Genomic DNA, 57,671 nt, shown 5'->3' with positions numbered 1-57,671 from the left:
GGAAAAGATGGGTCTATAAAACTTTAACTTCTCTGATTATTCTAGTATCAGCCTTCTACTATCTCTTGATAGATGTAGAAAAGGTTCATTTAATACTTCTTCAGTTTTCTTTAGTAATAATATTTGCAGCTACACTAGAATATTATTTACTAGAATATGTTCGTAGTTCTAATGAATTATACAAACGGTACAAGAAGGATTCTACAAAAGACTTTCTTACTGGTCTTTATAATACTAGACAATTTGATAGTATGCTAAATGCAGCTACGGAAAGAGCCTTAAAGAATGAAGAGAAACTATCTTGTCTTATGATAGATATTGATCACTTTAAGAAGGTAAATGATACCTATGGTCACTCTATAGGTGATATAGTATTAAAGGAAGTTGCAAGGGTTATAGGTAATACCGCTAGGAGCTTTGATATTATCGGAAGAGTTGGTGGTGAGGAATTTTGTGCTCTGCTTGTTGATTGCCCAAAAGACCATTCTGTGGAAGTTGCTTTAAGAATTAAAAATGCTATTGAAGGATATAACATTCACATTGGAGAAGATAAATATATAAATGTCACTGTATCTGTAGGAGTTTCTTCCTATCCCGACACTTTATCCAATATAAATTACTTAAAAGAACAAGCCGATGTAGCTCTTTATAATGCAAAGCATAGTGGTCGTAATAAGGTTTGTCTTAATAGTAGCTGTTTAGCTGATTAAAATAAAAAAGTATGCTAAGTTTTATCAAACTTCTCCCTGTTACTTAAATAGGGGAAGCTTGTATCTAGCATACTTTTTTTATATTAATTACATATAACCAATTTAGCCATAGGATTACTTTTTGCAAACTCATTAACCTCTTCTATATTTCTTGCTTTAAAAATAAGCTTTCCACCATTTTTATTTAAGATGCCTCCACAAAGAAAGTATTTAGAAGCTTCCTTCATTTTATTTTCTATAAAAGACATTCCTTCAAGTCCTTTTCCATCTGCTTTATACTTTAACTCTATCAAAAAATCTACGTTACCCATTTTCTATTCCCCCTAGTTTGGTTCCACAATTAACTATTTACAGTATATCGAACAATTGTTCGTACGTCAATAGAAATTATAAAATTTTATTTTAGTATTGTTAATTTTATTAGCTTGTCTTACAATACAATATGTATGTTTTAGACATAAAAAATATTACTAAACATAAAAATTTTTTCAGTAATAATCACAGCAGTGAATGATACTCTATATTTTAAAATAAATCGCTAAAAGTTGAGGAGGATTTTCATGAGCACAAAACGTTCAGCACTACCTATACTCGCTGGTATTACCGCATCTTCTATCTTTGGTCTTAGCTTCATGTTTTCTAGTGTTGCCTTAAAGATCGTAGATACTTTTACCTTGCTTTCCTTTAGATTTTTATTAGCTTTTACTATTATGTCTGTTTTAGTACTAACTAAACTTATAAAAGTAGACTATAAAAACAAAAACTTAAAGTCCCTTTTTATTCTTGGACTAATGCAGCCTATAATTTATTTTATATTTGAAACTTATGGAATTAAAAACTCTTCTAGTTCCATTGCTGGAGTAGTGATTGCCTTAATTCCTATAACTGTAGCTGTATTTTCAGCTTACTTTCTTAAGGAAAAACCAACTCCACTCCAATGGGTATTTATCATAACTTCGGTTGTGGGAGTAATTTTTATCATACTAATGAGTGGAAACTCTTCTGGTTCTGTAAATATAATAGGTTTTCTATGCCTACTTATAGCAGTAATCTCTGCTACTGTATTTAATCTTTTATCAAGAAAGCTTTCTAAGGAGTTTACTCCTATAGAAATCACCTATTATATGATGGGCTTGGGAGCTATAACCTTTACTTTAATGTCAATTATTCAACATATAACAAAAGGTACCTTAGCACAGTTTTTTCAGCCCCTTGGAAATAAAAGCTTTGTTATAGCTCTGTTATACCTTGGGATATTATCCTCTATAGTTGCTTTCTTATTTATTAACTATTCTTTATCAAAACTAGAAGCTTCTAAATCAGCTATTCTTGGAAACTTCTCTACTATAGTTTCTATAATTGCTGGAGTTGTGTTCTTAAAGGAAGACTTTAGATTCTTCCATCTAATGGGCTCTGCATTAATTCTTGTAGGAGTCTTTGGAACTAACTACATTGGAAGCAAGATTCCTAAAGAAACTTTGGAGTAAATCAAAATTTATATAAAAATAAAATCACCATAGTTGCATAATCATCTTTGGTGATTTTCATATGAATAATAAACTTAATCAACTTATTCCCGTGGGTCAGCTACTACTAGTACATCTACATACTTAGTACCCCTCATAATTTTTCTTACTATGGATCCTCTTAGTATTTCATGCCATCTAGTTCTTGCGGACTGTCCAATTATTACTTGAGTTATAGCATTTTCCTTAGCAAATTTTATTATTGGCTCAGCTGGGTCCTTTGATGTAACAATCTTAAACTCTGCTTCAAGTTTTTTACACAGTTGTGATAAATCAGTAAGTTTTTTTACCTTATTACAATCTGTTGAAATGTCTTGTTTTCTTACGTAAAGAACATATAAGGGTGCTTTGAGCATTTTTGAAATCCTGTAACCTCTTCTTATAAGATATTCTGCATTGAAGTTAAGATTAACACATACGAGAATTTTTTCTTGAGCTCCCATAAGCCCTTCTACGTGTTTTTCATTCTTATACTCCATAAGATACTCATCTACTTCATTAGCCACTTCTCTTAGAGTAAGTTCTCTTAAAGCCGTTAAATTTCCAACCCTAAAAAAATTATTTAGTGCAGTTTCTATTTTATCTTGGCTATAAATCTTCCCCTTTCTCAATCTCTCTCTTAGGGCATCAATAGAAATATCTATTACTTCAACTTCATCAGCAAGCTCTAACATTGAATCAGGAATGGTTTCCCTTACCTTTACTCCAGTCATTCTATTAACATAATCATTTAAGCTTTCAAGATGCTGTATATTAACGGCAGTCATAACGTTAATACCCTTGTTTATTAGCTCTAAAACATCTTCATACCGCTTATTATTCTTGGAGGTAGGCACATTAGTATGAGCTAGCTCATCTACAATAACTACCTGTGGCCTTCTTTGTATTATTGCTTCTAAATCCAACTCCTTAAGAACTACACCTTTATAAGCTATCTCCCTTAAAGGAATAATCTCTAGATCCTTTATTTGTTCACCAGTACCCTTTCTACCATAGGTTTCCACAAGCCCAATAACTACATCAATATTTGTTTCCTTTAATTCATGAGCATCTCTCAGCATTTCATAGGTTTTTCCTACTCCTGGGGCTGCCCCAATATAAAGCTTTAACCTGCCCTTTTGGGCATTTTCAATTTCCTTCAAGAACTGATCAGGAGATTTTTTACTCATAAACCACACCTCTAAATTTATATAATCAATTTAACTAATCCTGTTATTTTGATTAGTATTTTCTTTTTTATTACCACACTTATTAGTATACAAAATCTTTATTTTAATTGTATTGCATACAAACTTAATGCCTGCAGTTAACCTATTGTATCCCTCCTCAGCTTCTCTCAGTGTAAAAGCTGCTTCTCCTGTACTAACAAATTCATCAACTGTGGAAATCTCTTCTATTATCTCTCTATCACAAGGAATAATTTCTCCTTTGATATCTAAGCTAATACTTTTTTCTTATATTATCACTTATATTGCTTAACAAACTCACCTTTTAACTCTTCTATGGTTATTTTGGAACCATCTACTTTTCCATGAAGTGTATAAATTATAAATTTATCTATATTATTCTTCTTTGGAGTTAAAGTTATATCATTGTTTTCAACCTGGTATTCTCCCTTAACAAAATCAGTTTTCTTACCTACAGCATTGAATAAAATATAGCTACTATCTTTGTGTAATCTCAAAACTAAGTTGGAGTTCTTTGCAAATTGGTAAGTGCCAGCATAAGGATTGTACTGTTTACCTGTAAATCCAACAAATATAATTAATGCTACCAATACAATTAAAATAAATATCTTTTTCATAGTGATTCCATCCCTTCAATGAATTAACATACTTTAATTATATTTAACTACATTGAAAGTACCAATTTTGAATTCAGATGTGGAAATTCACTATCTTTATTTATAAAAGCTAAAAAAATAAATTTATACCACTTAACCTTAGTTTTAAACACTGCTGCTCTTTTTTATATCTAGTATTGCTGAAACTCCTTGCTAATGTTATGAAACCTTTCGGCCTCTTTCAAATCCCCTCTTACCTCATAAATTCTAGCTAAAAGTTCATATATTTCACCATTATTAACATTCTCTGATAAAGCTTTTTTAAGCAAATTAAAGGCTTCCTCGAGCTCTCCTATTTCTAGAAGTTCTTTAACCTTTTTAATATATCTATCTGTTGTAATTCTATCTCCTTGGATATATGGCTCAACTTCATTTAGTACATTTCTTACCTTTTCTGCTGTAAAAGGTTTTTGAAGATATGCAATAGCTCCTAGCTTTGTACATTCCACTGCATTTTTTACGGTTCCAAAGGCTGTCATTATTATTACAGGAGTTTCTATGCCTACCCCCCTCATTCTTCTTAAAACCTCTGTACCACTTATTTCAGGCATTTTTATATCCAATAAAATCAAATCAAACTTCTCACTCTTTAATAGTTCTAGAGCTTCTGCTCCATTGCTAGCTGTTAAAACCTCATAACCACTAAATTCTAAACAGGTAGTTAACAGCAACTTTATATTTTTTGTATCATCAACAACAAGAACCTTTTTCATAGCTATCCTCCAAACTTAAATCACTTCTTCTGATGGCAAAGTAAAAGTAAAAGTGCTACCTTGGTCAATCTTACTTTCACACCATATTTCACCACCTTGAGCTTCAACTATCTCCTTGGCTATAGCGAGCCCTAGCCCAGTCCCTCTATGCTCTGTACCTTCCACTTGTACAAATTTTTCAAAGACTTTTTCTACATAATTTTCAGGAATTCCACATCCTGTGTCCTTAACAGATATGCATATATTATTTTCTTTGACAAAAGACCTTATTAGTATTTCATCTCCTGCATTAGTAAACTTTAAAGCATTTGCTATTAAATTATTTAACACCCAAACAGTTTTATCAAAATCAACTCTAATTTTAAAATTATGTCCTATAATGTTATATTGCAGATTAATATTTCGCTCTATTGCTTCATTTGCAAAACTCTTTACACTATTTTCTATAATAGCTTCTATAGAACACTCCTCTATTTTAAATACAGATTTTCTTGATTCTAACTTATAAAGACCCAAAAGATTATTTACTAAGTTCAATAACTTTTCTGTTTCTTCTGTGATTGTACTTAAAATCTCCTTTTGCTTTTTATTTAATCCTCCTGCAGCCTCATCCCCAATTAAGCTTGCTCCCATCATTATAGATGTTATAGGAGTTTTAAATTCATGGGAAACTGTAGCTATAAAATCACCCTTAAGCTTTTCTATTTCCTTAAGCTCAGTTATATTTTGAAAAAGAACTACTAGTCCATACCCTTTATGATCCTCTTGTTTAAGCTTTGTAACTAGCACATTGTAATAATAATCCTTACTGCAGTGGTTAAAATAAAATATTTTTTGTTGAACCTTTTCCTCTATGTTATATATATTTTTTATATAATCATACAATTCTCCGTTCCTTATAACCTCAAGAAAGTATTTATTTAATATATTTTTTTCCTCAATGTTAAATAGCTTTTCAAAGGCATCATTGATAAGAAGTATTTTATAGTCTATATCCATAACTAGTATTGGATCTGATATACTCTTTACTATAGCAAGGGATTTATTTTTCTCTGCCAATAGCTTACCTAATGTACTTTGTTCAAATTGTAGCAATCTCCTAGTCATATCATTAAATTCTTTTGACAACTCTCCTATTTCATCCTCACTTACAATTTGTGTTTGTTTGTCTAACTCCCCTTCCTTAAGTGCTTTTATATTATCCCTTAAAGCATATAAAGGATTTAAGAATTTGCTTAGCGAAATCCAGGCTACTGCAAATCCTCCAATAATTGAAGTAGTAGATATAGCAATGATAATATACATGGACTTTCGGGATGACCTTATTACATTTTCCTTACTATTAAACATTGCCTTTTCATTAACGTTAGTCATATCTTTAATTATATTTTTTAAATTATCGTATGCAGGATATACATCCTCATCGTAAAAATTGCTTATTCTAGAAACATCAGCAGTAGCCACCTCCTGAAGCTTTGAAAATAAAGCCATGTATTCAACATAAAGACCATTTATCTTCTCCACAAGTTCTTTTTCTCCCACTTCAGTGATATTAGAACTTTCTACCTGATACCACTTATTAAAATCATTACTATATCGGTGAAAATTCTCTATGCCATTCTCTCTACTAGTATTTATATAAGTTAAGACTGCTAAATTTTGACCTTCTAATGCTTCAATCATATAATTAGCTGCATTTATACTTTTATAGTTATCTGTCATTAACCCTTGTATATTTTTGCTCAATACATAAATATTTCCTACAGAGGTTACACCAATAATTACAAGTATAAACACCAAAAACAAATAAACTACTAAAAATTTTCCCTTCAAGGTTTTGAACATAGTCACGCTCCTTAATATAAGTGCTTTTTAATATGATTAGTATAATTTTGGAACTAGCAAAAGTCAATTTTTCCTTTAAAACTATACAAAAAACCAAGAAAACTTAATCCTTAATAAGAAAGTAGTATTTAGTTTGCTTCTATCAAACTTATTAAGATAGATTCCTCTCTAAAAGGTTAAGTTTTCATTTTAGAGTTGTGCTCAGTAGGGGGTGTATAATTCTTGTATACCTAAAGTTTAGTCACAGAAAGGAGTTCACATAATGATAGTTCTAGTTATAATAGCTATCTTATTATTCATTTATCTAGGCTATGCCTTAATTAATCCAGAAAAGTTTTAGAAAGGGGGAACACAAATGGACATATTACAAATTGCAATATCCTTATTGCTTTTTATTTTGCTTATTATTCCTTTGGGAAAATATTTATATAAGGTTTCTGTTAAAGAAAAAACATTTTTAGACCCAGTATTAAATCCTGTTGAAAATATGATTTACAAAGCTACAGGGATAAAAGAAGACGATATGAACTGGAAAACCTATATTTTTGCTTTGCTTGCTACTAATGTAGTAATGGCCCTAATAGTATATATAATTCTTAGAATTCAAGGCTTAGGACTTTTAAATCCAAATGGAGTAGAGTCAATGGAGCACTCTCTATCCTTCAACACTGCAATAAGCTTTATAACCAACTCAAACTTGCAGCACTACTCTGGTGAATCTGGACTTTCTTATTTAAGTCAAATGGTAGCAATTACTTATTTAATGTTTACCTCAGCTGGTACAGGATATGCAGCAGCTGTAGCTTTTATAAGGGGACTCTCAGGTAAGAAAGGATTGGGTAACTTTTTTGTAGACTTAGTTAGAATTCATACAAGAATATTACTTCCACTTTCAATAATAGTTACTCTATTATTAGTTTGGCAAGGGGCACCCCAAACCTTATCTTCTAACCTTACAGTTAATACCATAGAGGGAAAACTTCAAGATATACCTTTAGGTCCTGTAGCTTCTTTAGAAGCCATTAAGCATATAGGTACAAATGGCGGTGGTTTTTTTGGGGCAAATGCTGCTCATCCTTTTGAAAACCCTACCCCTCTTAGTAATCTAATTAATATGTTATCTATGATGATATTACCAGGAGCTCTAGTATTTTCACTAGGTCATATGGTTAAAAATAAAAAACAAAGTTATACCATCTTTGCAGCTATGTCCATATTATTTATGCTTTCTCTTACAGTATGCTACTTAGCTGAAAAGGCTGGTAACCCTATACTTGGTAACCTTGGTTTAAATCAGCTAATGGGAAATATGGAGGGTAAAGAAGTTAGATTTGGAATTGCTCAATCTTCCTTATTTACCACTGTCACCACAGCCTTTACCACTGGAACTGTAAACAATATGCATGATACCCTGACTCCATTAGGTGGTCTAGTTCCACTATGGCAAATGATGCTTAACGTTGTGTTTGGTGGAAAAGGAGTAGGTCTTATGAATATGCTTATGTATATTATTTTGACCGTATTCCTATGTGGACTTATGGTAGGAAGAACTCCAGAGTTTCTTGGTAAAAAAATAGAAGGTAAAGAAATGAAACTCATAGCAATAGGTATTCTTGTACATCCAGTTGTTATATTAATACCCTCCGCTATTGCATTATTAACTCAAAGCGGTTTAGCTGGAATTACTAATCCTGGATTTCATGGATTAAGTCAAATTCTTTATGAATTCACCTCCTCAGCTGCTAATAATGGTTCAGGCTTTGAAGGCTTAGCAGATAATACAATGTTTTGGAATATATCTACTGGAATTGTTATGTTCCTTGGAAGGTATATATCAATAATACTTTTATTGGCAGTTGCAGCTTCTTTAGCAGAAAAGAAGCCAATTCCTGTTACTGACTCTTCCTTTAGAACAGATAATTCTATGTTTGTGGTTATGCTTATTTCTATAATTATTATTGTAGCTGCTCTAACTTTCTTTCCTGCGTTAGCTTTAGGTCCAATATCAGAGCACTTGACTCTTTGGAAATAGTGAGGAGATTATATATGAATGAGAAAGATAAAAAAAAACTTATATCTAAGGAAATTGTTAATCAAGCAATAAAAGATGCTTTTATTAAACTCAATCCTGTCTATATGATAAAAAATCCTGTTATGTTTATTGTAGAACTTGGAGCTATAATTACATTGATTTTAACTATATTCCCAAATATATTTGGAGATACTGGCGAAAATTTAAGACTATACAATGGTTTTGTATTTATAATACTCCTTGTTACTGTACTTTTTGCTAACTTTGCTGAAGCAATTGCTGAAGGTAGGGGAAAAGCACAAGCAGATAGCTTAAAGAAAACCCGTAAAGACACCAAAGCAAAACTACTGGGTTTAAATGGTCAAATAAAAATTATTAGTTCTAACGAAGTAAAAAAAGATGATATTGTCTTAGTTGAAGCAGGAGATATAATACCAAATGATGGTGAAGTTATCGAAGGTATAGCCTCTGTAGATGAATCAGCCATAACTGGAGAATCTGCTCCAGTGGTTAAGGAAGCTGGTGGAGACTTCAGTTCAGTTACAGGAGGAACTAAAGTTGTTAGTGACTTCTTAAAAATCAGAATAACTGCAACACCTGGAGAATCCTTCCTAGATAAAATGATTTCATTGGTAGAAGGTGCTTCAAGACAAAAAACCCCAAATGAAATTGCTCTTAATACCATATTGGTAAGCTTAACTATTATATTTTTAGTTGTTATTGTTTCCCTGCTTCCTATGGCTAATTACTCAGGAGTAATTATTAATGTAGCAACTTTAATAGCTTTATTAGTTTGTCTTATCCCTACTACTATAGGTGGTTTACTATCTGCCATAGGTATAGCAGGTATGGATAGAGTTACTCGTTTCAATGTAATTGCCATGTCTGGTAAAGCTGTTGAAGCCTGTGGTGATGTAAGTACTATGATATTAGATAAAACGGGAACTATAACCTTTGGCAATAGAATGGCAGCTGATTTCTATCCCGTTGGTAATGTTTCAAAGGAGGAGTTAACTAAATTTGCTCTCATATCTTCAGTTAAGGATGAAACTCCTGAAGGCAGATCTATAGTTGATTTAGCACATAAGCTTAGAATTACAGTTGATTTAAAGGAATATGATCAATGTGACTTTATAGAATTCACAGCACAAACTAGAAAAAGTGGTTTAAATTTAAATAATGGGACACAAATTAGAAAAGGTGCTGCAGACAGCATTAAAACTTTCGTTAAAGAACTAGGAGGCGTAATTCCTGAAGGTCTTGATGAAATAACTGAAAAAGTTTCAAAGCTTGGCGGAACTCCATTAGTGGTTTGTGTAGATAAAAACATTTTAGGTGTTATTTATCTTAAAGATACAGTTAAGCCTGGTCTTGTGGAAAGATTTCAAAGACTTAGAGAGATGGGTATTAAAACTATTATGTGCACTGGAGACAATCCGCTAACTGCAGCTACTATTGCAAAGGAAGCTGGTGTGGATGAGTTCGTAGCGGAATGTAAGCCAGAGGATAAAATTGAGGTTATAAAAAGAGAACAAACTGAGGGGAAACTAGTAGCCATGACAGGTGATGGTACAAATGATGCTCCTGCACTTGCTCAAGCTGATGTTGGTCTTGCTATGAACAGCGGAACACTGGCTGCAAAGGAAGCTGCTAATATGGTGGATTTAGACTCTGACCCAACTAAAATCCTTGAAGTAGTTGAAATAGGAAAGCAGCTTTTAATAACAAGAGGTGCACTGACAACTTTTAGTATAGCAAATGATGTAGCCAAATACTTTGCTATTATCCCTGCTATCTTTGCTACTGCTATACCAGAGATTAATATTTTAAATATAATGGGCCTCCAAACCTCTCAAAGTGCCATAATTTCAGCTTTAATATTTAATGCAATAATAATCCCACTTCTAATTCCAATAGCAATGAAGGGAGTTAAATATAAACCTATGAAAGCTTCTATCTTGCTAGTAAGAAATGTACTAATATTTGGTGTTGGTGGTTTAATAGCTCCTTTTATTGGGATTAAGTTTATTGATATTATTATTACACCACTTCTAAGGGTGCTAAACCTTGCTTAAGGAGGCCTATAGGTGAAAGGATGAACTAGTATGAAAATAATTAAAAAAGCATTTCTGTTAAGTATAATCTTGTTTATTATATGTGGAATTGGGTACCCCCTTGTTATGACAGGACTAAGTCAGGTCGTTTTCCCGAAACAAGCTAATGGAAGTATTGCAAAAATAAATGGAAATCCAGTGGGTTCTGAGGTACTAGGTCAAAATTTTAGTGACGAAAAATTTTTTAAAGGAAGACCCTCTGCGGTAAACTACAATACCTACACAGCAGAAGATACAAAACCTGATAAAAATGGGAAAACAGCTTATGCTGGAGTTGCTTCAGGTTCTGAAAATCTAGCTCCAAGCAATCCAGCTTTAGCAGAAAGAGTTCAAAAGGATATTGATGAGTTTTTAAAGGCAAATCCTAATATTAAAAAAGAGGATATTCCCACGGACCTATTAACCGCTTCAGGTTCTGGGCTTGATCCTCATATAAGTATTAAGGCTGCACAAATCCAGGTTCCTGCTATAGCTAAAGCTTCTGGCATCAGTGAAGCAGAATTAAATGTAATAATAGATAAGAGCACAGAAGATAGACAGGTTAGAATTTTTGGGGAACCTAGAGTAAATGTGGTAAAGGCTAATATGGAAGTATTTAAACTTCTAAATAATAAATAATAAAATTTATAAAGAACACATGAGAGTTTACTTTCAAATAAAATTTCATGTGCTCTTTTAAAACACGTTAATATTGAAAACATATAACATTTAATGATAAGTATCAATCTTACTAACCTACAACATGCTTAGTTAAATTTAAAATATATTTATCTATAAGTTTCTTCTTGACCTTAGTACACTATTCTTAGCAATAATATAAGACATTCATTGTAAAATTTATTTAATTAATTTAAATAACCTATTACTTTTTATCCTTATCTATCTTAAGATTTTCTGGTATAAAACCTTCTTCTGAGTATTTGTAAGTAATTTCAAATTCTGCTAAAGAAAAATTAGGACTTATAGCTGCATCTATTTTTGCTTTAATTTTATTATCTTCTAAGTAATACATTATAAAAGTACCGTAAGTTAGATTTTTAAATTCTTCCTCAGCAGTAGTTTTAATCTTATCCTTTATTGAATAACTAACCTCTTTTTCATTTAAGGAAAATATAACCTTCTCAGAACACAGGCTTACTTTGATATTACTCCTTGCTATGTCTACTGGACTCTTAACCTCATACTCACTCATATTTTCTAAGTTTACCACATGTATTTTTTGCTCAAGAAATCCTGTGCCATATCCAGTTGTAAGTATGATGATTAATTCTTCCTTGCCATCATTATTCAGATCACAAAGTGCAATAGTTGGTGTATTCCTCACACTCTTCCAGTCAAATTCTTTCTTACTTCCATTGCCCTGAACAATAATCTTTTCATAACCAGCTTTTTCTCCTTCTTTTCCAAACAAGTATATATTTTTCTCTCTAATCTCACCTATGGCCTTATACCCCTCAGGCACATTAGCCGCAGCACTCGATATGGAATTATTAACCGGCATTGAAGACCCACTATCTTCATTTTTACTTTGACAACCTGCAAAAACTATTGATATTGCACAACACGTTACAAGTACTTTTAGGCCTTTTTTCATTTTCAACACCCTCTATAACTTAATAGTGGTCAATGAGCTTACTTTTAATAAACTCATTTTAATTAATAACCTTGGAAGAAGTTTATCCATAATAACTAACCATTAATTTTTAAGTTTATTTTTCTATAATAAGGGTCAGATTATACTCCAAAGTATGATTAATTTTCCACACCTTATAGTTATATGGATATTTTTACTTTATATTCTACATAACCAGGGTGTCTGTGTGAATTTAAAAGTTGTTAACAATAAATAGAAAATCCTACACAGTTTTAACTGCATAGGATTTTCTTTAGTTAGTTTTTGCAGGTTTACTTACTTGAATTTTCACTGCTGAAGATTGTGGTGGAATTGAAAATGTCATTGCTGGATTAAGTTCTATAAAAACATTATCCCCTTTTTCAAATTTAATTTCATTAATCTCTTTACCACAGCTTGTGGTAAGCTTAGTATCCTTAGAAACAACTGCAACTAGTTCCTGTGGAAATACCTCACAGCTTTTTAAGTAACCCTTAACTAATAACATTGTATTCTCTTGCTTAGAGTCCATAGTTACCTCTATTATTTCTCCAAGAAACATATTATTAGGAGCTTGCTTTGCAAAAGCAGTCACTGTAAAAACCATTATGAAAATTGCTGCTAAGACAATGATTCTTTTAGCTTTCATAATTAAATTCACTCCTCCGATAAATTTTATTCTATATTAGCCTTCTCTACAATTTAAAACCTATGCATTGCAATTTTCAGTGAATCACAGGGTAACTACTAAGATAAATTAGTAATTACTATCTTTTAAGTTTTTCTTTATAAATCAACTTTATTATTTTATAATAAAATTATACTGAATTTTCAATATTTTCAATTATATAACTTATACTTTTAGAAGGTGGTTAACTTAATGAATAATAGAAAATTAAAACTCTTTATTGTTTTAGGTGTTTTTTTAGTGGTCATGCTATTAGGTATATATTCTCTTGGTGATATTAAATACTCAACTAAAGAAGGGCTTTCCTATGATGAAAAGAAGGTAGATGCAAATTACTTAATAGATTTTATAGAAAAAACTTACCCCTACCTTTATGAAGTAAAAGCAGATAATGGACAAGATTTTATGAAAGAAAAAAGTAAAATCGTTAATTCCATTTCTAAGACTTCTTCAGATAAGGAATTCTATGATGCCATATATCTTCAACTACAAAGACTTACCTATGGTCGAGCTGATATTAATGTTAGTACAGATCAGTATGATATACCCTATACTTATTTATATGAAAATCCTGAAGCTTCAAAGAAAACTAACTTGAAAAAACCCAATGAAATAAAATCAAAGTGGGAAGCTATCCAAAAGGAACATAGAGGCAATTTATTTAAACAACGCTACACTTGTAATATAGCCGCTTCCTATATTAATGGAAGTTATTATATCACCATGAGTCAAAATCCTGAAGTTCATGTTGGTGACGAGGTAATTAGCATAAATGGTATATCTGTAGATGAATATGGAAAAACTATTCCATTTAATGAGAAGTATGATAAATATGATAGAGTTTATGACTATGACTATGAAAAGTATATAGTTCCCTCACCTTTCGAGGTTAGAAGCAATCTACCTAAAGAAATTGTTATAAAAAACTCCGTTGGCAAAGAAAAGAAAACTGAAGTTCTGCTCTTTGATTCTAAAAAACCAATATTAGAAAATGGATTTAAATCCTTTGAAGCAAACTTTGTTATAGATACAGAAAATAATGTGCAAGGAAAATTTTTAAATACCTCTGAGGAAAATAAGATTATAGCTTTAGATTTTTCTGCAATTAATCAAGATAATCAGTATGTGAACTCTCCTGAAGGAATAGATAAATTGTTATCAAAAATAAATGAATCTGATTATCTTATACTAGATCTCAGACGTGCCTACGATGCACACTTACTGATGAAGATTTTATCATTTGTATTACCTAGTGATATAAATTACTACGATTATAAGATAATAGAGAAAAATGAGATTAATAATGCCTACATAAATCACTTTAAAGGGATAAACCGTCCATCAATAGCTGAAGTTACATCTTCAATAGCCTCACTAGAAAAATTGTATCCTTTATCTAAATATCATGTTTTTCAAGACAATAGAGTTGACATTAAAGGAATGAATAAATATAAGGGTAAAGTTTTCATTTTATATGATAAATTTTTTAATAGCGATATAGTTAATGAAATACTTAAACCTGTAATTGACCAAGATTTGTGTACTGTTATATCTAATGGTAAATTTACTTTAATGGATTATTATGACAGTGATTTCGCAATCTCCACAGTTCTTCCAAATTCTAATCTTATTGCCACTATTCAAAATTCAAAGGTAGTAGATATTAGCGGAACCTTGGTCAGTAAAATAGTAATAACCCCTCAGGTAATAGTAAAAGATGATATATCCAAAATAATAGATAATCTAAAAAACGGTGATGGACATGTGTTGAAGGTATCTGTGGAAGACAAGTACACTACTAAAGATGAGTATTATAATGAAGTGCTGAAGCTAATAAAATAAGGACTTTTAACCAAACTTAATTTTCTTAATTCTTAAAAGTTGTAAAGAAAATTAAGATGATTTCCTTTATAAAATAACTGTAGTCTTACTTATAAACTAATAGAAAAGCATTAAGATTTTCAGTCTTAATGCTTTAATTTATACAACTAAATTAAATTTATTTATTGCTATTGCTCTAAACTACCAGGTGCTCTTTACCCCTTAAAATAATGTCTGCCAAAGTCTCTGCCTTTTTATAATAGTAATAAAAGCCTTCATCTCTTTCCATGGTGTCATCATTTAACTCTCTTTCAATAAATTCAATGCACTCATTTAAACATGAAAGTATTACATCCCAAGTAAACTGCCTGTAATTGGGTTTATGTATCAATTTCTCATAAACGCCTTTTACGAAAATCTTTCTATATTCATCGGTCATATAAAATGGAAAAGGAAAGTATTTCTCTGAACCATGACTTATCAATCGAGCAATGTCTAAAGAGTAAGGCATAATCCCTGAAAAAGCCCAGTCTATTAAAAATATAGACCCCTTACTTTCTATTCCGTTGAACTGCAAAAAATCACCATTACACAAGGTTCTTGGACATACTAATTGTCTGTTTAAAAAAACTCTATAAGCAGAAGATAGTTTAGGCTCATTTTTAAGGCATTGTGCCCTTTTATTGATTCTTGTCCAATATCTTTCAAATCTGTTATCCAGCTTATTCTCTTCGAAGTCACTTTCCTGCCAGTAAGTATTGAATATTTCAGTAAGACTTTCAGCACAACCATGTGCCATACTTTCATTAAAGTTTCTTAAATCTTGTCCCTCAATATATTCCATTAATATCCACTTGGTGTTACCAACACATGTCCATCCCTCTAATTTCGGCACAGGAAGATTCTTATTTAAAAGAAACTTTTCATAAACCTCTATTTCATTATCCTCTGACTTCTTAAGAATATATATTTTCTCTCCTGATATTATCTTATAAACATTATAAACCCTATTTACACCTTCCCCATCGTCATGAAATTGCTCCATAGATAACTTCTCTGTAATTTCAGGTTTAATCTTTTCTAAAATGCTCTTAATCATATCTATTCTATTATTATCTATGATTTTCTGTGTATATAATCCTCTCATGTTTTCCCCTTATTATCACATAAATTTGCCTTTCTATAACCTATAGCCGATTTATGGAGTATACTGTTTTATTTTATAAAAGCTCTTTCTTCGCTCTTTCAATAACCCCTTGGATAAACTGATTTTTACCCCTGGTATAGGAATTTCTATCTTCTGTAAATAACTCCGCAAGTCTATCCTTAAGTTCAGAATACTCCTTTGCCACTTTACTATATTTTCTTAGATAATCTCTAAATAAAATATTGTTATTCCACTCTTCATCCATCCATTGAACTATGTGAATGTGATGAGTTCTTTCTTCCTCAGACCCCTTTACAAATAAAATTCTTTCCTTAGTGCTTGCATTCGGTCTATAAATGTATCCCCCTTGCTGTAGTTTTCCAACAATCTTCTCTATGTCATTAAAATTCTTAACTCCAATTATAATATCAATAATTGGCTTAGCTTTAAGTTCTTCCACTGAAGTACTACCTATATGTTGTATATCTATAAAATACTCTTTTATTAAATTTTTAAGAGTTTCTTCTTCTATTTTATATAAACTACTCCATTCATCTGTATATTCTTGTAGTTCTACACGTCCTCTCTTTAGACCTATCATTACTTCTCCCTCCTTTTATAATCATTGACTTATTCCTTTATTAATAATAAGTGCAGCTTTATACTATAAGTCTAAGTCCTTTAAAAGTTCCCTTGCCAATTCCTCATCTTCTTTTGTCACTTGTATTTCAATTGGTATCATGAACCGTGGCATATTCATAAGATGTTCACCCTTTACGAAATAGTTTATACCTTCAGACTCTAAAATTGATTTAGCTAAAGGTACTAAGAAATAATTAGTAGTAATAGCAACGGTTATTAATTCTTGATATTCAGCTACCTGTTCTTTGATAGAATGTTGATTTTCTGCTAATTTTCTACCACACTCAGGGCATAATTCAATTCCATCTATATACTCTGCTTTACATTTATTACAATACATTTATTTTATCCTCCATACACTACTTATTTGGGCAAGTTTACAACTCCTATTTGCAATGGATTTAGATGCTTTTTATTTCTTAAACTGCTGGGCATCTAAAGAATCTACATAGTCTTTAGCTTCTTTTAGCCCAATACCTGTAACCATTCTATATCTTTTAATAGCCTTAATCTTCTTGCCTTGTAAAATTAAATTTATAAGTTCCTCATCTATATTCTGAATTACCGTTCCAGTCACTCCAACTTGTTTTGCAATTTTCTCTAGAGTTTGGTTCATACGATTAATATCACTTTTTAGTTCACTAACCATACTTGTTAATATTGTAATAAACGCTACCCCTATAATTATAACAAGATATTTCTCGTCCATATTCCATTTCCTCCCTATATGTTTTCTTATGTAAATTATACCATTTATTTCATATAATTTAATAGCTTATTATAAACTGAAAAGGAAGAAGCTAAGCTTCTTCCCTAATCACAATTATAAATTACAGAATGAACTTTATTTTCTAATCTGTAAATTTTCTCAATGTCTTCTGTAATGATATCTTCTATGGTTCCTGGTTTGGAAAATTTAACTCCTATACCACAATTGGAGCTTAACTTTCTTGGTACTGGCATGGTTTCATTGTTAATCCCTACCGAATTTAGGTATCTATGATACTTGATAGCTCCAGAATGAGTAAAGAATATAGCAATGTATTCCATTTATTTTGAAGCCTTTAATAGATAATCTTCATTAATATTTTTAACTTCTACTCTAAACCCTGCATTTTTTAAGAATCTCATTACGTTTTCTTTAGCTGTATTATTGTCTACTAAAATTTGAAACCCACCTGGGTTACCTTCTGCTGTCTTTTTAGCTATTATCACTGGTTGAGGACAACTCATCCCTCTTGCATCTACCTTAGTCAACAGAAACACCACCTTTAATCTTAAAATTCATAGTTTTTTCTATATTGAAGTAGGAAATAAGTCCTAGTATTACAAAGCCTATAATTACAGCTACCTTACCATTTGCTGTTGGTCCTTGTGCACTAGCTGCTAGTTTGAAGTTGTGTACAAAGGCTGCTCCCACTACCATTCCCATGATAGTTATAGCAGAGTCCACATTTCCTTCTCCAGCTAGAATTAGTTGTCTTAGTGGACATCCTCCTAAAAGTACAGAGGCCCAGCCTGCAAGCGCCATACCTAAAAAGTTCCATAATCCATCTGCATGAGCTATTGATTGTTCGGCGAAACCTAGTTTAAAATATCCTAATATTAGGTTTCCTATTAAAGTAAATACAAAAATAGCGATAAATCCTGATATTAAATAAGTATCTTTAAACATGATTAAATCCCTTATTCCACCAACCATACAAAGCCTTGTTTTTTGAGCAACAACTCCAATAATTAATCCTGCAGCTAATGCTATATAAATTGGTGCATGCTGTGAACCTGGTCCCTTTTGACTTAATATTATAAAAGCTGGTGATATTATAGCTAACGCTAGTAATCCTATAGAAATTAAAGGCAATGCATAACCTTCAATGGTAGTTTGAGTATAATTTCTTTTTAAACTAAAGCCTTTATTTAAGAATTGAATTCCTAAGAATATTCCTGCTGCAAAACCAAGTAGTCCCACTAAAGCATTTAGATCTCCACCTGCAAGTCTTAATACCATCCTAAGTGGACATCCAAGGAACATTAAAGCTCCTACCATTACAACAAAACCAAGAATAAACCTTAAAAATGGAGAAGATCCTCCCTTTACTTTAAATTCTTTTGATCCTAAAGAAATTAGAAAAGCCCCAAGAACCATTCCTATAATTTCTGGCCTAATATACTGCACCACTTCTGCTCTATGTAATCCAAGTGCTCCAGCAGTATCCCTTATAAAACATGCTACACAAGCTCCCATGTTTCTAGGGTTACCAAAGTAAACTAATAAAACAGATAAAATACCTATGATTGCTCCAGCAATGATAATGCCTCTTTTTTCTTTCATATCTTTACTCCCCTTTAATAATTTGTTAATATTTAACTATGCATATAAATTTTAACATATCATGCGTAAAACCTTAAATTGCAATATATAATAGAAACTTTTTATCTATTATTTCTCATAATTATGTCATATTTATAAAGGAGGGCTAATATGAATAGGATTTATTTGGACAATGGTGCCACTTCCTTTCCAAAAGCTCCTGGGGTTGTAGAGAGCATAACAAAATATCTTGTAGATATAGGTGGAAATGTTAATAGAGGAGCTTATGACGCTTCCTATGAAGCTGAAAATATAGTTTTTGAAACTCGAGAATTACTATGTAAGTTATTTAATTTTGATAAAGCTGAAAATGTAGTATTTACTAGAAGTATCACTGAAAGTTTAAATGTTATATTAAAGGGGTATTTAAAGAAGGGAGACCACCTAATAGTTTCCTCAATGGAGCATAATGCAGTGATGAGACCGCTCAGCTCTCTTGAAAAACTTGGAGTAAGTTATTCTGTTGCTAAATGTAATAGTCTTGGAGAATTAGATCCTAGATGCCTTACCCCACTAGTTAAACTAAATACTAGAGCCGTAGTGATGACTCATAGTTCAAATGTGTGTGGGACTGTTCTTCCCTTAGAAAAGGTAGGTAGCTTTTGCAGAAATAATAATCTTACCTTTATAGTAGACTCAGCACAAACTGCTGGTTTTTTAGATATTGATATGGAGAAGCTGAACATAGATATCCTTTGTTTCACAGGTCATAAAGGTCTTCTTGGACCTCAAGGCATTGGTGGTTTTTTAATTAGAGAGCGTCTTGTTGAAAAGGTTTCACCACTTATTGAAGGGGGAACTGGAAGCTTATCTGAATATGAACTTCAACCAGAGTACATGCCAGATAAATTTGAAAGTGGAACTTTAAACATTCCAGGCATATACGGACTTAATGCTTCCTTAAAATATATTTTAAATGAAGGAATTAAGAACATAAAAGCAAAGGAATTAGAGCTAACACAAATATTTTTAAATGAAATAAGTAAAATTCCTCAGGTAGAAATAATAGGTGTTAAAACTAGTGAAAATAGGACTGCGGTGGTATCACTAAATTTTACTAATGAGGATAATGGAGAGATAGCTTACCTACTTTCCAAGGAATACGGAATATCAACAAGATATGGACTCCATTGTGCACCTTCTGCCCATAAAACCCTAGGAACTTTTCCAGATGGAACAGTGAGGTTTAGTTTTAGTAGCTTTAATACTATTGAAGACGTGAATTACACAGTAAATGCTATAAAAACAATTATAAATCTTTGATCTATTAATCTTAAAAATTGTAAAATACTAACAATGTAAGGTTTCATGATGAATTTCATCCTCACCCTCTTGGTTCTGCTTTGTGGCTAAGGCTGTAATTGTAAGTCTTGGACATGCTTCAAGTAACCTTATTATATTTACACTACAAAAAAATTTGAAAGGAGAAATTTAAAAATGAGCAAATACGAAGATGCAATGAAGCTTATGGAGGAACTTTGCGGAAATGGTAAGGAGGAGGTTATTGCACTTGCCACAATATCATTATCCTCAAATGCTGCTGGCATTCCTCGCCCAGCTGCCCGTATGGTTTGTGCCTATTATGAAAATGGTATGTTTTATGTTTCTACAGATGCAAGAAAAAATAAAATGCTGCAAATTGAAAAGAACAATGAGGTTTCTGTGGCTGGGTTAGGTTGGTACACCTTCCAGGGCAGGGCTGAAAATCTCGGTTGGGTTAAAGACGATAAGAATGCAGAAATCAGAGCTAATTTTAAAAAAATCTTTGGCTGGTTTGACGAAGTCGGTGATGAGGACAACCCTAATTCCATCGTTCTACGTATCACTCTTACAGAAGGTACAATTATTGACAACGCAGAAAAATACGGTCAAACGAAGTATGATATTGATTTTATTAACAAAACAGTTAAGTAAAATATTACTTATAATTTATTTCCTTGCTCCAAAATCTATATAAATTACATTAATAAACATCTATGAAAAACCATTTTCTACAGATGTTTGCCTCCAATTGAATAGCCAATTGCTAATATAAGTTATATAAATAAGATACACCTTCTCAAAAGGTGTATCTTATTTTTTGGGAGAGTAATGAGGATTAAACAAGTTATACTCCCAATTTATTTGCTTTCTTAGGGGTTAATCCTTAACCACTGCTCTTCTCATTAATAGGTGTATACCTCCTGAAAAAAGTGCAGCTATAACAAAGAAGCTAAAGCATGCAGCATAAGCATTGTTATTATTAAGACCAAAAGCATTGAATAAAAATTTACCAACACTATTGAAAAACTCTTGGGGCAATAAATTGTGAAAGTTAGCCAATAAGGTCATTAATGCGAAGGGGGCCGCTGAAATTATAACTTTTAAAACAGTGTTACTTCTATAGTATATTAAATTTATTAGAACCCCAAGATTAAAGGCCATGGCATATAAAAACACTAAAAACATCACAGTTCCCAATAAAGTACCGAAGCTGTTACTTTGGCTCCAGTAGTGTTCTCCAAAACCTTTGGAGTATAGCATGTCATAAATAGTAGGACAAAATACAACTAAATTATAAATTCTATTTAATATTACATCTGCTACAGCCATGAGCGCTGCCGTTGGTAAGGTGCTTATCATTAACCCCTGGAAAAAGGTTTTTCTTGATATATTGTTCCCTTGAGTAAACTTAAAGCTATTTTTAAAAGAATTCAGTCCTGCAATAAAAATAAATATTATGGTGGAAAACTCTATGCCTGAAGACTTGATTTCTCCATCATTAGTACCTGCTAATAAGGTTATTGATACAAATATGGCAATTAAAATTGCATAATATGCCTTTATTGAATTTAAAGCATCAAAGAACTCATACTTTGCTACTTTTAAACTTTTCATGGTTAGTTCCCCCCTTCATTAGTCAAGTGGATGAATAATTTTTGAAGTTCCACCTTATTGATTTCCAATTCAAAAGAATTAATTGTTTCTCTATCTTTTGCCGTAAGCTCTCCAAGAATTGTAGCACTTTTAAAGCTTCCTAAAACCTCTGTATTAATAGGATTTTTATCCTTTATAAATTCATCTACCTTATTTGCTGCTCCAGCTACAGAATAAGCTTTTTCTAATAGGGTTTCCACACTATCATCTACTGCTATAACCTTATCTTTTATTATAATTACTCTTTCAAGAATATCTGAAATTTCTTCTATAATATGAGTAGATAGAATTATGGTCTTTGGCTTTTCAATAAAATTCTGTAAAAGCTCCTTATAAAATAACTCTCTATGGTTTGCATCTAAGCCTAATATTGGCTCATCAAACATTAAAACTTCTGCATTAGAAGCTAAAGTAATTATAAGCTTCATTATAGAATTTTGGCCTGTAGAAAGCGCCTTAATCTTCTTTTTTGTATTTAGGGAAAACTTTTTACTTAGTGCCATAGCATATTCCATGTCAAAAGAAGGATAGAACTCTTTAGTCCACACAAAGGCTTTACCTACCTTCATTGCTTCAGGATAAAGATCCTTCTCTGTCATATAAAACATTTTTCCTATAGCCTTATCATTCTCAAGAACGCCCTCTCCATCGATGGTGATTTCCCCTTCTGTTGGGAATAATCTGTTATTAATCAGATTTAAAAGAGTGGTCTTTCCTGCACCATTTCTTCCAAGGAGTCCATAAATTTTATTAGGTTCAATTTTAAGTGATATATCCTTTAAGGCACAAAAATTTCCATAGTACTTTGACATATTTTTAATTTCTATTACACCCATGACTATTTACTCCTCTCTAACATTTTAATAATTTCATCAATAGAAATATTTAGTTTTTTACCTTCTTCAATTAAAGTTTCCACATAACTTTTATAAAAACTTTCTCTTCTTTTGTCCATTAATTTTTCTTTAGCCCCCACAGTAACAAACATACCTACACCCCTCTTTTTGTAAATGACACCTTCATCAACTAATAAGTTATACCCCTTTCCAACTGTAGCTGGATTAATCTTATAAGTTACAGAAATCTCTGTAGTAGATGGTATCTGAGTATCTTCCTCATATATACCCTTTAATATTGAGTCTTCAACAGATTGTGCTAGTTGCAAATATATAGGAATTTCACTATTAAAATCTATTTTCACTTCATCACCCCATTGGTTAATTACTTATATAATTAAGTATATGACTAATAATGTATTTTGACAACTCCTCTTTGCGTAATTTACATTTTATTCATATTTATAACTTTCAGGCACTTATCTATTCCAAAGTAGCTTACGCAAGTATAGCTTTCTAAGTTAAAGATAATGTATTAAAAAAATTTAAGAATTTATTAAAATGAATAAGATAAAACTCTAGCATGAAACCCTATAATTAATTAAAAAAATAAAGGTGGCCTAATTACCACCTTTTAAGTCATTGTATATAACATCTATATTATTATAATTAATCCATAATGATACTTCTATAAAGTCCTAGAGTGGTCTTAATATAAAGGTGCTAATTTCTATTCTTCCACTGCTACCTGAACTGCTTCTTCACTTTTATTGTCTATTAAGCAAAGTCTGTACATCAAAACTGCTGCTAAAATTGAAATTCCACCAATAAATAGCCATAGGTTTCTAATATTTGTATATTTAACATATAATCCAGCAATAATAGGTCCCACCATAAAGCCTAGCTTTCTTATTATTGGAAAAATAGAATTAAATCTTCCTCTATGGGAAGCTGGAGTGTGCTCTGCTATATATACATTGGTGTTAGTTGAAATCAGAATTTCACCCATTGTCCAAATCATAGTTGAAAGAATAAACAGTGAATATCCGTTGATGAAAAACATCATACCAAAGCCTATAGCATAGAAAATCCCCCCTACAGCAATACTTAAGGAGGAGTTAAGCTTTTCTGTAATTGCAGTTAAAAACATAGGAATTATGCTGCACATAACTGCATTTACAGTCATTAAACTTCCAAAGATAGTTGCAGATTTCGCTCCAAAGACTTCTCCAATTTGAAGGGAAAGTCCAAAATTAAATTGAGAGAATACTATAAAGTAAATAACAATTATAAAGGAGAATAAAAGCAAGGTAGGCCTCCTAATTAAAGCTTGAAGTAAACTGCCTTCTTCTGCCTTTTCCAATTTATTTCCCTTAAGCTTTTTGATTTCTTCTTTAGAAGGCATAGTTTCTGGTATAAAGAAGGCTACTAATATCACTGAAATAAAAGTAGTAAGAGCATCCCCTAGGAAAAGCCAAATTAAGTAGTTGTTATATAAAAACCCTGCAAGTAAAGGTCCCACAGAAAATCCTATATTTAAAGCCATGTACTGAAGAGAGAAGGCTGTCTTCCTTTGTTCTCCCTCTGTAATATCTGTAATAATAGTGCTATAAACTGGAAGAGAGTATCCTCCTAAAAAATTTGATAGTATAAGTAAGATTGTTAAAATAATTGGATTTTTAGTGAACGCACATAGGAGTATTGCTATAGCTGAAGTAGTTCTAAAAATAATAAATATTTTCTTTCTCCCTATAACATCAATTAATTTCCCACCATGGGCAGAAGCTATTAATCCTACAAAGCTGTTTATTGCTACAATAACTCCTACAGCCCCTACATTCATACCTATAGAGTATGTTAAAAACATGGTCAAAAAAGGTGCCACAAAATTACCTAGATTGTTTATTATAGATGCAAAAAATATAATATAAACACTCATAGGTAAATTTTTGTATGGCACCAATAATTTTTTAAAGTTATCCATTTCCCCATCCCCATTCTGTTAATAGGCATAACCCTCTCTTCATAAATAACCTCAAACCTCAGCTTTGTATTACCATAAGCGTGTAAAATTTAACCGCTCACCAACTAAGCTCACTTACTACTTTAGAAGAACAACTTCTTTTTTAACTATTATAAATTGAAATCATCCCTCGTGATTAACCCTTTAATCTTAATACTTTCTCTAAGGTTTCGATATGATTAGCCCTATTATTAATTATATCAGATAATATTTTATAAGTCTTTGTATGGGTGTCTTTTGTAGATTTTACAAATCTTCCTTGGATGTCTATAAGCAAGGAGTACATATCCTTCTCTAAATTTAAAGAAAACTTTATATAATCCTTCACGCTGCTAAAGATTACTGAGTGTTGCTTTTTATTATATTCATTTATTAAAAAAGACATTTTATCATAAGTCCAAAAATCAATTTCTTCAAGTTCTGTGTTTTTAAGCTCCCTATTTAAGTCTTTATAATGGTTAATAGTCTTATCTATATTTTTTATCAAAACCCTTGACATTATATTTATAGAGGAATGTTCCTTCTGCTGATTTCCTATATTTTCATATAACTTTTTTCTTCTTTCCTCCATATCAATGGATTTATCTATTAAATCAATTACATTATATGCCATATTTATAGCCTCCAATTTTAATCTTACTTATATAATTCGAAATAATATTTGATTTCTATAGGGTATTTATGTCTAAATGTTAAATTTTATGCTGAATATTATCTTAAATTAGAACTTTATTCCATTCCTTAAATCATTATATAGTATTTGTTAAAGTTCTAGGTTTAATCGAAGTTATAATTTATTTGAGTTGAATTAAAAAACAACTTCTTTATCATAGTTAATTAAAGAAGTTGTTTCTCAGCTTATTCTTTACTAATGCACCCACTCTTGTCCATTTCATATAATGTATTAGGGGAGACTTCTAGATATAATCCAAAAGATAGAAACCCTAAAAATAAAAAAGGAGATTTTAAAATTGAGTATACCAATATTTTTAAAATATGATAATTTTTCTAATAGTTTACCAATTAAAACAAATGGTGATGCTGTAGTTACTAATGGCTATCTACTCTTAACTCCTGATGAGCCAAATAAAAAAGGTAGTGCTTATTATAGAAATCTAATATCTATCCCAAATAACGGATTTTTCAGCACCTACTTTATATTTAGGATTCTACCAACCGACTCTAGGGCTGATGGTTTTACCTTTGTAATACAACGCAATTCAAATACAGCCCTTGGTGATGGTGGTGGATATCTAGGTTATGGTGCTATAGGTAACAGTATAGCTATTGAGTTTGACACTTACTACAACGCTGATCTTAACGATTTGAATAATAACCATACTGGAATTGATGTTAATGGTAGTGTAATTTCTATTTCTTCGACAAATTTGTACAACCTAGGCATTGATATAGCTAATGGTACCGAATATCATGTATGGATAGATTATAATGGCGATTTACAAGTACGAATAGGTACTTCAAATCAACGCTCCAGCTCAATTTTAGTGTTAAATTTACCTGACTTTGATTTACCTTCATTCTTAGGTGGTAATGGTGGTTTCGTAGGTTTTACTGGAGCTACTGGAGATCAAAGTGAAGAACATCGTATCTTACTTTGGTATTTTGATAATAAGTATAATCCAATTGATACTAGTATAAACCAATATGTTCAAGTTTCTGGCCGTGGAGTTATAGTAGAGGCTCTTAAATAGTATTGCAGTTTAATTAATCCTCATCAAAAGTATAAATTATTAGTATTGCTTTACTGGGCTTAATGTAAAGAGCTAGAGCAAAGACCTTAATGTGGCCTTACTCTAGCTTATTAACTCGCTTTATTCTATTAAAATACTCTTGTCTAAATAGGAATTATACATAATACCACCTATGATAATAAGCCCTCCAACTATTTTACCAATAGATATATTGCCTATCCTTATATAGTCTATAAAAAGCCCCGTAAAAATTTGTCCTATAAAAATTAGCACAGTGGAGTACACAGCTGGTATTTTAGGTATTACTATATTAGAGGCTACCACTACCATTACTCCCACAAATCCACCTAAGTACGCATAAAAAGGGATTCCCGTAAAATTATCCATTTGAAAGTTACCCGTTATCCTTAATAAAGCTATTATAATTAAAGTTACAGATAACCCCATAGCATAGTTTACAAAACCGCCCTGAAAGACTCCTAGCTTCTGACCTAAATTAGCATTGATAATAATAGAAACTATGGTGAGTCCACCACATATAATAGCTAAAACTATATAAATCATCTTATTCCTCCTTAATAAATGGTCATTACAATTATTCCTGCTAAGATTATTCCGAATCCAATAACCTTTTTCTTTTGGAATTTGTAAACCTTCATGCTAAATAATCCAAAATGATCAATAAAAGCTGCAAGAAGTAACTGACCAAAGACTCCTAAAGCTAAGGTTAAAGAAGCTCCAAGTTTAGCAAAGCATAAATTATTTAAAAACACCATGATAACTCCTATGGCTCCTCCACTAAACAAATAGATAGGTATACTTTTCCCAATATTTAACTTTTTTCTTTTTAACACCAAAATAATTATCAAAGTAACAAGCCCAACTACATGAATTATCAACAATGAAAAGTAACTGCTTAAATAACTATCTAGCACCCCATTGAAAGTTACCATTATAGTAATTAAAAATCCTATAAGTACTGCATAAATTTCGTACATAAAATCCTCCAGATTAATTATTGTTAGATATTTGAAGTAAGTCCTTAAATAAACTTTAAATAAGCTTTGACTTCTTCTTCAAACTCACACTATTAGCATATCAAATATTAAGCTATTAAATGTATGACATATGTCATATACTATTGTATATAAATAGATTTATTTAATTTGAGAACAACTATATTCTCTTAGTGTAAAAGAGGTGCCTATGAAAAAAATTAATAATAAAAACAAATTAAACTCTTATATAGAAAAGTACAACATAAATAATATGTTTAGTGTAGATATGACTTCTTATATGGATTTATATTTATTTAATAAAGATGAACATATTTATAAAGCTGGCTGCAAAATGGATTACTTTTATTTCTTCGTGGAAGGCAAATCTAAGGTTTATATTCTTCTAGCTAACGGGAAATCTCTGCTTTTAATGTTTTGTAATCCATTAAGAATAGTGGGGGATGTGGAATTCCTATACTCTGATATTGCTACTTGCAATCTTCAAGCTTTAACAGAGTGCTTATGTATTGGTATATCCCTTGAAGATATAAGAAGATATGCTTCCAATGACTCCACTTTCTTAAAGCACATGTGCAAAAGCTTAGGAGAAAAACTTACAAACAACTCCATCTTAAGTTCCATTAACCTTCTTTACCCTCTAGAAAATAGACTTGCTAGCTATATCCTAGCTATTGTACCCCAGGGTAAAGTTTCTCCCGCTGAGCAACTACTAACGCAAAAACTCACTGAGGTTGCTGAGCTTCTTGGAACTAGTTACAGACATCTAATTAGAGTTATTAACAAACTTTGTGATAAAGAAATTATTAAAAAAGAAAAAAATGCTTTAAAAATTATAAATAGAGCTGCACTGGAGGAATTAGCTGGAGATCTATACAACTAGAGGTTGTATAGGCTTCTAATATGAATGTTTAAACCCTTTCAGCTAAACCACTTCTCCTTTCCTATATGTGAGGGAAATCTACAGCCCATTATTTCCTTGCAACTAGTGCTCCTCCTAAATAAGGCCACTTGTTACAGTAAATAGTCCTAATCTTTAATTAAATTTGCCTAAAACCCAAAATAAGGAAACTGATGTTAGCATATGCTTAATACCAGTTTCCTTTTGCCTTTACATGACTATACCGTTTCTACATTAGAAGTACTTTATATTTCAATCTAGAAAGCTCAAAGTGAAAGTTTAGGTATGGTGCAGTTTTCTATAAATACTATTTAAATTACCCTTTGAATCCTTTAGGCTTAACCCTACGATAAACCCTAAAGGTTAGATGGTATTGCCAGTTTAAATGAGACACGTTAAATATTCTTAGTATCGCCATTGGTCGTGCCATTGTGTTCACTCCTTAGAACGCAGAATATATAGTGGTACTTTTAACACCACTATATATTCTATGTAGTAAATTATAGAATTGCTACTTACTCTTATCCTTATTTGAGTACTCTGCATTTTCAATTACTACAGATAAAATTATCATCTCTCAGTAAAATCATTAGATAACTTGAGCTAACTCATTTTTTAACCTTTTGAAAGCTAGTACATATACTATTATAGTAAGGTGTATTAGTATGACACATGTTCTATACACCCCTAATATCCTAGCATATTTGTGTTTGCTGCTTGCATAACTGCTTTTAAATTATGTTAGGAAATTATATTAATTTTTCAAATTGGATCTACCTTTAAAAACGTATATAAGGAAGTGTTGTTATGTTTCCAAAGTCAGATGCTGACTGGATTGAAGAATTCATAAGTCCTAGTGATAAAAACAATATGTTAAACTCCTACAAGGACTTTATGATTCAACCTGAAAAAATATTCTATTACATTGATGATGAAGATATAGCCTTTAGAATAAAGCTAAATTATCCTCTTATGAGTTTTAATTCGGTTATGGCTGAAAATAAAATTTGGGGAATTACTATAAATGATGCTATTTCTAAAAACTTATTATTTTCACTTCAACTAAATGATACAAAAGAAGACTGCACCATAGAATTACTAGATAAAAACCACATTATAAGAGCTTCTCTTAAGGGCAAAATTAATAAGTTCGAAGAAATTGATGACAATATTAAAATAACCATGATACCAATAGATTTCAGCAATTCAACTAATAGTGCTACTGTCCAACTGGCGGCTTTCCTTTTAGATTTTAAATTTCCAAATAAGCTAATCTACAAATCTCTTCCTGACTTAGTTGGAAAGGAACTAAACTGCTATTTGAACTATTATATTTTGGACAAGAGTGCTTTAACTACCAAAGAAAACTCTAACTTAAATATTAATAAGTCCATAGATAAAGCTATATTAGCTGAGACAGTTCCATCCTTAGATTATGTTAATTCACTAGTTAAAAGTCCACAATTAGGTTCAAATACAGTTTCAAAAGAAGACTTAACTTAGAATTAAAAATCCTAAGATGCTAATGGAATTTCACCTCTTAAGAAATTTAGATCTTAGTTTCTATAAAGGTTTTTTCGGTAAAAAATAAAAGAAATATACAATTTGTAACAATTATATTGTTGTAAGAATATTATATAGTAACAGTTCTTTGATTAGCACTGTTAGAGGCTTTTAATATTAGCTTTTCAATTCAACTATGACAAACCTTTTAGGAATCCAAATTTCCATATATCAAGAGTAAAATGCTAAAATCTGAGTTCTTTCAAAATAGTATTATTTTGTAAAACTCTAGAGTCTAAAGCAGTTAAAATAAAATAAAAGAGGGATGATTATTTAAATGTTATCAGATGTTTTAAATGATAAAATCAGAGAGCTTCAAGCTCAACAAGAACTAGCAATGGGTTGCTGCTGCAACGAATGCGAAACTACAGCTGATTGCAGTAATGGAGTGACTTTTTACTTTGCAACTTGTACAACAGGTACGCCCCCTATGGTAGGAGATACAGTTGATTTAGAAATAGTAGAAAATAACTTAAGATGTGTTAGAGAGAATTGCTATGTAGTGGAAGAAATTACCCCTCCATGTGGAGATCCATTTGAGTGCCAGGTATGCTTAAGTAGATTTAGATATGTAGGTTGCATTAGATATTTGTGCAATATCCCTACAGGAAATGAATTAGTTAGTTGCTTCAACGGCTGCGAGTTCATCGACAGAATTAGATGCTATACCTGCGCAAATGACTGTGAAACTCAATGCCCAACAGATCAAGCTGGTTTTATTGATGGAGATATAACTGCAACAGTTACTGCTGTAACTCCAATTTTAGATCCTGATGGTAATGTTTTATTAAATGTTGTAACAGTATCTGTAACCTTCGATTTAACTAGTCCTTGTACCTTATTAGGAGTAGGCTAAATCCTTTAAGCTATATTTAATCTGGTAGTGATTAGTTCTAAGCTAGGATTATAGAGGAATCTATATTCCTGGCTTTTTTATAATCCCATAACCTAAATTTAAGCAGTAAACACCAATAATTTTTAGAAATACCATAAACATTATTTAATTTGCTTCATTAGCATTAGGTTTTCCTACCTATTCTACATAGATTAGTTTAAAAGTATCTATATAATTAATAAGTATAGGATGATAATGATATGAATATTAATGTTAAAAAGAAATGGACAATTTTAATTTATGCCGACGGAAACAATGAGATGGAAAATGTTATCTATAATGCTTTTCTTCAATGTAAGAGTATAATCACCTTAGATAATGTAAATGTAGTTATAGAAATTGGACTTTTAGGAAGCAATAACCCTCCTAACTCTGACAAGTGGGATGGTGTAAGAAGATACTTTCTTTCATCTTCTTTAGAAGAAACTAAAAAAAATGACTCTTTACCTCGTACTAATTATACTGACGATTTTCCCCCTTCAGGAATTACCTTATGCTCACCCCCAGTTTTAATAGAAGACTTAGGTAGGCAAAACATGGCAGACCCTAATAATCTGCATAAGTTTGTTACTTGGGGAATGAAAAACTATAATGCTGACCATTATATGGTTATCATTTCAGGACATGGCACTAATTTTGTAGGTGGTCTTACAGACTTAAGCAATGATAAAAAGTACATTATGGGAATCCCTGAAATGTTTAAAGCTATATCTTTAGCATGTATTTCCTCTAGTTCAGTTATGGACATTTTGATTCTAGACATGTGCTTTATGAACTCTATTGAAACTCTTTACGAGGTATCACAATATAGCAACGTTATAAAATTTTTAATAAACTACACTGATTTTGCTCCTTATGAGGGGTTAGATTATAAAAAGTTAATTAATTTTCTAGAAGAAAATCCCGATTTTAATAGTACAGCTTTATTTATAAAAAATCTTATAACTACTCTTCCTTTTGACTTAATTGCCTATAGGTTGGATATAGATAAAATGGACGCTATAAAAAAGACCTTTTGTGACTTTGCCTTATCCTATTTAATTAAAAAAATAAAAGTTAGCCCTGTAAACCTAGTAAAAAACCTTCAGCCTATTTCTAATAATTTAGATGAAACTTCGAACTTATATAACCTCTCAACCAGTTATATAGAAGAAATAAATAAAAAAATTCAGGCTATAGTTATTTCTACTAAATATAAGTTTCTTGGATTAAATTCTTCTATTAATATAACTTGTGATGAAATAGGTAGACTCATTGGTTTTTATAGCAAGCTTGGTTTTTCAAAGGAAAACTATTGGACTAAACTCCTTAGTTCAGCTAATCCCTCTGAAGTTGATATAACTAAGGTTATGGTAAGAACTGTAGATTCTTCTATTTCATCTGTTCACTATTTATTAAGTCTAAAAACCGATATAAAGAGTGCCACTACTGTGATTTAAATATTCTTCTCACCCTACAGTATTTTTTTAAGTATGGAGTTTTTCATCCTTATATTCAAATAGAATATATATTAGTTCCCATGCTATTAGTATCACATTAAGTATTAATAGATAACAAAAACCAAGTCTTCAACAGCTGATAGACTTGGTTTCCTTATTGGACACACAAATAAATTTACATTTTAAATTGCATATCCTTACATTATTATATGCTCAAGTATAAATTTTGTTTATACTAATATAGTGACCGAAAATTAACATCTAATATCTATACCATAAATATCAGAAAACTCTATTCTTATTCTTTCAACTCTTGAATTACATACTAATTGACTATTGCAAGCTACATCTTCATCTTCGGGTACTACATTATCCGGTAGAATTATAATAAATTCTGTTCCCTTTTCTAACTCACTTTTCACTTCAATAGTTCCACCATGTAATTCTACAAAAGATTTAACTAAGGACAATCCTATACCACTACCTTCACTGATTTTAGTTAGCCTATTATTCACCTGTTTAAACCTTTCAAACACATCTTGGAGCTTATCTTGTGGTATTCCAATTCCAGTATCCTTTACAGATATTTGTACTTTATCCCTGGAAGTTTCCACTTGAACTTCAATCTTTCCATTTGGAGTATTGAACTTAATAGCATTAGATAGTAGATTTAATATTATTCTTTCCATCTTATCTAAATCAAAAGCAATTACTTTCTCTTCACAGTCCGTATCAAAGATAACTTCTATGCCTTTCTCCTGAGCAAATCCTGCTACAGACCCACAAATCCCCTCAACGTAATTCACTATATCATAATTTTCAGGACAATAGTCTACATGACCTGCATCCATTTTAGTGGTATCGATAAGATTGCTTATTAGTCTTAACAGTCTAAAACTATTTTGTTTTATAATCTTTATATAGTTTTTAAAACTTCTCAGGTTTTCATTTTTTTCATTTCCCAAGTTAAACTCTAGCATTTGTAAAGAACTAAATATTAAATTAAGAGGTGTTCTAAATTCATGAGATAGGTTTGCAAAAAATTCTGTTCTTAATCTCTCAATTTCTCTTTCTGCTTCCTTAATAGTTGTAATATCCTGGGATATCCCTAGTACTCTAGGCTTATCCTCTACACCGGTACTCTCTACCCAAAAGGTTCTTGTCCATATCCATTTTATCTTTCCATCTGCGCTGATTATTCTGTAAGTCTTATCTATTTCCTTTTCACCTTTTGCCTCATTAATTATATGTCTATCTTCTGGATGAATTACTGAGTAGTAATCCCAACTATTTTTATATAAATCCTGACAACTTCTACCAAAAATCTTTTCATACCCTGGACTTACATAAGTAATTTTCTCTCCTTCTCTTATATAGAATACTCCATCAATATTTTCTGCTAGTTGCCTAAACTTTTCTTCACTGTCCATAAGTTTTTTTTCAAATAAATTTCTTTGAGTTATATCCCTAGAAATTCCTAGTATCCCAACTATATTATTATTCTCATCATAAAAGGGACTTTTTATAGTTTCGTACTGTCTTACACTGCCATCTATTAAAGTTAAAGTTTCTTCATAAACCTTAGACTTTCCTGCTTTAATTACTTCTCTATCTTGTGATAAAATCTCTTCAACCTGCTTAGAGTCTTCAATCAAATCTCTATCGGTTTTTCCTACTAACTCCTTCTCTTGTTTACCAAAAAACTCTCTTAAAATTTCTTCATTTAACCCTGAGTAAACTCCATTGATATCTTTATAAAATACAAAGTCAGGTATTGAGTTAATTAAAGTCTTAAAAAACTTATCCTTGTTATTTATTTCAGTTTTAAATTTCTTTCCCTCATCAATATTCATGGAAAACCCAATTGTCCCCATAAAGTTTTTATTTTCATCGTAAACTGCGGTTTTATAGGTTTTATACCACATTTCCTTAAAATAATATTCATAGACACATTGATCTCCTTGACTTTTTACTACCTCATTATCTTCTCTATAGAATTGCACTGCTCTTTCTCTGTCCCAAAGCTCAAAATCTGTTCTTCCTCGAACTTTATTTAGTGAGAACTCACTATCCTTTTCATAATGATTATTTACAAGAATATATCGGCCATTTTTATCCTTTGCCCAAGCTGAAAAAGGTAAGTTATTTACTAATGCTTTTATAAATGGTTCTTCTCTATGAACTTCTACAAGCTGAACTATAAATTTATCATTTTCATAATGGGTAATGTGGATTTGAAACCAACTATTAAGCTTGTCTAAAAATACTTCAACTGTTTTACCCCTGTCAGCCGCTTGTACTTCGCTAAAAAATTCTATCCAAGAAAAGCTATTTCCGATAAAAGTTGAAAAAACTTCTCTTATTGTTCTTCCAATAACTTCTTCCTTCAGCTTCATTGTATTTTTAAAGGCTTCATTTGCATCTAATATAATAAAATCTATAATATTTTCCCTATTATCTTCCCTTATCACTTTGCCATAGAAATAAGCAAAGGGGGATTTTCTTACAACATCCCTATAAAAATTCTCACTATTCATAAATATCACCCCGTGTTTACATTTTATGCAAAATTTAGAGATTATTCAACAAATATCTTAGTAATATTTTCTTGTAAAATGTGGAAAGCACAGGATTTAACTCCTGTGCTCTTAAAACTCCTTATAACCTATCTCTTTCAATACTTTATTAACCTGTAAAAAACATTAATCCCATTTATTAGTTAGACCCTTTATCCACCAGCTCCATATTGCTAGTGAGATTTATTTGAACAATTTCAGATCTGCTACCTATTCTTATAGGTGGTCCCCAAGTTCCATACCCTGAAGATACTATCACATTAAAATCTTCCTTTTTATCATAACCATAAACCAAATCATAGCCTCTATTAGTAAAAAAGTTATATGGTATAAACTGCCCCCTGTGTGTATGTCCTGACACTTGTAAATCTATCCTTTCATTTTGAGCTTCTTTAAGGCTAGCATTCATCGGATTATGATCAATTACTATTACCGGTTTAGTTTTATCTAAATCCTTGGTAATATCTTTTAGACTTTTTCTATTTCCACCCATTCTTTTAATGGCTACGTCTTCCCTTCCAACCACATAAAAACTATCATTAATCAGTTTAAAGTCGTCCTTAAGTACAGTAACTCCTACCTCCTCTAAGGACTTCGTTAGTTGGGGCACTTTGCTACCTAGATCATGATTACCAAAGGAAAAATAAGTTCCATATTGGCTATTAAGTTTTCCTAATTCTTTGGCCATTTGATTTTCTAGGAAAGGCTTTATGGAGCTATCAATTAAGTCTCCAGCAATAAGAACAATGTCTGGGTTCATCTCATTGACTTCCCCAACTAAATTTTTTAATCTTTTTACATCCATATAATCGCCAAGATGTATGTCAGATATTAATGCGATTTTCAAATTATCTTCTCTTAAGGTTTTGTTTACCTTAACATCGTAGGCTTTAACGTAAGAACTCCTACCACTCCAAGTACCATAAATTAAAATTGTACCAATGGCCACTGATAAAAATATAGTTACATAGAAACTAAAATTGCTATAAGCAGCGCTATCTTTAGGTAGAAAGGAGTATCTTTTATTCGCAAGCCTTATCATATCAATTATTGGAAACACTAACATTAGATAAGATAAAATTGCTACATAATAAATCCCCACATATAACATTGGCGTTGAGAGAAAACCTGGAAGATAATCTCCCGCAACTTGGTTTACAACATAAGCTAGAGCAACTACCCAAAATATAATCCAAAAAATTCTATTATTAAGTGTGTATCTATGCTGTATTCTCTCCATGACTCTTCTACCTATATAGTAGTTTCCAATGGCATAAACTGAAGTGGCAATCAAAACAAAGAAAAAAATTCTAAAATCAAAATTCCTCATAAACAAACCCCTTCCGTAGACCAACTTTATATATGTTCATATTGAATATATGTTTAATATTTCCACAGGGAGTTTTCATATTCATATTTTCTGAGATTTTCACGAAATCTTTTTAGGTATATAATAGGAGATGTTGAAAGGAAGTGAGTTTATGCAATTTTTAGTTACTGGTTATGATGGAAAAGATGAAAAAGCTATTGAAAGAAGACTTGCATATCGTGATGAGCATTTAGCCCTTGCAGCTTCAATGGCTAAGGAGAACAAGTTTTTATGTGCAGCTGCTCTTGTTGATGAAAAGGATCAAATGATTGGTTCTGTGCTTATGGTGGATTTCCCTTCTAGAAAAGAGTTAGACAACTGGCTTGCCATAGAACCTTATATCAAAGGAAATGTATGGGAAAGTGTTGATGTTAAACCTTGCAAGGTTTCTCCTATATTTATGAAGTAAAAAATACACCTCAAAATAGCTTTTCATTTTGGGGTGTATTTTTTATAGGTTTTTTATTAATCATAAAAAACAAAAAAAGAGCAGCTATTCATCCTTAGCTACCCTTTAGAGTATATAATAAATTATAGGGACTTCACTTAATTAACAAAAGGTTTAATTAAATTTCAAAAGATAATTATCTTCTTTTAATAGTAATTAAATCGCCTTTTAAAACTATAAATCAAAACAAGCCTGCTCTTTACTTAGATTAGAATATCTTCAAATTGCCATCCTAAATATTCAACATCCATTCCATCTATTCTTTCATCTAATTCATTAATTGCTTTTCTGTCATCTCTTTTCTTAAGTTTGAATTGCCATGTTACATATTGATATTCAATATTTGTTAACATTTTCACACTCTCCTCTATAATTATACCACTAAAGTCTAAGCTTTAGTGGATTATTTCCTAAAACAACTTGTGGCTAAAAATTCCCGCAGGTTAATATCCTATGATTAAGAATACAGCCCATAGATCATGGCATCAGTGTTTTTTTCATAGCAAATAATACTCCTGATAGGATAATAACCTTTTGACTATTAATTTTATTAACAAAATCAATATTTAATAAAAAATATTTTTCACTTGCTCTTTGTTTATATTTTAACACACTTATTTCAAAAAGTGAAGGGTTTTTGTTAATTTTCTCAATATTGGAACTTTTTCATCTAATTAACCTTATATCCTATAAAATTATTCTATAGTTTCAATCCTAACAAGTTATATTTCTATGGTTTAAAGCTTCCTTTAAAAGCCTAATAGCTTGTCCTTTTCTTTTTGTTACAATTCTATAGTTTATATTTTTTTCCTCTGAATACTTTTTTAGAGTGCCTTCATTTTTGATGTAATGATAATCTATAATATCCCTTAACTCCACGGGTAACTCATTTATGCACTGCTGAACTATTTTTTTAATTTCCTTTTTTATATATTCCCCCTCGATATTTTCTTCTGACTTTATGATATCTACTAACTGCACCTCATCTTCTATATAATAATCTAAACTGCTAACATAATTTTCCCTTGCTTTACCCCTTATTAAATAATTGAAGTTTTTTTGTATTGCAAAGCTCACATAAGCTGTAAAATTTCCCTTTTGGAAATCATACTTGTTTACTGCATTCATTACTGACATATACCCAATTTGAATTAAATCCTCCTTGTCATAACCATTAATATAAACACTATTACCATGTTTAATAATAAGCCCCTTATATTTCATCATTAATTCCTCTAAGGCCATTTTATCCCCTTCTTTTGCTCTAATGATTAACTCCTCATAATACATATTCTCTTCCCCCTCATATAGTATCAATAGTTATATATGCTTAAACAGAAAAGTTTCACAAAAATAAATAAAACTTTTAGAATTTTTTCGATTTTTATATTTTTAATTTTCGTAGTGTCCTTTTTAAAGATTTTTGTATATAATTTAAAGATGAGCTATTTTTTATTATAAGGAGCTGTTATCATGTCTTTCGATTTTTTAAAGGATACAAATAAAAAAGTTCACTTCATTGGAATTGGTGGAATTAGCATGAGTGGATTGGCAGAAATACTACTTAAGAATGGTTATAAAGTGTCGGGATCGGACATGAAGGATTCTTCCATAGTAGATAAACTTAGAAATAAAGGTGCGGAAATATACATTGGTCATCATAGTGACAACATAAAGGATGTGGACTTAGTAGTTTACACCGCTGCTGTTCATCCTGATAACGTTGAGTTTATAAAAGCGGAACAACTAAATATTCCTATGATGGATAGAGCAGAATTTTTAGGGAAAATCATGCTTGGCCATAAATACGGCATAGCTGTATCTGGAACTCACGGTAAAACCACTACTACTTCCATGGTTTCACATATTGTGCTAGAAGAAGATGTGGATCCAACTATTCTTGTAGGTGGAGAACTTGATGTAATAAATGGAAATGTTCTTGCTGGTAGCAGTGAATACTTTGTTACTGAGGCTTGTGAGTATAAGGGATCTTTCTTGAAATTTTACCCTTATATTGGAATAATTCTTAATATAGATGCAGACCACCTGGATTATTATAGAGACTTAGCCCACATTAAAGATACCTTTAAACAGTTTGTAGATATAATCCCTAAAGATGGTTATATGGTTGCGAATGCAGATGATACTGATGTATTAGATGTGGTGGAAAATGCTAAGTGTAATGTACTGACTTATGGAATAAATAATGGTGAATTTAGAGCTAAGAATATATTTTACAACACTCTTGGCTGTGCATCCTTTGATGCCTATAAGAGTGATGAAAAATTGTTTAGTGTAGAACTGAACGTTCCTGGAGAGCACAATGTACTTAACTCTCTTTCAGCAATTTGCTGCGCCCTTGCCCTGAATTTTTCTAAAGAATCTATTACTAGAGGATTATCTAACTTCAAAGGAACTCACAGAAGATTTGAGCTTAAAGGGGTTAAAAATGGAATTAATGTTATTGATGACTATGCACATCACCCAACTGAAATTCTAGCTACTCTAAAAGCTGCACAAAACTATCCTCATAATAGAATTTTTGGGGTATTTCAACCTCATACTTATACTAGAACTATAACCTTATTCAAAGATTTTGTAGAATGCTTTCACGGTGTTGATGAGTTAATCCTAGCTGATATATATGCTGCTCGAGAAAAGGATACTGGGATTGTTAGTTCTATAACTCTTGGAGATGCTATTAGAGCTAACGGAGTTAAAGCTCTTAACTTCCATAGCTTTGAAGAAATAGTCTCTTACTTAAAAGAAAATCTAAGAGAAGGAGATTTACTTCTTACTATTGGTGCTGGGGATGTAAATAAAGTAGGAGAAATGTATCTAAAGTAAATATCTAGCTAAAATAATAATATATTTAACTAGCCTAGGCTAATATTTTTAAAATATAATCATGGGAGAGATACGGATGAAAAAAGAAGTTTATTTAGTTAATGCCTTTACCTATAATGACAGAGGTGGAAATGGTGCTGGTGTAGTACCTGATGCTAAGGGGCTATCTACAGAAATGATGCAAGCTATTGCAAAGGAAGTTGGTCTTTCAGAAACTGCTTTTGTAACTAAAGCTGCAGGCAATGAGAATTATGATTTTGAAGTAAAGTTCTTCACCCCTACTACAGAGGTGGATTTATGCGGTCATGCAACTATTGCAGCTTTTAGCACTCTAGGTCAACTAGGCATGATTAAAGGTTCTAATGAAATTATTAAGCTAAAACAAAAGACTTTAGCTGGAATTCTAGACGTAGAACTAGCTTTTGAAAACAATAAGCTACAAAACGTGCTTATGACTCAAGCTACTCCAAAATTTTTATTTTCTCTTTCAGTACAGGACTTAGAGCGACTTTGTGAGATTATGGGAATCTCTATAAATGATATAGGTGTTGGAGTTACTGGATATATGGCAAGGCCAATGGCTGTGTCTACTGGTCTTAGTGATTTAATTCTTCCAGTTAAAACTTTAGATGCCCTTAAAAGTATAACTCCTGATTTTAAAGCTCTTGCTGATTATAGCAATGATAAAAATTTAATTGGGGTTCACGCTTTTACCTTTAAAACTGAAAACAGCAACTCCACTGTTTCTACAAGAAACTTTGGTCCTGCAGTTGGTATAGATGAAGAAAGTGCCACTGGAACTGCTAATGGAGCTCTTGCTGCTTATTTAATCAAAAATAAGCTTTATCCTTTTACCGATGACACAACCATAGTATGTGAGCAAGGATACTACATGGGAAATCCTAGTGAAGTTATTGCTAAGGTTCAAGGTGAAATGGATGACTTCATCATTAAAGTTGGGGGAAAAGCTACAATACTAGATAAAAAAGAATTTAATTTATAATTCCTTAGCATAAAAAATAGTAAGCTTAAAAATAAGCTTACTATTTTTTATTTAAGTATTTTATTATGATCTATGTATTTTAATATCTTCCAAATACATTTTTAACCTTTTCGATGTCCTGTTCTTCTAGAAAATTGTACGCTACTCTATACTCCCTAATACCTACTCTAAACTTAATACCTTTCATTGTAAAACGCACATCACTTATATCATTAAACTTGAACATTTTTCCCTTAGTTGAAAAATTGTTGTTAAGCTCAAATCTATCTTTATGTATAATAAGATAATTTATGTCCTCAATAATTCTTACTTTTTTAATCATTGTATATGACATAAATAAAGCTACTATAGATAAAACTGCAAACAATCTTCCATAAAAAATGCTGCCTCTTACAAATAATCCAATGGCTGTTATTATAATAGATATGGTCATAAGTAAGCTTATAGCCAGCTGTCTTCTAGTGTATTTTTTAGTTAATGTATTAAACTTGAATTCTTTCATACTAAGATTCATTCCTCCTGCAAAATTTGCTCTCAATAATGGCTATTATAACAGAAATTTTAACTCTTTGTATAGGATATTATGTTTAACGGTCAAATAAAATCTTAAATGCTTAATAAGTTTATTGAATTCATAGATTTTGAGTGGAAAATTAACTTATATTTGAAAAGTCTAGGAGAACTTACCTTCCATAATATTGTTAAATCTTATCATAGGATAAAGGACAGTTAGTATCTACAAATAACATATCCACAGAATACTCCTTAAGCAAAACTTTAATGTGACACTTGCCGTAATCTATTTCAAAATTACTCATAGTTGAATGAGCACCCTCATCACTTAAAAAGTGAATTGTTCCTATATTGTTATTTTCCTCCTTAGAAATTCTTATCATTAAGCTATTAACATTGCTATACTGTATTCTAGAAGCTATAACCTGTGGCATGTTATCCATACAAAGATTTACTGTTCTATTTTCTATAGGGATGATTAAATCTAAATCTTCTTCTCTATCCTTAAATATCTTCACCGGAAAATCACTGATTAAATTTAAATTATACTTATTAAACTCCTTCATAATTTCACCTCAAAATTTATATTTATTAATATAACCTTTATTATTAAAATATATCATAAATTATATAATAAGATACATATATTTCCAAGCTATAATTTATTTGATATTAATGAATAAAGACATTTTGTTTTTGAAAATACTATACTAGTACTACAAAGTAAAAGGAGTGAAATACAATGAAAAAGTTTATCCTAAATTTATCATTAACTTTATTTTTTCTGATATCATTAATACCATCACTTCCTGCTTATGCTAGTGAATACTTCCACCCAATAAATGATTTAAATTGCAGAAAAGTAACTAACTTCAAGTTAGCTAATTATAAACTGTGGGATGATCATGTTACTTGGACAAGAAATTATATTATTAGTAATTTATCTAATCTAGAAAATAAGGATGAAACTTTGCAACGACTATTACAAAATCAAGACGCTATTGGTAATTCCTTTGGAGCCTTTTATGGAAGTGATAACGGGAAAAAGTTATCCCAACTTTTTAGAGAACATATTTCCATAGCTGGGCAAGTTGTTGACGCAGCTAAGGCTGGAAATACATCAGATTTAGAAAAATATAATTCCTTATGGTTTAAAAATGCTGACGATATTGCAGAGCTTTTAGTTAGCTTAAACCCCAACTATTCAAAAAATACAATAAAAGAAATGCTTCATAGACATCTCCAATTAGTGACTGATCAAGCTATAGCGGAACTAAACAAGGATTGGAAAAAGTCTATAGCTGCTTATGATGATGGAGAAATTCATATGCTAAAGTTTTCTGATATAATTACAGATGGAATAATAAAACAATTTCCGGAGAAGTTTAAGTAGTTATTAAATTTGGCTACAGCATACTCTATATATCTAGACAGTATGTTGTAGCCTTTTCATTCTTTTACATATAAGAAAAGTTTTTCACCACATTTTTAAATATATTCAACATGTTTTTGATAAAAGTCATTGACATTATAGTTTGTATATACTATAATAATTTTTGTCAGCGGGGTGTAGCGCAGATGGGAGCGCGCGTGGTTTGGGACCATGAGGTCGCAGGTTCAATCCCTGTCACCCCGACCAAAAGAGAGTTACAATTGTAGCTCTCTTTTTTTTATTTTATCCATGAATTTTTGTTTTCTTCTTTAAAATCCACTCTAGTTTATCTGATTTTATTTTTTCATATTATTATCATATAACTGAAAATATTTGACACAAATTGTTTGATAACTAAATATTATGTATTAATAGGAATTAAAACTATTATATATTTTAGCTTTCTAGATTTTATGGTGTAGACAATCAATAGATGAACTATAATAATTTGCTATTTTATTCTAGCATTGTCTTTCCAATGAATTTCTTTAGCCCTTACCATCCGCATAGAATACTGTAATTTATATATGTTAATGGTAAAATTAAAATTAATTTGGAGGGAAAAATAATTATGCCTTGTTCAAACACAGCAACAATTAATTATCAAGGATCAACCTATGCTTTTACCCTAGATAAAACCGGAACTAGATGGTGCTACACTGTAGTTGTTACTGGTTTACCTGGCCCTACCGCCCCTGGCTTAAGCCACTTTATTCTAGAGCTTTGTGATAGAATTACTGAAAATCCTTTAGGTGATTTTGTTATTAGTAATATTGCAGTAAGTATCAATGGTGAACCTCAAACTCCAAACTATGAAATTAAACTTCATACAATTGATGACGGTTCTGGCAGACAAGTTTATGGAATTAAATTTGATAATGGTGTAGATAAAGGTCAAACTGGAGTATTTTGCTTTGATATCACCCCAGATGTTCAGCCTGTTGCTGGCGACTTAGTTGTTAAGGGTGGAAATAATCCTGAACTTCTTAGTCCAAATGCAATTTGTACTCCAAGCTGCAACACAACACCACCTGGAAGAGGCTTATATTGTAATGTTTAAGCTTTATACTAAATAGCTTCATAAACAATTTTGGAAGCATCTATTTGTAAAAGCTTTAAATTGCTTAAGATATAGGGTTATAAATTAGAACTTAAACTCATTTATTATGCTCAAATCTAAGAGAGTCAGAGTAAGTTAATTTATAAATTAACTTCTTACCCTGACTCTATATTAATATTCAATAGGAACATATCTAGTTTTATTTTTCTATACTATTCCTCATAATTCTCCTAACAGCTTAATATACTGATTAATTAAGGAGTTGCCTAGTTAAGATTAATATGTAGCAATATAAAAATTATTGCTGCTATAGCTCCTATTACATGATATTGAGTAAAATTACTTTTCTTATTTTTATAAGAAAATTTGTTTATTATACCTAGAAATATAACAAATGATAGAGCTATTGCTGCCAAGAATCCACTAAAGCTAAAACCCACATTACTATACATTATAAAAACATGAATTATCCCTGCTAAGAGTGCACCAATGCCACAGAGCCCATGATTTTTTTCTAGAACTTTCATAAATCTTTTGGTATTATCAATTAGTTTTCTATTTCCTCTTTTAGATAAGCCTCTTATAACCCTATAATAAAATATATGAACTATGAACTTTAAAAAGCAAGTACAACTAAGTATAATGCAGATTATTCCCCAAAACTTTCCTAAAGTTATCAATTGTAGTCTCCCCCCTTATAAATATGTTTTTATATATGTATATTATTTTCACGTCTTAAGTTATGCACATAATTTCCTCTTCTGTACAAATTAACAAAATTCCTATTGAAGTGTTTAACAAGGTTTGGAAAGGGTAATTGTCCCATCCTCTTCAGGTTGAATTCTTGTGCCAGAAATTAAACTTTTGGTATAAGTCAAATCTACTTCTAAAGTCATTGAATAAAATGAACTTGTTCATTTTTTAAAGGTATAAAACTACTCTTGCTTTGGTAAAATAAATGATGTTATAATTTAACAATAATTCAGAATTATTTGTCATGTTTTTTTAGAACTTTTACAGTTCTACGCCATGCTTATAATAAATAAATTATTTTAGGATGTGTTATGTGTGAAAGAACAATATAGTGAACTATTCCAATGCATTATAAAAGCTTATTATAATGGTAGATTTGAGGAAAAAGTAAATGAACTATTACAAGAAGAAAATATAGATAAACAACATTTAGCTGCAGTTATTTCTAGTCTTTGTGGTGTAGGGGTAAGTCTTAGTGATAATTACATAGAAGAGTTAAAAGAAGCTATAAGAGTATATGAACTTAACCATAAAGTAGTAAATAAAGTAAAAAAATGTGGCATGGACTGCAAAGTAGATAAAGATGGAAAAACTCGTTGCCAGGAGTCTTGCCCTTTTGATGCAATTTTAGTTGATGAAGTAGAAAATACTACCTATATTAGCAGTGAAAAATGTACTGACTGTGGTTTTTGTGTAGAGGGATGTCCTACAGGTAGTATCCTTGATAGAGTTGAATTTATTCCTCTTGTGAATTTGCTTCAAGGCAATGCCCCAGTGGTTGCAGCAGTGGCTCCTGCTATAATGGGTCAATTTGGTGATGAGGTTACTATTAATCAATTAAGAACAGCCTTTAAAACCATGGGCTTTACAGATATGGTAGAAGTAGCTTTTTTTGCTGATATGCTAACTTTAAAGGAAGCTATAGAGTTTGATGCCCATGTTAAAACAAAGGATGATTTCATGATAACTTCCTGTTGCTGTCCTATGTGGGTAGCTATGCTTAAAAGAGTTTATGAAGATTTAGTTAAGCATGTGTCACCATCAGTTTCTCCAATGATTGCTGCCGGAAGGGTTTTAAAGCATTTGAATCCTACAGTTAAAGTTGTATTCATAGGTCCTTGTGTAGCTAAAAAGGCTGAAATCAAGGAGCCCGATCTCCTAGGAGATATTGACTTTGTGCTAACTTTTGCAGAGCTTAAGGAAATCTTTGATGCTTTAGAAATTTCTCCTTTTGCTCTTCCTGAAACTGAATCTGTTGAGTATGCTTCTCGTGGTGGAAGGCTTTATGCTCGTACAGGTGGAGTTTCAATTGCCATTGCTGAGTGTGTTGAAAGAATGTTCCCTGAGAAGTATGAACTAGTAAACTCAGTGCAGGGTAATGGAGTTAAAGAATGTAAGGAAATGCTAAACAATCTTCAAAAAGGAATTATGACTGGAAACTTTATCGAAGGCATGGGCTGTGTTGGAGGCTGTGTCGGTGGACCAAAAGCAATAATTCCTAGAGACAAAGGGAAGGAACGAGTAGATGATTTTGCAGAAAACTCTGCTATAAAAGTTGCTTATGATAGTGCAGTGATGAATGCTATGTTAGATAAATTAGGCATCTTTACCATAGATGATTATAAAAATCATACAAAAACTGAAATTTTTCATAGAGACTTTTAACTGGAGAATTTTAATAAGCCTAGCCAAAGAACTATTTCAGTAATAACTGAAAATATATCTTTAACCTAGTAATTTTATGAATAAAAAACCAATTACCACATTATTAAGCATTTCAATGTGGTAATTGGTTTTTTGCTCTTTAAGATTGTTTATGGAAATTTATTCTTGCACTACTACAAGTAACTCATTAGCCATGCCATCTACCTCAGTTACAGAAGCTGCAACAGTTTGTATTGCTGCAACTTGTTCTTCTACAGAAGCAGTTATTTCTTGCATTTGAGCTGTACCTTCCTTTGATAATTCATCTATATTTTTTATTATTTCAACAATAGTAGTTGAATACTCATTTACTCTTTTGTTTGAAGTTGCTATATTGTTTAGTTTTAAATAAACTTCCTCACTAACTTCCGCTGTATCCTCAAACATTTTTCCTGATCTTTTTACCATTTCAAGGCCTTTGTCCATTTTACTGATATTACTTTCTGTAGCTTCTATGGCTTTATTGGTATCAGCTAGTACCTGATCAATTAATTGTGATATGCTCTTTGCTGCTTCTGAGGACTTTTCTGCTAAGTTTCTAACCTCATCCGCTACCACTGCAAAACCTTTCCCCATCTCCCCTGCTCTAGCAGCCTCTATTGCTGCATTAAGGGCAAGTAGATTTGTTTGACTAGAAATATCACTAATAACTTGAGATATCTCACTTACCTCTGCTGAACGTTCTCCTAATCTTTTAATTAAAAGTCTACTTTCCTCAAAATCCTTTTGAATATTCTTCATTTCTTCTACAGTTCCTTGGATTTCTCTCACACTGATTTTAGAGGATTCTATAGCATTCTTCCCTTCTTCATTGGCAAGCTCTGATTCGGTGCTTATATTCTTCAAATCCTTAGAAATACTATCAATAGTGACAGTTGCATTTTCAATGTAACTTATTGTGTTTTCAAAGGTCATCGAAGTCCTTCCCGCATTATCTGCTATAACCTCATTAGCTATGGTAGCTTCCTCAGCCATAATCTTTAAGCTATCTGCTGATTCACTTAAAGTTCCTGATACACTTTTAACTTTTTCTAAAATCTTTGTTATTTTATTAAGAAGTATGCCCTGTTCCTCTGCTCCAATAAGTCCATCCATAAGATTTTTTGATCTATGGACTATTTTTAAGGTAGCATAGGTAATAACTAAGAAACCGATAAAGTTCGATGCTGAAGAAACAACCCAAGCCTTTATCACAGTTCTATCCTTGAAAAATCCACTATTTATTAAATCGCCTTGAACCAAGTAATCTACTCCAGTATAAACAATTACTGAGAGTAAAAAAGTCACCTTTACAAATCTCTTATCAAAATATAAAGAGGATAAAATAATTGGGAATGATAATACAATATAAGCATTCCATTTAAAGGGTTTATAAATTGCAGCCACACCTATAATGCAACAAAGCATTGCAATATATTTAAACCAAGGCTTGTGGCTTAACTTAAGTTTGCTTAATATAAAACTAATGTTAAATGCCCCAAAAGCTACAAGCAATGGCACTTTAGCTACCTCCATCTCAATCGGAAATACTCTAAAGTAAATTAGCCCAAAAGTGATTGGCATAATTACAAAAGCAGTAATAAAAAGTATAAATGCTACTTGCTTATTGACTTCATATTCATTCTTTATTAAATAATCTTTCTTCTCCATAACAAAATCCTGCAAATGCAGTTCCCCCCTTTTTGTTTATTCATAGCAATTATACCATAATATACTATTTTTTTCATTATTTTTACAAGATTCGCAATTATAATAAAGATATTATTTTGTAAAAAATGTATGAGGATATTATTTCATCTTTAACTTATAGGATATTTCTGTTATACTACCTCTCAGAGGTGATACTATGATGAAAAATATTAAAGCTGCAATTTTTGATATGGATGGAACAATTGTAGATTCTATGTGGGTTTGGGAACAAATTGATTTTGAGTACCTAGCTAAACATAACATAAAGGCGTCCCCTTTGTTAAAGCACGATATCGCACATTTAAGCTTTGATGAAGTTGCAGTATATTTTAAAAATATCTTCAACTTACCTTATACCACAGAAGAAATAAAAAAACATTGGAATGAAATGGCCTTTGATAAATATACCACTAGTGTTAAACTAAAACCCGGAGTTAGATCTTTTTTAAAAGTTCTTAAGGCCAAAGGAATAAAGATCGCTCTTGCTACTAGTAACAATACCTTGCTTCTAGAAGCTTGCTTAAAGGCTAATGGCGTGTACGAATACTTTGATTCTATTACTTTAACTGATGAAGTTTCAAGGGGTAAGGATTTTCCTGATGTGTATCTCTTAGCCGCTGAAAAACTTAAGGTTAATCCTAGGGAATGTATAGTTTTTGAAGATATCTTGCCTGCGATAAAGGGAGCTAAAGCTGCTGGAATGACCGTAGTTGGAGTATATGATGAGCATTCTAAGGATACCCATGAAGACATGAAAATTCTCGCAGACAGATTTATTAATGAATACAATGAAATAAATTCAGCTGTGTAAACACTCTACTTTAGAGTGTTTTTCTTTTTATTAATATGATTACTAATAGTTATTAGTTTTTTAGAAATTAATAATATCTTTGAAATAGGCTTTGCTCATAGATATTCTACCTTAGAATTTTTAACCTAATACAAACAAACTCCAACTTTTTATTATTTATATATTACTTTATAAAATTGTTCAATATTTGCTCAGTGTAAGAATAGTATATTAATAATAGTACTTTATGGAGGTTGAACCTTGACTACTTTTTTTATTTACCTTTTGATATTTGCTTGTATAGGACTTGGAGTTTTTAACTATTTAAACATACAAAAGCTGAACACTCAGCAACTTAAACTTAGAGTATTAGCAAAACAAAACAAAGATTTAACTGCTCAAGTTAATACTCTAAATAGGCCTGTAGACAACTTAAAGATATTCTATCACCCACTAAATTATCTTCATGGCGAAATAACTAATAGAACCTCATTATACCTAAGTCCAATATATAATAGCCCTGTGCTAAGAATAGTTCATAGCGGTGTTAAGCTAGAGATTTTAGATCTTTGTGAAAGCTTTGATACTCTTTGGTATGAAGTTAAAATCATATGTGATGAAACTGTTAATCTCAAAGGCTTTATTAAAAAGGAATTCGTTAAAGAATTGGAAACTGTGGAAACTGGTTTAATGTATAAAAACTAAGAACCGCCAAGCTAATAGCCCCACTAAACAAGGCTGTGCCAAAGTAATTAATTGACACAGCCCTCTACTTTATGCTGTTATTCTCACCCTTAGTTAGTATTGACCTAATAACCCCTTTTTCTTTGCTATTTTAGTACATTGATTAAAAATAAATACTCCTATTAAGAAATAAACAAGAGAGTTCCCAATTATTAATCCATAATCCCCCAAAGATATATCTGTAAGACTGTCATTGCCAAGAGTTATGGCATAAACTTTTTCTATAGTTGGTCTAAAAGGTAGCACTATTGATAATATTGATCCCGCCCCATCTGTTCCTATCATAACCAAACTTATTAAGAAGTATTGTACTAAATTCAATAAGGACTGAACCTTTTTAAATATAAGGGCTAACCCTGCAAGGACCAAGGAAACTCCTAACATACTAAAGATTCCTAAAAATATTACTATTAATATTGGAAGTAGGTCTATGTTAAGCCAATAATTTGTGGTTGCCATAATGCTAAACAGCACTATAAAGGAAATTATCAAATTCACCAATAAGCTTGCAAGGCTTCTTACCACTAATATATTATGTAGTCCTAAACTAGACATACTTATTTGTTCTAAGGTTCCCTTGCTAGCATCATTTATTACTCCATAAGCAGTATCTGAATAAGCCGATACCATCACAGTCCATAAAAAGTACCCTATAACAAAACCCTCTAAGGTCTGGCCTAAATCAACGGGTGCTACCTTCATACTTGTACCAAATAACTTCATTCCAAAAAACATAGCAATGAATAAGGCATAAAAGGTCATTATTTCTGACAGAGTATTAAATTTATATCTCATCATCTCTTTTACGGATTTTTCAAAAGATACCTTAAACACATAAAATAACTTCCTCATTATTTTTTACCTCCGCTAATAAGATTTAAATAGACTCTTTCAAAGTTAACTTCTTTTTGCTTTATTTCCTTTACCATTATTTCCTTTGCCTTTAAAGCATCAATGATATTATAAATTTCCTTCGAATCGAATATATCTATTTCAAGAAGGGAATCATCATTGGTAAAATAAAATTCATACCCTAAATTACGTAAGTAATTCTTACGTTCCTGTGAAATTGGCTCTACTAAAACAAACTCGTAGGTCATACTTCTACACATCTCTAAAAGGTTTGTCATGGTATCTTGTGCTACCAGCTTTCCTTTGTTAATAACAACTACATCTGTACAAACATCTTGTACTAAGCTCATATCATGGGTACTTAAGAGTACAGTTTTATTCATATCTTTAGCTATATCTCTTAAAACTTCTTTTATATCCATAAAGCTTTCAATATCTAACCCTAAGGTTGGCTCGTCCAAAAGAATAATATCTGTGTTACAAATCAGGGTCATAGCTATAGCAGTTTTTTGCTGCATTCCTCTAGATAGATTATTAACCACCACATCCTTCTTAGCTGTAAGGTTAAATTTTTCTAGTAGCTCATCTATATTTTTTTCTACAGCTTTTCCACCTACCCCTCTTATTCCTGCAAAATAACGTAAGTTTTCTCTTGGAGTTAATCTCCAATAAAGATTTCTAGTACCTTCAAACATTGCTGATATTTTATTTATAGATTTTTTATTATCTTGTCCCTCTAACTTAATTTCACCCTTATCTGGAATTAACAAATTACAAATACTTTTTATTGTAGTAGTTTTTCCTGAACCATTTGGTCCCAGTATTGCACAAATATGACCCTTTTCCACTGAAAAAGAAATATCATCTACTGCTGTAATATTCCCATACTTTTTTACTAAACTATTAACCTCTATTGCTTTCAACCCAATCCCCCCAGTATAATTTACATAACTTTTTTAGTTATAAAAAACTACTTCAGCATTAAATTATTACTCCCACGAAATAGCTTATTAATATAAATACAAAAGTTTACTTTCCCCTTATTATTCAATTTTAGCATTTTAATACATATAATCAATATATTTACTTATTATATATCTTATTACATACAACTTGAATATATAAATTCTTTTTGTACTTTAAATAAGTCTATTTACGTGTTCATTTACACTTTAATAAAACCTTTTTACTAAAATATAATCTTTATCTATAGATTTAGTAAAAAAGAGTATAACTTACGTATAGTAAAGTCATACTCTTTTTATCTTTTATGATTTTGTAACTTGAAACTTAGCCATTTCCGCATTTAATTGCTCTGCTGTGCCTGTAAGTTCTTCTGCTGTTAAAGAAACATTTTGTATTGCACTGATCTGTTCATGCATTGATGCTGTTACTTCTTCAGAAGAAGCTGCTGCTTGCTCTGTTATTGCAGATATATTTTGCATAGATTCTACTATAGACTCCTTGTCCTCATTAATCATATTAATAGATTCACTTAGCTGCTTTATAGAATCTGCTATAGTTTCTGTAGACTTATATATATACTCGAAAGAAGTATTAACCTTGTCTACAGATAAGGTTTGTGCCTCTGACATTTCTTTTACTTCCTTCATTTTACTTACAGTATTATTGCTTTGGTTTTGTATATCAACTATTATACTATTAATTTCTTTAGCTGCATTATTTGAGCCATCAGCAAGTTTTCTAATTTCCTCAGCTACCACAGCAAAACCTCTTCCAGCTTCTCCTGCTCTAGCAGCTTCAATTGAAGCATTTAATGCTAATAAATTCGTTTGCTGAGCAATTGAAGCTATGGTATTTATAATATTAGATATTTCCTTACTTCTATCATTTAGCTCAACTATTGCATCTTCGATATTGCTTATAGAAGCTTCATTTAATTTATTATTTCCAATTAACTCTTCTACTACTTGTACAGCATCCTTGTTTATATTTATTACATCTTCAGTAGAATCCATCATAGCATTAGTATTATACTGTAGATTGTTAAGTTTTTCCGATAGAGTTAATGTAAGATTTGCAACCTTTTCAGTTTCTAAAGCTTCTTGAGATGCTCCTATGGCAATCTCTTCAACTGCATTGGTTACGCTTTGAGCTGAGGCGGAAGTCTCTTCTGCTACACTTGCAAGACTGCTTGCAGATGTGCCTAAGTTTTTTGATATATCCTGAATTTTATATATCAGGTTGCTTACTTCATCAAGCATTTTATTAAAACCTTCCCCCAACTCTCCTATCTCATCTTTACTTTTTATATTACATCTTGCTGTAAAATCCCCTTCTTTCATCTTAGTTATAGATAATAAAAGAGAATTAATAGGTTTAGTTATTCTACTGGCAAACATTACAGAAATAATCATAGCAGCAATAAGTGAAATCATTCCTATTACTAAAGTATTATATAGCATTTTACTTGTTTCTCTAGTTATCTCGTCAGTGTATGTAGTTGCAATTATTGTCCATCCTAAATCTTTAACTTTATTATAGGTAGCAATTTTCCTAACCAATCCAGTCTCTTCCTGTGAATCGTATTCTTTATAGCCTTCTTGATTATTTTTTATAGCCTCTTCAACATCTTTCTGCTCAAAGGGTTTGCCTATAAGTTCTTGGTTCTTATTCGTCATAACATTAAGGCTATTATCTAAAAGAACTACATAACCCTTTTCTCCAACCTTTATATCATTTATGTTGTTAGATAGAGCTTCTAGACTTATATCAATTCCAACCACACCTAAAAACTCATCATTATTAAAAGTGTTATATACGGGAATTCCCACAGAAACTACTAACTTGCCTGAAGATGCTGCCTTGTAAGGCTCTGTCCATATTACAGCATTCTTCTCAACAGCCTGCTTATACCAAGGTCTAGCAGTTGGATCATAATCATCAGCCATCTTCTTTTCTGGATATCTATAAAATTTCTTATCTGTTGTACCCAAATAAATAGCTTCAACCTCTTTATGAGACTCTGAATAGGCCTTAAAAGTTTTCATCATCAGTTCAATGTTATTTGGATTTACTTTAATCTGCTGAATGTTACTATCCTTGCTCATTTGTAAGGCAGAATTATCATATTGGTTTTTATAGTATAAAATTGATTGCTGCACTTGTTCTACTGCTTCCATATTTGCACTTTTTAAAGTTTCCTCCATTATAGCACTAGACTTTAAAAATGAAGTAACTCCTAATATTGCAAGTGGCAATAGTATAAGTACTGTAATCACTGATATAAGCTTGAATTTTAGCCCACCTCTTTTAACCTTAATCCCTTTCACTTTTTATCCCTCCCTATTTCCAATTGAATATATCTATCGACATTTTACTTTAATATTTTACACTATTTTTACATTTTTTCAAGTTATTATTTTTACATTAATATTATTACATAAAAACCTTTATATTGTAAACTTGTTTATTTTATTATGAAAACCTGTCCCCAACTTGTATTCCTTCTTCGCCTGTATAAATTAGTGAAGCTATATTTTTGTGAAAACTATATTATAACAAAGATAAAAGTCTTTCTCTAAGCACAAGGTTAATATAATTTTATAAATTATATCTGTCTTCAAATTATTTTATTTCATCCTAAACTTTCTATAACCCAGTTAATTTGCCACTTCCAAGATATTTAAATAGGTGTATCCTAGCTTTCAGTGTTGTATTAGGTATCAACCAGTATTAAAATAAGTATTATAGAATAGATTGTGAAAATTCACAAAATAAATATGAGGAGGGGAGCTCTTATGACCTCTCAAAAGCGCAATATGGATATGAGTAGTGGACCTCTGCTTAGTAAGATGTTGATATTCGCTTTGCCTATTATGGCAATGAATATGTTGCAATTGCTCTTCAATGCCGCAGATATGATAGTTGTAGGTCGCTTTTCTGGCAGCCATGCTTTAGCTGCAGTTGGAGCAACAGGTTCTCTTATTAATCTTATTGTCACTTTATTTATGGGTTTATCTGTTGGTACAAATGTTATCGTGGCCCAAGATTTAGGTGCTGATAAACAGTTGGAGGTAAGTCAGTCTGTTCATACTTCTATTGCTATAAGTATCATTGGCGGTATCATTGTGACGTTGGTAGGTCTTATCTTTTGTAGACCCCTACTTAGTCTCATGGGTACCCCTGCAGATATCTTTGATCTATCAGTACTATATATGAAAATCTTTTTTATTGGTATGCCTGCCAGCATGGTATACAACTTTGGTGCAGCTATACTACGAGCTGTAGGTGATAGTCGTCGTCCTATGAACTATCTCATCATTGCTGGTATTGTGAATGTGGTATTAAACTTGTTCTTTGTAATTGTTTTGCACATGAGTGTTGATGGCGTTGCCTGGGCAACAGTGATTTCCCAATATGTTTCAGTGTCTCTTATTATGTTATGTTTACTAAAAAGTGATGGAGCCATCCGTTTCATTCCTCGTAAGCTACGAATTAATCCTGAGAAACTGAAGGCTATTTTGAAAATTGGTTTACCTGCAGGCCTACAGAGTATGTTGTTCTCTATTTCCAATGTACTTATCCAATCAGCAGTGAATTCCTTTGGTTCCACCATGGTGGCAGCAAGTTCCGCCGCCAGCAATGTAGAAGGCTTTATTGGTACTACAATGAATGCTTATTACAATGCTGCTCTTTCCTTTAGCGGACAGAACATGGGGGCAAAGAAATACCATAGACTTGATACTATTGCAAAGGTATCCGCTATATTTATTTTTGCAACTTGGATCCTTTTAGGTAGCATTACCTTAATTTTCGGCAGATCACTGCTTGGCTTATATACTGACAGTCCTGAGGTTATTGATCTAGGAATGCTACGAATGAAAGTTATGATGGTTGCATACTTTACTTGTGGTACAATGAACGTATTCCCTGGAATAACTCGTGGCATGGGCTATTCAATACTTCCTATGCTTTGCACCCTTGTAGGTGCCTGTCTTATGAGAATTCTTTGGCTGGCTACTATATTTGCTTGGCACCCTACTATGGTTACACTTTTTATATGCTATCCTGTAACCTGGGGCTTAGCAGGTCTTGGTCAAGTAGGAGTGTTCTTCTACGCACGGCGTGAGGTTAGAAAAAAGGCTATGTTAGAAGTTGGAGCTTTGCAGATCTAAAGCTTTAACTGAATTATATTTTCTTACACATAAGTGGTAAATAGTGAAGCTCTGTGAAGATAGTAAAATCCTTTTAAAAATAAAATAGTGTATATAAAAGTATGCAAAATACCTTTATATGCACTATTTTTATATTATTTGCTATTTCTCCTTACTAGCTAGTTCCCCATCAGTGAAAATTTCTTTCAATTTACTACTTTCCTGATCATCATAAAAGAAATAGGATTTGAGATTTTCATACCCCGCTTCTCCTGGAATTGTATGGTATCCTATTTTTTCTTTTTCCATCTTAGCTAGACTCATAGAATATTTCATTATATCAGCAGCATTTAAATCTGTTTCAATATACTTTGGAAGCATCGTTAAAATACCTGGGATTTTTGTTATTATGGATGGACTTTGAACCTTATCTATTACAGTATTAAAAAATCCCTGCATATGTTTAATTCTATCTAAATCTCCATTTAAGTATCCTGTGTCATCATTATTTTTTCTCCATCTAATGAAGTCCTCAGCCTGCTTACCATCAAGTAGTTGTGGTTTATCACTTTTACTAAGGTTTATATGGAGGTTTTGAACTTTGTCATCGTAGAACATATCCCTATCGACAACCACCTCTATACCACCTAAGGCATCTATAAACTTTCTAAAAGCTATAGTATCAACCTTTACATAATGGTCAATCTTAATGTTTAATAGCTCTTCAACTGTTTCTACAGCTAAAGGGACTTTCCCAAGAAAATGAGCATCGTTAATTTTCTTAGTACTTCCATTGATTTCAACTTTAGTATCCCTTGGAATTGATATGACATCATATTTCTTTTCTTTATGGTTATAATGAACTACCATCATTGTGTCAGTTCTTCTTGGATCTTTTTTGTTGTTTTCATCGCCATCTCCATTGTCTACCCCTACCACTAAGAAATTAGTGGATTTATTTATTTCATCTTCTTTGCTCTTCTTGCTGACATCTCCACTATTTTGTTTTTCGCCAATGGAACTCTCTTCCTTCAAAGCAACTGAGTTATTGCTAAAGCTTTGCAAATATACATATATCCCTGTGGTAAGCACTGCTAAAATAATACCTAAAACTAGTACTGTTTTAAAAAATATATCTTTCCCTCTCTTATTCCCCTTTATATTTCCTTGGTTTTCTTGTTTCTCTAAACACTGGTTTTTATCTTTACGATCCATCTCTCCACCCCTGATCTTAAAATTGATTTATCTAAGCCTTTTCCTTATTGAAATTAACTATGAAAAGCCTTGAAATAAAAATTATAAAATATACACTAACAAGCCTATCTACCTCTTTTAGATAAGCTCCCTAATTACTATTTAAATTTCATTTTTTTATTTATAATATTTATTCTCTTCTACCTCCTCTAATAATTAGACGATCAACGTGGACAAAAGGTTCCATATTATAAAAAGTTTATTGTTTATTCATATATACCCACCAACGGCTTCAACTTATACTTAAAGTCAAAAAAGAGGATATCAATTTAATTCGATATCCTCCTTTAAACTTCTGTCACAGATTATTTAATTAATGCCTACTACATACATAGCTATTACTATTGCAGCTATTTTTCATATTAATCTCCGCAATGACTTCAAAATAAAATTTACCCTTATCTTTATATTTTCAAAGACCTTTTGTATTTTTTATATTCTCTTATGCCTAAACTAACATACCCTATACCTAAAATCAGCCAAAATCCTCCCCATCCTTGTTTATCTTGTAAATCTGCTATTCCTACAACTAATATCCCAAGACCTGAAAATAGGTATATCTTCCACATGCTCTTACTACTTATTAATTCACTATTACATTTGCCATATTTTTTCATTTGCTTAATTCTAGAACTATAGGCTATATAAGGCATGAAGCTAAAAATAAATATAACAAAATCAATTACTAATAATAACTCAAGAATTATAGATATAGGTCTTATAAACATAAAAGAAAGGACTAATAAAGCTATTAATACTACGCCTATTATGGAAAATACAATTGATCCCTTTTTCATTTGGTTTTTCATTTTTATATATTTATCTATTTCTGTTTTACTGTCACTATAAATAGGCTTAGTACCCTCTTGTGCTGAAAAAATATACATTTGATTTTCTACAGAAACCACAGGAGTCCAGCCCGCTTCTCTAAAAATAGCAAAATACTCTTCATTTGCTTCATTTTGATAATCTAAACTGTACACTATATTTTGAGGCTCAGCTTTTCTTAGTTTATAGAAAAATCCTCCTACTATCTTATCTAGTATCCAGCCTTCCTTTGCATATTTTCTAAGCTTTTCTAAATCGCTCTCTTCGCTGAAGGCAAGTCCTCCAATCATTACATATTTATTCTTCATAAAAATACCCCCTTTTTCT

General features: G+C 31.4%; 58 protein-coding genes and 1 tRNA gene (2 of these 59 cut by a window edge). 24 read left to right on the top strand and 35 right to left on the bottom strand.

Annotation, left to right across the window (positions count from 1 at the left end):
* On the top strand, positions 1-710 hold the 3' portion of the coding sequence (locus B3040_RS05425) for a GGDEF domain-containing protein (protein WP_291570984.1). 385 nt of this gene lie to the left of the window's left edge; only the last 710 of its 1,095 coding nucleotides appear in the window; its start codon lies beyond the left edge, outside the window; its stop codon occupies positions 708-710.
* Positions 711-793: 83 nt separating this feature from the next.
* Here B3040_RS05425 and B3040_RS05420 read toward each other — a convergent pair whose 3' ends face one another.
* The gene (locus B3040_RS05420; RefSeq protein WP_017414788.1) at positions 794-1,021 is read right to left on the bottom strand and encodes a hypothetical protein; all 228 of its coding nucleotides are present in this window, start codon (positions 1,019-1,021) and stop codon (positions 794-796) included.
* A gap of 249 nt (positions 1,022-1,270) precedes the next feature.
* Between B3040_RS05420 and B3040_RS05415 the strand changes: the two genes are divergently transcribed.
* A complete protein-coding gene (locus B3040_RS05415) occupies positions 1,271-2,197 on the top strand; it encodes a DMT family transporter (protein ID WP_291570981.1) in 927 nt (308 codons plus the stop codon).
* 83 nt (positions 2,198-2,280) lie between these two features.
* Here the strand turns inward: B3040_RS05415 and kdpDN are convergent, their stop codons facing one another.
* From kdpDN to B3040_RS05395, 4 genes are all read right to left on the bottom strand, one after another.
* Positions 2,281-3,405, bottom strand: a complete 1,125-nt coding sequence (gene kdpDN, locus B3040_RS05410) for a KdpD-like non-kinase potassium sensor (RefSeq protein ID WP_291570979.1) — start codon at positions 3,403-3,405, stop codon at positions 2,281-2,283.
* A 293-nt stretch (positions 3,406-3,698) separates the two neighbouring features.
* Positions 3,699-4,040, bottom strand: coding sequence for a hypothetical protein (locus B3040_RS05405; protein WP_291570977.1), 342 nt, complete (start codon positions 4,038-4,040; stop codon positions 3,699-3,701).
* 170 nt (positions 4,041-4,210) lie between these two features.
* A complete protein-coding gene (locus tag B3040_RS05400; protein WP_291570975.1) occupies positions 4,211-4,792 on the bottom strand; it encodes a response regulator in 582 nt (193 codons plus the stop codon).
* A 15-nt stretch (positions 4,793-4,807) separates the two neighbouring features.
* Positions 4,808-6,637: an ATP-binding protein gene (locus tag B3040_RS05395; protein ID WP_291570973.1), complete on the bottom strand. Its 1,830-nt coding sequence runs from the start codon at positions 6,635-6,637 to the stop codon at positions 4,808-4,810.
* A 262-nt stretch (positions 6,638-6,899) separates the two neighbouring features.
* Between B3040_RS05395 and kdpF the strand changes: the two genes are divergently transcribed.
* From kdpF to B3040_RS05380, 4 genes are read left to right on the top strand one after another with little or no spacing between them, the layout of a single operon-like run.
* On the top strand, positions 6,900-6,977 hold the full coding sequence (gene kdpF / locus B3040_RS19525; protein WP_414632524.1) for a K(+)-transporting ATPase subunit F: 78 nt from the start codon (positions 6,900-6,902) through the stop codon (positions 6,975-6,977).
* A 15-nt stretch (positions 6,978-6,992) separates the two neighbouring features.
* Positions 6,993-8,669 (top strand): potassium-transporting ATPase subunit KdpA, encoded by a 1,677-nt coding sequence (gene kdpA / locus B3040_RS05390; RefSeq protein WP_291570971.1) that lies wholly within the window; start codon positions 6,993-6,995, stop codon positions 8,667-8,669.
* A 14-nt stretch (positions 8,670-8,683) separates the two neighbouring features.
* Positions 8,684-10,744, top strand: coding sequence for a potassium-transporting ATPase subunit KdpB (gene kdpB / locus B3040_RS05385; protein ID WP_291570969.1), 2,061 nt, complete (start codon positions 8,684-8,686; stop codon positions 10,742-10,744).
* A gap of 30 nt (positions 10,745-10,774) precedes the next feature.
* Positions 10,775-11,401: a K(+)-transporting ATPase subunit C gene (locus B3040_RS05380; protein WP_291570967.1), complete on the top strand. Its 627-nt coding sequence runs from the start codon at positions 10,775-10,777 to the stop codon at positions 11,399-11,401.
* A gap of 244 nt (positions 11,402-11,645) precedes the next feature.
* On the opposite strand, the gene B3040_RS05375 is transcribed toward B3040_RS05380, so the two are convergent.
* Both B3040_RS05375 and B3040_RS05370 read right to left on the bottom strand, forming a co-directional pair.
* Positions 11,646-12,377: a hypothetical protein gene (locus B3040_RS05375; protein ID WP_291570966.1), complete on the bottom strand. Its 732-nt coding sequence runs from the start codon at positions 12,375-12,377 to the stop codon at positions 11,646-11,648.
* 292 nt (positions 12,378-12,669) lie between these two features.
* Positions 12,670-13,044 carry a hypothetical protein gene (locus B3040_RS05370; RefSeq protein ID WP_291570964.1) on the bottom strand — a complete coding sequence of 125 codons (375 nt, stop codon included), beginning with the start codon at positions 13,042-13,044 and terminating at the stop codon, positions 12,670-12,672.
* Positions 13,045-13,275: 231 nt separating this feature from the next.
* Between B3040_RS05370 and B3040_RS05365 the strand changes: the two genes are divergently transcribed.
* Positions 13,276-14,925, top strand: a complete 1,650-nt coding sequence (locus B3040_RS05365; protein ID WP_291570962.1) for a hypothetical protein — start codon at positions 13,276-13,278, stop codon at positions 14,923-14,925.
* Between the two features lie 175 nt (positions 14,926-15,100).
* Here B3040_RS05365 and B3040_RS05360 read toward each other — a convergent pair whose 3' ends face one another.
* The 7 genes from B3040_RS05360 to yedE all read right to left on the bottom strand — a co-directional run bounded on the left by B3040_RS05360 (position 15,101) and on the right by yedE (position 19,025).
* A complete protein-coding gene (locus B3040_RS05360; protein ID WP_291570960.1) occupies positions 15,101-16,051 on the bottom strand; it encodes a phosphotransferase in 951 nt (316 codons plus the stop codon).
* Positions 16,052-16,124: 73 nt separating this feature from the next.
* Complete coding sequence (locus tag B3040_RS05355; protein ID WP_291570958.1) at positions 16,125-16,652, bottom strand: GrpB family protein; 528 nt, start codon at positions 16,650-16,652, stop codon at positions 16,125-16,127.
* 63 nt (positions 16,653-16,715) lie between these two features.
* A complete protein-coding gene (locus B3040_RS05350) occupies positions 16,716-17,033 on the bottom strand; it encodes a DUF2007 domain-containing protein (protein WP_291570956.1) in 318 nt (105 codons plus the stop codon).
* Between the two features lie 72 nt (positions 17,034-17,105).
* The gene (locus tag B3040_RS05345; protein ID WP_291570955.1) at positions 17,106-17,402 is read right to left on the bottom strand and encodes a ribosomal protein L7/L12; all 297 of its coding nucleotides are present in this window, start codon (positions 17,400-17,402) and stop codon (positions 17,106-17,108) included.
* Between the two features lie 104 nt (positions 17,403-17,506).
* Positions 17,507-17,743 (bottom strand): DUF3343 domain-containing protein, encoded by a 237-nt coding sequence (locus B3040_RS05340; RefSeq protein ID WP_291570953.1) that lies wholly within the window; start codon positions 17,741-17,743, stop codon positions 17,507-17,509.
* Positions 17,744-17,959, bottom strand: coding sequence for a sulfurtransferase TusA family protein (locus B3040_RS05335; protein ID WP_342591519.1), 216 nt, complete (start codon positions 17,957-17,959; stop codon positions 17,744-17,746).
* Complete coding sequence (gene yedE, locus B3040_RS05330; protein ID WP_291570950.1) at positions 17,943-19,025, bottom strand: YedE family putative selenium transporter; 1,083 nt, start codon at positions 19,023-19,025, stop codon at positions 17,943-17,945. The genes B3040_RS05335 and yedE overlap by 17 nt, the downstream gene beginning before the upstream one ends.
* Before the next feature lie 150 nt (positions 19,026-19,175).
* On the opposite strand from yedE, the gene B3040_RS05325 reads away from it, so the two are divergent.
* Positions 19,176-20,327 (top strand): aminotransferase class V-fold PLP-dependent enzyme, encoded by a 1,152-nt coding sequence (locus B3040_RS05325; protein ID WP_291570948.1) that lies wholly within the window; start codon positions 19,176-19,178, stop codon positions 20,325-20,327.
* 174 nt (positions 20,328-20,501) lie between these two features.
* Positions 20,502-20,978: a pyridoxamine 5'-phosphate oxidase family protein gene (locus B3040_RS05320; RefSeq protein ID WP_291570945.1), complete on the top strand. Its 477-nt coding sequence runs from the start codon at positions 20,502-20,504 to the stop codon at positions 20,976-20,978.
* A 225-nt stretch (positions 20,979-21,203) separates the two neighbouring features.
* Here B3040_RS05320 and B3040_RS05315 read toward each other — a convergent pair whose 3' ends face one another.
* The 5 genes from B3040_RS05315 to B3040_RS05295 all read right to left on the bottom strand — a co-directional run bounded on the left by B3040_RS05315 (position 21,204) and on the right by B3040_RS05295 (position 25,452).
* The gene (locus tag B3040_RS05315) at positions 21,204-21,941 is read right to left on the bottom strand and encodes a hypothetical protein (protein ID WP_291570943.1); all 738 of its coding nucleotides are present in this window, start codon (positions 21,939-21,941) and stop codon (positions 21,204-21,206) included.
* Between the two features lie 2 nt (positions 21,942-21,943).
* Positions 21,944-22,816: an ABC transporter ATP-binding protein gene (locus B3040_RS05310; protein ID WP_291570941.1), complete on the bottom strand. Its 873-nt coding sequence runs from the start codon at positions 22,814-22,816 to the stop codon at positions 21,944-21,946.
* A 2-nt stretch (positions 22,817-22,818) separates the two neighbouring features.
* Positions 22,819-23,181 carry a GntR family transcriptional regulator gene (locus B3040_RS05305; protein WP_291570938.1) on the bottom strand — a complete coding sequence of 121 codons (363 nt, stop codon included), beginning with the start codon at positions 23,179-23,181 and terminating at the stop codon, positions 22,819-22,821.
* A gap of 365 nt (positions 23,182-23,546) precedes the next feature.
* A complete protein-coding gene (locus B3040_RS05300; RefSeq protein WP_291570936.1) occupies positions 23,547-24,800 on the bottom strand; it encodes an MDR family MFS transporter in 1,254 nt (417 codons plus the stop codon).
* A 175-nt stretch (positions 24,801-24,975) separates the two neighbouring features.
* Positions 24,976-25,452 carry a hypothetical protein gene (locus B3040_RS05295; protein ID WP_291570934.1) on the bottom strand — a complete coding sequence of 159 codons (477 nt, stop codon included), beginning with the start codon at positions 25,450-25,452 and terminating at the stop codon, positions 24,976-24,978.
* 358 nt (positions 25,453-25,810) lie between these two features.
* Between B3040_RS05295 and B3040_RS05290 the strand changes: the two genes are divergently transcribed.
* Positions 25,811-26,551 (top strand): L-type lectin-domain containing protein, encoded by a 741-nt coding sequence (locus B3040_RS05290; RefSeq protein ID WP_291570932.1) that lies wholly within the window; start codon positions 25,811-25,813, stop codon positions 26,549-26,551.
* Between the two features lie 120 nt (positions 26,552-26,671).
* On the opposite strand, the gene B3040_RS05285 is transcribed toward B3040_RS05290, so the two are convergent.
* Both B3040_RS05285 and B3040_RS05280 read right to left on the bottom strand, forming a co-directional pair.
* Positions 26,672-27,115, bottom strand: coding sequence for a DMT family transporter (locus tag B3040_RS05285; protein WP_291570930.1), 444 nt, complete (start codon positions 27,113-27,115; stop codon positions 26,672-26,674).
* Positions 27,116-27,126: 11 nt separating this feature from the next.
* Entirely contained in the window at positions 27,127-27,549 is a 423-nt protein-coding gene (locus B3040_RS05280) for a DMT family transporter (protein ID WP_291570929.1), read from the bottom strand.
* A 208-nt stretch (positions 27,550-27,757) separates the two neighbouring features.
* Between B3040_RS05280 and B3040_RS05275 the strand changes: the two genes are divergently transcribed.
* From B3040_RS05275 to B3040_RS05260, 4 genes are all read left to right on the top strand, one after another.
* On the top strand, positions 27,758-28,450 hold the full coding sequence (locus B3040_RS05275) for a cyclic nucleotide-binding domain-containing protein (protein ID WP_291570927.1): 693 nt from the start codon (positions 27,758-27,760) through the stop codon (positions 28,448-28,450).
* Positions 28,451-29,275: 825 nt separating this feature from the next.
* Positions 29,276-29,971 carry a hypothetical protein gene (locus B3040_RS05270; RefSeq protein WP_291570924.1) on the top strand — a complete coding sequence of 232 codons (696 nt, stop codon included), beginning with the start codon at positions 29,276-29,278 and terminating at the stop codon, positions 29,969-29,971.
* 337 nt (positions 29,972-30,308) lie between these two features.
* A complete protein-coding gene (locus tag B3040_RS05265; protein WP_291570922.1) occupies positions 30,309-30,887 on the top strand; it encodes a hypothetical protein in 579 nt (192 codons plus the stop codon).
* A gap of 239 nt (positions 30,888-31,126) precedes the next feature.
* Positions 31,127-32,365: a clostripain-related cysteine peptidase gene (locus B3040_RS05260; RefSeq protein ID WP_291570920.1), complete on the top strand. Its 1,239-nt coding sequence runs from the start codon at positions 31,127-31,129 to the stop codon at positions 32,363-32,365.
* Positions 32,366-32,619: 254 nt separating this feature from the next.
* Here B3040_RS05260 and B3040_RS05255 read toward each other — a convergent pair whose 3' ends face one another.
* The gene (locus B3040_RS05255) at positions 32,620-34,902 is read right to left on the bottom strand and encodes a PAS domain-containing sensor histidine kinase (RefSeq protein ID WP_291570918.1); all 2,283 of its coding nucleotides are present in this window, start codon (positions 34,900-34,902) and stop codon (positions 32,620-32,622) included.
* 178 nt (positions 34,903-35,080) lie between these two features.
* On the bottom strand, positions 35,081-36,271 hold the full coding sequence (locus tag B3040_RS05250; RefSeq protein WP_291570916.1) for a metallophosphoesterase: 1,191 nt from the start codon (positions 36,269-36,271) through the stop codon (positions 35,081-35,083).
* Between the two features lie 151 nt (positions 36,272-36,422).
* Between B3040_RS05250 and B3040_RS05245 the strand changes: the two genes are divergently transcribed.
* Positions 36,423-36,719 (top strand): YciI family protein, encoded by a 297-nt coding sequence (locus B3040_RS05245; protein ID WP_017414817.1) that lies wholly within the window; start codon positions 36,423-36,425, stop codon positions 36,717-36,719.
* 242 nt (positions 36,720-36,961) lie between these two features.
* Here the strand turns inward: B3040_RS05245 and B3040_RS05240 are convergent, their stop codons facing one another.
* Positions 36,962-37,117 (bottom strand): hypothetical protein, encoded by a 156-nt coding sequence (locus B3040_RS05240; protein WP_157785680.1) that lies wholly within the window; start codon positions 37,115-37,117, stop codon positions 36,962-36,964.
* Positions 37,118-37,472: 355 nt separating this feature from the next.
* The gene (locus B3040_RS05235; RefSeq protein WP_291570910.1) at positions 37,473-38,048 is read right to left on the bottom strand and encodes a sigma-70 family RNA polymerase sigma factor; all 576 of its coding nucleotides are present in this window, start codon (positions 38,046-38,048) and stop codon (positions 37,473-37,475) included.
* 183 nt (positions 38,049-38,231) lie between these two features.
* Between B3040_RS05235 and murC the strand changes: the two genes are divergently transcribed.
* Together murC and B3040_RS05225 are read left to right on the top strand one after the other, a co-directional pair.
* Positions 38,232-39,605 (top strand): UDP-N-acetylmuramate--L-alanine ligase, encoded by a 1,374-nt coding sequence (gene murC, locus B3040_RS05230; RefSeq protein ID WP_291570908.1) that lies wholly within the window; start codon positions 38,232-38,234, stop codon positions 39,603-39,605.
* A 76-nt stretch (positions 39,606-39,681) separates the two neighbouring features.
* Positions 39,682-40,608, top strand: a complete 927-nt coding sequence (locus B3040_RS05225; protein ID WP_291570906.1) for a PhzF family phenazine biosynthesis protein — start codon at positions 39,682-39,684, stop codon at positions 40,606-40,608.
* A 79-nt stretch (positions 40,609-40,687) separates the two neighbouring features.
* Here B3040_RS05225 and B3040_RS05220 read toward each other — a convergent pair whose 3' ends face one another.
* Complete coding sequence (locus B3040_RS05220) at positions 40,688-41,110, bottom strand: hypothetical protein (protein WP_017414822.1); 423 nt, start codon at positions 41,108-41,110, stop codon at positions 40,688-40,690.
* A 199-nt stretch (positions 41,111-41,309) separates the two neighbouring features.
* Positions 41,310-41,687 carry a hypothetical protein gene (locus tag B3040_RS05215; protein WP_291570904.1) on the bottom strand — a complete coding sequence of 126 codons (378 nt, stop codon included), beginning with the start codon at positions 41,685-41,687 and terminating at the stop codon, positions 41,310-41,312.
* A 176-nt stretch (positions 41,688-41,863) separates the two neighbouring features.
* On the opposite strand from B3040_RS05215, the gene B3040_RS05210 reads away from it, so the two are divergent.
* From B3040_RS05210 to B3040_RS05200, 3 genes are all read left to right on the top strand, one after another.
* Positions 41,864-42,514 carry a glycosyltransferase gene (locus tag B3040_RS05210; RefSeq protein WP_291570902.1) on the top strand — a complete coding sequence of 217 codons (651 nt, stop codon included), beginning with the start codon at positions 41,864-41,866 and terminating at the stop codon, positions 42,512-42,514.
* Positions 42,515-42,684: 170 nt separating this feature from the next.
* Positions 42,685-42,760, top strand: a tRNA-Pro gene (locus B3040_RS05205).
* Between the two features lie 364 nt (positions 42,761-43,124).
* Positions 43,125-43,613, top strand: a complete 489-nt coding sequence (locus tag B3040_RS05200; protein WP_291570899.1) for a hypothetical protein — start codon at positions 43,125-43,127, stop codon at positions 43,611-43,613.
* A 266-nt stretch (positions 43,614-43,879) separates the two neighbouring features.
* Here the strand turns inward: B3040_RS05200 and B3040_RS05195 are convergent, their stop codons facing one another.
* On the bottom strand, positions 43,880-44,293 hold the full coding sequence (locus B3040_RS05195; protein WP_291570897.1) for a hypothetical protein: 414 nt from the start codon (positions 44,291-44,293) through the stop codon (positions 43,880-43,882).
* Positions 44,294-44,681: 388 nt separating this feature from the next.
* On the opposite strand from B3040_RS05195, the gene B3040_RS05190 reads away from it, so the two are divergent.
* A complete protein-coding gene (locus tag B3040_RS05190) occupies positions 44,682-46,031 on the top strand; it encodes a [Fe-Fe] hydrogenase large subunit C-terminal domain-containing protein (RefSeq protein WP_291570895.1) in 1,350 nt (449 codons plus the stop codon).
* A gap of 159 nt (positions 46,032-46,190) precedes the next feature.
* Here B3040_RS05190 and B3040_RS05185 read toward each other — a convergent pair whose 3' ends face one another.
* Positions 46,191-47,735 (bottom strand): methyl-accepting chemotaxis protein, encoded by a 1,545-nt coding sequence (locus tag B3040_RS05185; RefSeq protein ID WP_291570892.1) that lies wholly within the window; start codon positions 47,733-47,735, stop codon positions 46,191-46,193.
* Positions 47,736-47,916: 181 nt separating this feature from the next.
* Between B3040_RS05185 and B3040_RS05180 the strand changes: the two genes are divergently transcribed.
* Both B3040_RS05180 and B3040_RS05175 read left to right on the top strand, forming a co-directional pair.
* On the top strand, positions 47,917-48,570 hold the full coding sequence (locus tag B3040_RS05180; protein ID WP_291570889.1) for an HAD family hydrolase: 654 nt from the start codon (positions 47,917-47,919) through the stop codon (positions 48,568-48,570).
* A 240-nt stretch (positions 48,571-48,810) separates the two neighbouring features.
* Positions 48,811-49,254, top strand: coding sequence for a hypothetical protein (locus tag B3040_RS05175; protein WP_291570887.1), 444 nt, complete (start codon positions 48,811-48,813; stop codon positions 49,252-49,254).
* A gap of 93 nt (positions 49,255-49,347) precedes the next feature.
* On the opposite strand, the gene B3040_RS05170 is transcribed toward B3040_RS05175, so the two are convergent.
* The 3 genes from B3040_RS05170 to B3040_RS05160 form a co-directional block, all read right to left on the bottom strand.
* A complete protein-coding gene (locus B3040_RS05170) occupies positions 49,348-50,145 on the bottom strand; it encodes a hypothetical protein (RefSeq protein ID WP_291570885.1) in 798 nt (265 codons plus the stop codon).
* Positions 50,145-51,068, bottom strand: a complete 924-nt coding sequence (locus tag B3040_RS05165) for an ABC transporter ATP-binding protein (RefSeq protein ID WP_291570884.1) — start codon at positions 51,066-51,068, stop codon at positions 50,145-50,147. The genes B3040_RS05170 and B3040_RS05165 overlap by 1 nt, the downstream gene beginning before the upstream one ends.
* 345 nt (positions 51,069-51,413) lie before the next feature.
* Positions 51,414-53,438, bottom strand: coding sequence for a methyl-accepting chemotaxis protein (locus B3040_RS05160; RefSeq protein ID WP_291570880.1), 2,025 nt, complete (start codon positions 53,436-53,438; stop codon positions 51,414-51,416).
* Between the two features lie 468 nt (positions 53,439-53,906).
* Between B3040_RS05160 and B3040_RS05155 the strand changes: the two genes are divergently transcribed.
* Entirely contained in the window at positions 53,907-55,283 is a 1,377-nt protein-coding gene (locus B3040_RS05155; RefSeq protein WP_291570878.1) for an MATE family efflux transporter, read from the top strand.
* 141 nt (positions 55,284-55,424) lie between these two features.
* On the opposite strand, the gene B3040_RS05150 is transcribed toward B3040_RS05155, so the two are convergent.
* The 3 genes from B3040_RS05150 to B3040_RS05140 form a co-directional block, all read right to left on the bottom strand.
* Complete coding sequence (locus B3040_RS05150) at positions 55,425-56,477, bottom strand: LCP family protein (protein WP_291570876.1); 1,053 nt, start codon at positions 56,475-56,477, stop codon at positions 55,425-55,427.
* 443 nt (positions 56,478-56,920) lie between these two features.
* Positions 56,921-57,652, bottom strand: a complete 732-nt coding sequence (locus B3040_RS05145) for a DUF2812 domain-containing protein (RefSeq protein WP_291570873.1) — start codon at positions 57,650-57,652, stop codon at positions 56,921-56,923.
* A 17-nt stretch (positions 57,653-57,669) separates the two neighbouring features.
* On the bottom strand, positions 57,670-57,671 hold a 2-nt sliver of the coding sequence (locus B3040_RS05140) for a PadR family transcriptional regulator (RefSeq protein WP_291570871.1). The gene runs 319 nt beyond the window's last position; a 2-nt sliver of its 321-nt coding sequence is all that appears in the window; its start codon lies off the right edge, out of view; its stop codon straddles the right edge of the window (only 2 of its three bases are visible, at positions 57,670-57,671).

It is taken from the genome of Clostridium sp. UBA4548 (assembly GCF_002387895.1).
GTDB lineage: Bacteria > Bacillota > Clostridia > Clostridiales > Clostridiaceae > Clostridium_J.
Note: the sequence above shows the minus strand (reverse complement) of the source record. Positions and strands in the feature narration are given on the sequence as shown.

Bases quoted from the DNA above. Each gene is read 5' to 3' on its own strand.
- B3040_RS05420 (WP_017414788.1), bottom strand. From the start codon at position 1,021: ATGGGTAACGTAGATTTTTTGATAGAGTTAAAGTATAAAGCAGATGGA.
- B3040_RS05415 (WP_291570981.1), top strand. From the start codon at position 1,271: ATGAGCACAAAACGTTCAGCACTACCTATACTCGCTGGTATTACCGCA.
- kdpDN (WP_291570979.1), bottom strand. From the start codon at position 3,405: ATGAGTAAAAAATCTCCTGATCAGTTCTTGAAGGAAATTGAAAATGCC.
- B3040_RS05405 (WP_291570977.1), bottom strand. From the start codon at position 4,040: ATGAAAAAGATATTTATTTTAATTGTATTGGTAGCATTAATTATATTT.
- B3040_RS05400 (WP_291570975.1), bottom strand. From the start codon at position 4,792: ATGAAAAAGGTTCTTGTTGTTGATGATACAAAAAATATAAAGTTGCTG.
- B3040_RS05395 (WP_291570973.1), bottom strand. From the start codon at position 6,637: ATGTTCAAAACCTTGAAGGGAAAATTTTTAGTAGTTTATTTGTTTTTG.
- kdpF (WP_414632524.1), top strand. From the start codon at position 6,900: ATGATAGTTCTAGTTATAATAGCTATCTTATTATTCATTTATCTAGGC.
- kdpA (WP_291570971.1), top strand. From the start codon at position 6,993: ATGGACATATTACAAATTGCAATATCCTTATTGCTTTTTATTTTGCTT.
- kdpB (WP_291570969.1), top strand. From the start codon at position 8,684: ATGAATGAGAAAGATAAAAAAAAACTTATATCTAAGGAAATTGTTAAT.
- B3040_RS05380 (WP_291570967.1), top strand. From the start codon at position 10,775: ATGAAAATAATTAAAAAAGCATTTCTGTTAAGTATAATCTTGTTTATT.
- B3040_RS05375 (WP_291570966.1), bottom strand. From the start codon at position 12,377: ATGAAAAAAGGCCTAAAAGTACTTGTAACGTGTTGTGCAATATCAATA.
- B3040_RS05370 (WP_291570964.1), bottom strand. From the start codon at position 13,044: ATGAAAGCTAAAAGAATCATTGTCTTAGCAGCAATTTTCATAATGGTT.
- B3040_RS05365 (WP_291570962.1), top strand. From the start codon at position 13,276: ATGAATAATAGAAAATTAAAACTCTTTATTGTTTTAGGTGTTTTTTTA.
- B3040_RS05360 (WP_291570960.1), bottom strand. From the start codon at position 16,051: ATGAGAGGATTATATACACAGAAAATCATAGATAATAATAGAATAGAT.
- B3040_RS05355 (WP_291570958.1), bottom strand. From the start codon at position 16,652: ATGATAGGTCTAAAGAGAGGACGTGTAGAACTACAAGAATATACAGAT.
- B3040_RS05350 (WP_291570956.1), bottom strand. From the start codon at position 17,033: ATGTATTGTAATAAATGTAAAGCAGAGTATATAGATGGAATTGAATTA.
- B3040_RS05345 (WP_291570955.1), bottom strand. From the start codon at position 17,402: ATGGACGAGAAATATCTTGTTATAATTATAGGGGTAGCGTTTATTACA.
- B3040_RS05340 (WP_291570953.1), bottom strand. From the start codon at position 17,743: ATGGAATACATTGCTATATTCTTTACTCATTCTGGAGCTATCAAGTAT.
- yedE (WP_291570950.1), bottom strand. From the start codon at position 19,025: ATGAAAGAAAAAAGAGGCATTATCATTGCTGGAGCAATCATAGGTATT.
- B3040_RS05325 (WP_291570948.1), top strand. From the start codon at position 19,176: ATGAATAGGATTTATTTGGACAATGGTGCCACTTCCTTTCCAAAAGCT.
- B3040_RS05320 (WP_291570945.1), top strand. From the start codon at position 20,502: ATGAGCAAATACGAAGATGCAATGAAGCTTATGGAGGAACTTTGCGGA.
- B3040_RS05315 (WP_291570943.1), bottom strand. From the start codon at position 21,941: ATGAAAAGTTTAAAAGTAGCAAAGTATGAGTTCTTTGATGCTTTAAAT.
- B3040_RS05310 (WP_291570941.1), bottom strand. From the start codon at position 22,816: ATGGGTGTAATAGAAATTAAAAATATGTCAAAGTACTATGGAAATTTT.
- B3040_RS05300 (WP_291570936.1), bottom strand. From the start codon at position 24,800: ATGGATAACTTTAAAAAATTATTGGTGCCATACAAAAATTTACCTATG.
- B3040_RS05295 (WP_291570934.1), bottom strand. From the start codon at position 25,452: ATGGCATATAATGTAATTGATTTAATAGATAAATCCATTGATATGGAG.
- B3040_RS05285 (WP_291570930.1), bottom strand. From the start codon at position 27,115: ATGATTTATATAGTTTTAGCTATTATATGTGGTGGACTCACCATAGTT.
- B3040_RS05280 (WP_291570929.1), bottom strand. From the start codon at position 27,549: ATGTACGAAATTTATGCAGTACTTATAGGATTTTTAATTACTATAATG.
- B3040_RS05275 (WP_291570927.1), top strand. From the start codon at position 27,758: ATGAAAAAAATTAATAATAAAAACAAATTAAACTCTTATATAGAAAAG.
- B3040_RS05270 (WP_291570924.1), top strand. From the start codon at position 29,276: ATGTTTCCAAAGTCAGATGCTGACTGGATTGAAGAATTCATAAGTCCT.
- B3040_RS05265 (WP_291570922.1), top strand. From the start codon at position 30,309: ATGTTATCAGATGTTTTAAATGATAAAATCAGAGAGCTTCAAGCTCAA.
- B3040_RS05260 (WP_291570920.1), top strand. From the start codon at position 31,127: ATGAATATTAATGTTAAAAAGAAATGGACAATTTTAATTTATGCCGAC.
- B3040_RS05255 (WP_291570918.1), bottom strand. From the start codon at position 34,902: ATGAATAGTGAGAATTTTTATAGGGATGTTGTAAGAAAATCCCCCTTT.
- B3040_RS05250 (WP_291570916.1), bottom strand. From the start codon at position 36,271: ATGAGGAATTTTGATTTTAGAATTTTTTTCTTTGTTTTGATTGCCACT.
- B3040_RS05245 (WP_017414817.1), top strand. From the start codon at position 36,423: ATGCAATTTTTAGTTACTGGTTATGATGGAAAAGATGAAAAAGCTATT.
- B3040_RS05235 (WP_291570910.1), bottom strand. From the start codon at position 38,048: ATGTATTATGAGGAGTTAATCATTAGAGCAAAAGAAGGGGATAAAATG.
- murC (WP_291570908.1), top strand. From the start codon at position 38,232: ATGTCTTTCGATTTTTTAAAGGATACAAATAAAAAAGTTCACTTCATT.
- B3040_RS05225 (WP_291570906.1), top strand. From the start codon at position 39,682: ATGAAAAAAGAAGTTTATTTAGTTAATGCCTTTACCTATAATGACAGA.
- B3040_RS05220 (WP_017414822.1), bottom strand. From the start codon at position 41,110: ATGAAAGAATTCAAGTTTAATACATTAACTAAAAAATACACTAGAAGA.
- B3040_RS05215 (WP_291570904.1), bottom strand. From the start codon at position 41,687: ATGAAGGAGTTTAATAAGTATAATTTAAATTTAATCAGTGATTTTCCG.
- B3040_RS05210 (WP_291570902.1), top strand. From the start codon at position 41,864: ATGAAAAAGTTTATCCTAAATTTATCATTAACTTTATTTTTTCTGATA.
- B3040_RS05200 (WP_291570899.1), top strand. From the start codon at position 43,125: ATGCCTTGTTCAAACACAGCAACAATTAATTATCAAGGATCAACCTAT.
- B3040_RS05180 (WP_291570889.1), top strand. From the start codon at position 47,917: ATGATGAAAAATATTAAAGCTGCAATTTTTGATATGGATGGAACAATT.
- B3040_RS05170 (WP_291570885.1), bottom strand. From the start codon at position 50,145: ATGAGGAAGTTATTTTATGTGTTTAAGGTATCTTTTGAAAAATCCGTA.
- B3040_RS05155 (WP_291570878.1), top strand. From the start codon at position 53,907: ATGACCTCTCAAAAGCGCAATATGGATATGAGTAGTGGACCTCTGCTT.
- B3040_RS05150 (WP_291570876.1), bottom strand. From the start codon at position 56,477: ATGGATCGTAAAGATAAAAACCAGTGTTTAGAGAAACAAGAAAACCAA.
- B3040_RS05145 (WP_291570873.1), bottom strand. From the start codon at position 57,652: ATGAAGAATAAATATGTAATGATTGGAGGACTTGCCTTCAGCGAAGAG.